General features: G+C 68.6%; 55 protein-coding genes (1 of these 55 running past the window's edge). 30 read left to right on the top strand and 25 right to left on the bottom strand.

Annotated elements, in window-relative coordinates:
• Together GRX31_RS21890 and GRX31_RS21885 are read right to left on the bottom strand one after the other, a co-directional pair.
• A protein-coding gene (locus GRX31_RS21890; protein WP_074922622.1) for a VanZ family protein crosses the window boundary here: on the bottom strand, positions 1-544 show its 5' portion. It extends 611 nt beyond the left edge of the window; only the first 544 of its 1155 coding nucleotides appear in the window; it begins with the start codon at positions 542-544; its stop codon lies beyond the left edge, outside the window.
• 31 nt (positions 545-575) lie between these two features.
• On the bottom strand, positions 576-1004 hold the full coding sequence (locus GRX31_RS21885; RefSeq protein ID WP_016453572.1) for a CopD family protein: 429 nt from the start codon (positions 1002-1004) through the stop codon (positions 576-578).
• 123 nt (positions 1005-1127) lie between these two features.
• Between GRX31_RS21885 and hemB the strand changes: the two genes are divergently transcribed.
• Both hemB and GRX31_RS21875 read left to right on the top strand, forming a co-directional pair.
• Entirely contained in the window at positions 1128-2135 is a 1008-nt protein-coding gene (hemB, locus tag GRX31_RS21880; protein WP_034347899.1) for a porphobilinogen synthase, read from the top strand.
• 4 nt (positions 2136-2139) lie between these two features.
• Positions 2140-3357 carry a magnesium transporter CorA family protein gene (locus GRX31_RS21875; protein ID WP_160854780.1) on the top strand — a complete coding sequence of 406 codons (1218 nt, stop codon included), beginning with the start codon at positions 2140-2142 and terminating at the stop codon, positions 3355-3357.
• Here GRX31_RS21875 and GRX31_RS21870 read toward each other — a convergent pair.
• Complete coding sequence (locus GRX31_RS21870) at positions 3354-5312, bottom strand: sensor histidine kinase (RefSeq protein WP_160854778.1); 1959 nt, start codon at positions 5310-5312, stop codon at positions 3354-3356. The two genes, GRX31_RS21875 and GRX31_RS21870, sit on opposite strands and share 4 nt — an antisense overlap.
• Positions 5313-5331: 19 nt before the next feature.
• Positions 5332-6069 carry a response regulator transcription factor gene (locus GRX31_RS21865; RefSeq protein ID WP_160854776.1) on the bottom strand — a complete coding sequence of 246 codons (738 nt, stop codon included), beginning with the start codon at positions 6067-6069 and terminating at the stop codon, positions 5332-5334.
• Positions 6070-6279: 210 nt separating this feature from the next.
• Here GRX31_RS21865 and GRX31_RS31045 point away from each other — a divergent pair, with 210 nt between their 5' ends.
• From GRX31_RS31045 to GRX31_RS21850, 3 genes are all read left to right on the top strand, one after another.
• On the top strand, positions 6280-8901 hold the full coding sequence (locus tag GRX31_RS31045) for a choice-of-anchor Q domain-containing protein (RefSeq protein ID WP_160854774.1): 2622 nt from the start codon (positions 6280-6282) through the stop codon (positions 8899-8901).
• Positions 8898-9533, top strand: a complete 636-nt coding sequence (locus GRX31_RS21855; protein WP_160854772.1) for a molybdopterin-dependent oxidoreductase — start codon at positions 8898-8900, stop codon at positions 9531-9533. Before GRX31_RS31045 ends, GRX31_RS21855 begins: the two co-directional genes overlap by 4 nt.
• Positions 9534-9687: 154 nt before the next feature.
• Positions 9688-10005, top strand: a complete 318-nt coding sequence (locus tag GRX31_RS21850; RefSeq protein WP_160854770.1) for a hypothetical protein — start codon at positions 9688-9690, stop codon at positions 10003-10005.
• Here GRX31_RS21850 and GRX31_RS21845 read toward each other — a convergent pair whose 3' ends face one another.
• Entirely contained in the window at positions 10006-10698 is a 693-nt protein-coding gene (locus GRX31_RS21845) for a dienelactone hydrolase family protein (RefSeq protein ID WP_160854768.1), read from the bottom strand.
• Between the two features lie 118 nt (positions 10699-10816).
• On the opposite strand from GRX31_RS21845, the gene GRX31_RS21840 reads away from it, so the two are divergent.
• Both GRX31_RS21840 and GRX31_RS21835 read left to right on the top strand, forming a co-directional pair.
• Positions 10817-11569: an SDR family oxidoreductase gene (locus tag GRX31_RS21840; protein WP_017405497.1), complete on the top strand. Its 753-nt coding sequence runs from the start codon at positions 10817-10819 to the stop codon at positions 11567-11569.
• A 13-nt stretch (positions 11570-11582) separates the two neighbouring features.
• On the top strand, positions 11583-12230 hold the full coding sequence (locus GRX31_RS21835; protein WP_016448531.1) for a MarC family protein: 648 nt from the start codon (positions 11583-11585) through the stop codon (positions 12228-12230).
• 33 nt (positions 12231-12263) lie between these two features.
• On the opposite strand, the gene GRX31_RS21830 is transcribed toward GRX31_RS21835, so the two are convergent.
• The 7 genes from GRX31_RS21830 to GRX31_RS21800 all read right to left on the bottom strand — a co-directional run bounded on the left by GRX31_RS21830 (position 12264) and on the right by GRX31_RS21800 (position 18408).
• Positions 12264-12764, bottom strand: coding sequence for a hemerythrin domain-containing protein (locus GRX31_RS21830; RefSeq protein WP_160854766.1), 501 nt, complete (start codon positions 12762-12764; stop codon positions 12264-12266).
• A 246-nt stretch (positions 12765-13010) separates the two neighbouring features.
• Positions 13011-13598, bottom strand: coding sequence for a hypothetical protein (locus GRX31_RS21825; protein ID WP_016448533.1), 588 nt, complete (start codon positions 13596-13598; stop codon positions 13011-13013).
• Between the two features lie 145 nt (positions 13599-13743).
• Positions 13744-13962, bottom strand: coding sequence for a CsbD family protein (locus GRX31_RS21820; RefSeq protein WP_012202308.1), 219 nt, complete (start codon positions 13960-13962; stop codon positions 13744-13746).
• 523 nt (positions 13963-14485) lie between these two features.
• A complete protein-coding gene (locus GRX31_RS21815; RefSeq protein WP_160854764.1) occupies positions 14486-15154 on the bottom strand; it encodes an ABC-type transport auxiliary lipoprotein family protein in 669 nt (222 codons plus the stop codon).
• Between the two features lie 13 nt (positions 15155-15167).
• Positions 15168-16130, bottom strand: coding sequence for an MlaD family protein (locus GRX31_RS21810; protein WP_016448535.1), 963 nt, complete (start codon positions 16128-16130; stop codon positions 15168-15170).
• Between the two features lie 198 nt (positions 16131-16328).
• Positions 16329-17129 carry an ATP-binding cassette domain-containing protein gene (locus tag GRX31_RS21805; RefSeq protein WP_160854762.1) on the bottom strand — a complete coding sequence of 267 codons (801 nt, stop codon included), beginning with the start codon at positions 17127-17129 and terminating at the stop codon, positions 16329-16331.
• A 148-nt stretch (positions 17130-17277) separates the two neighbouring features.
• Complete coding sequence (locus GRX31_RS21800; RefSeq protein WP_016448537.1) at positions 17278-18408, bottom strand: MlaE family ABC transporter permease; 1131 nt, start codon at positions 18406-18408, stop codon at positions 17278-17280.
• A 326-nt stretch (positions 18409-18734) separates the two neighbouring features.
• On the opposite strand from GRX31_RS21800, the gene GRX31_RS21795 reads away from it, so the two are divergent.
• Positions 18735-20462 (top strand): GMC family oxidoreductase, encoded by a 1728-nt coding sequence (locus GRX31_RS21795; RefSeq protein ID WP_016448538.1) that lies wholly within the window; start codon positions 18735-18737, stop codon positions 20460-20462.
• On the opposite strand, the gene GRX31_RS21790 is transcribed toward GRX31_RS21795, so the two are convergent.
• A complete protein-coding gene (locus GRX31_RS21790; RefSeq protein ID WP_016448539.1) occupies positions 20459-21382 on the bottom strand; it encodes a LysR family transcriptional regulator in 924 nt (307 codons plus the stop codon). The two genes, GRX31_RS21795 and GRX31_RS21790, sit on opposite strands and share 4 nt — an antisense overlap.
• 99 nt (positions 21383-21481) lie before the next feature.
• Between GRX31_RS21790 and GRX31_RS21785 the strand changes: the two genes are divergently transcribed.
• The 7 genes from GRX31_RS21785 (at position 21482) to GRX31_RS21755 (ending at position 26967) form a co-directional block, all read left to right on the top strand.
• Complete coding sequence (locus GRX31_RS21785) at positions 21482-22510, top strand: zinc-dependent alcohol dehydrogenase family protein (RefSeq protein WP_237426744.1); 1029 nt, start codon at positions 21482-21484, stop codon at positions 22508-22510.
• Between the two features lie 297 nt (positions 22511-22807).
• Positions 22808-23566, top strand: coding sequence for a sulfite exporter TauE/SafE family protein (locus GRX31_RS21780; protein ID WP_013800226.1), 759 nt, complete (start codon positions 22808-22810; stop codon positions 23564-23566).
• Between the two features lie 251 nt (positions 23567-23817).
• On the top strand, positions 23818-24588 hold the full coding sequence (locus GRX31_RS21775; protein WP_160854760.1) for an ABC transporter substrate-binding protein: 771 nt from the start codon (positions 23818-23820) through the stop codon (positions 24586-24588).
• Between the two features lie 65 nt (positions 24589-24653).
• Positions 24654-25436 carry an amino acid ABC transporter permease gene (locus GRX31_RS21770; protein WP_012202298.1) on the top strand — a complete coding sequence of 261 codons (783 nt, stop codon included), beginning with the start codon at positions 24654-24656 and terminating at the stop codon, positions 25434-25436.
• Positions 25433-26191, top strand: a complete 759-nt coding sequence (locus GRX31_RS21765) for an amino acid ABC transporter ATP-binding protein (protein WP_016448544.1) — start codon at positions 25433-25435, stop codon at positions 26189-26191. Before GRX31_RS21770 ends, GRX31_RS21765 begins: the two co-directional genes overlap by 4 nt.
• Positions 26192-26302: 111 nt before the next feature.
• Positions 26303-26551: a FitA-like ribbon-helix-helix domain-containing protein gene (locus GRX31_RS21760; RefSeq protein WP_016453586.1), complete on the top strand. Its 249-nt coding sequence runs from the start codon at positions 26303-26305 to the stop codon at positions 26549-26551.
• Complete coding sequence (locus GRX31_RS21755; RefSeq protein ID WP_160854758.1) at positions 26548-26967, top strand: PIN domain-containing protein; 420 nt, start codon at positions 26548-26550, stop codon at positions 26965-26967. The genes GRX31_RS21760 and GRX31_RS21755 overlap by 4 nt, the downstream gene beginning before the upstream one ends.
• A gap of 49 nt (positions 26968-27016) precedes the next feature.
• On the opposite strand, the gene mrdA is transcribed toward GRX31_RS21755, so the two are convergent.
• From mrdA to GRX31_RS21735, 4 genes are all read right to left on the bottom strand, one after another.
• Positions 27017-29062, bottom strand: coding sequence for a penicillin-binding protein 2 (gene mrdA, locus GRX31_RS21750; protein ID WP_016453588.1), 2046 nt, complete (start codon positions 29060-29062; stop codon positions 27017-27019).
• A 13-nt stretch (positions 29063-29075) separates the two neighbouring features.
• Positions 29076-29594 carry a rod shape-determining protein MreD gene (gene mreD, locus GRX31_RS21745; protein WP_016448548.1) on the bottom strand — a complete coding sequence of 173 codons (519 nt, stop codon included), beginning with the start codon at positions 29592-29594 and terminating at the stop codon, positions 29076-29078.
• Complete coding sequence (gene mreC / locus GRX31_RS21740) at positions 29591-30664, bottom strand: rod shape-determining protein MreC (protein ID WP_160854756.1); 1074 nt, start codon at positions 30662-30664, stop codon at positions 29591-29593. Before mreC ends, mreD begins: the two co-directional genes overlap by 4 nt.
• Before the next feature lie 183 nt (positions 30665-30847).
• Positions 30848-31891, bottom strand: a complete 1044-nt coding sequence (locus GRX31_RS21735) for a rod shape-determining protein (protein ID WP_012202293.1) — start codon at positions 31889-31891, stop codon at positions 30848-30850.
• A gap of 212 nt (positions 31892-32103) precedes the next feature.
• Between GRX31_RS21735 and gatC the strand changes: the two genes are divergently transcribed.
• From gatC to GRX31_RS21710, 5 genes are all read left to right on the top strand, one after another.
• Positions 32104-32403, top strand: a complete 300-nt coding sequence (gene gatC, locus GRX31_RS21730) for an Asp-tRNA(Asn)/Glu-tRNA(Gln) amidotransferase subunit GatC (RefSeq protein WP_016448550.1) — start codon at positions 32104-32106, stop codon at positions 32401-32403.
• A gap of 66 nt (positions 32404-32469) precedes the next feature.
• Complete coding sequence (gene gatA, locus GRX31_RS21725; protein WP_160854754.1) at positions 32470-33966, top strand: Asp-tRNA(Asn)/Glu-tRNA(Gln) amidotransferase subunit GatA; 1497 nt, start codon at positions 32470-32472, stop codon at positions 33964-33966.
• A 6-nt stretch (positions 33967-33972) separates the two neighbouring features.
• Positions 33973-35418: an Asp-tRNA(Asn)/Glu-tRNA(Gln) amidotransferase subunit GatB gene (gene gatB / locus GRX31_RS21720; RefSeq protein WP_160854752.1), complete on the top strand. Its 1446-nt coding sequence runs from the start codon at positions 33973-33975 to the stop codon at positions 35416-35418.
• Between the two features lie 157 nt (positions 35419-35575).
• On the top strand, positions 35576-36799 hold the full coding sequence (locus GRX31_RS21715) for a serine hydrolase domain-containing protein (protein WP_160854750.1): 1224 nt from the start codon (positions 35576-35578) through the stop codon (positions 36797-36799).
• A gap of 131 nt (positions 36800-36930) precedes the next feature.
• Positions 36931-38097 carry an HPP family protein gene (locus GRX31_RS21710; RefSeq protein WP_160854748.1) on the top strand — a complete coding sequence of 389 codons (1167 nt, stop codon included), beginning with the start codon at positions 36931-36933 and terminating at the stop codon, positions 38095-38097.
• 64 nt (positions 38098-38161) lie between these two features.
• Here GRX31_RS21710 and serA read toward each other — a convergent pair whose 3' ends face one another.
• A complete protein-coding gene (serA, locus tag GRX31_RS21705; protein WP_016453593.1) occupies positions 38162-39391 on the bottom strand; it encodes a phosphoglycerate dehydrogenase in 1230 nt (409 codons plus the stop codon).
• Positions 39392-39749: 358 nt separating this feature from the next.
• On the opposite strand from serA, the gene GRX31_RS21700 reads away from it, so the two are divergent.
• The 4 genes from GRX31_RS21700 to GRX31_RS21685 all read left to right on the top strand — a co-directional run bounded on the left by GRX31_RS21700 (position 39750) and on the right by GRX31_RS21685 (position 42129).
• Positions 39750-40727, top strand: coding sequence for a hypothetical protein (locus tag GRX31_RS21700; protein ID WP_160854746.1), 978 nt, complete (start codon positions 39750-39752; stop codon positions 40725-40727).
• A 49-nt stretch (positions 40728-40776) separates the two neighbouring features.
• The gene (locus GRX31_RS21695) at positions 40777-41340 is read left to right on the top strand and encodes a nitroreductase family protein (protein ID WP_160854744.1); all 564 of its coding nucleotides are present in this window, start codon (positions 40777-40779) and stop codon (positions 41338-41340) included.
• Between the two features lie 122 nt (positions 41341-41462).
• The gene (locus GRX31_RS21690; RefSeq protein WP_016448557.1) at positions 41463-41699 is read left to right on the top strand and encodes a hypothetical protein; all 237 of its coding nucleotides are present in this window, start codon (positions 41463-41465) and stop codon (positions 41697-41699) included.
• 76 nt (positions 41700-41775) lie between these two features.
• Positions 41776-42129, top strand: a complete 354-nt coding sequence (locus GRX31_RS21685) for a hypothetical protein (RefSeq protein ID WP_063327711.1) — start codon at positions 41776-41778, stop codon at positions 42127-42129.
• A gap of 15 nt (positions 42130-42144) precedes the next feature.
• Here the strand turns inward: GRX31_RS21685 and GRX31_RS21680 are convergent, their stop codons facing one another.
• The 3 genes from GRX31_RS21680 to pyrE all read right to left on the bottom strand — a co-directional run bounded on the left by GRX31_RS21680 (position 42145) and on the right by pyrE (position 46287).
• Positions 42145-44754 carry a membrane-bound PQQ-dependent dehydrogenase, glucose/quinate/shikimate family gene (locus GRX31_RS21680; protein WP_160854742.1) on the bottom strand — a complete coding sequence of 870 codons (2610 nt, stop codon included), beginning with the start codon at positions 44752-44754 and terminating at the stop codon, positions 42145-42147.
• A 170-nt stretch (positions 44755-44924) separates the two neighbouring features.
• Positions 44925-45539: a hypothetical protein gene (locus GRX31_RS21675; protein WP_043791084.1), complete on the bottom strand. Its 615-nt coding sequence runs from the start codon at positions 45537-45539 to the stop codon at positions 44925-44927.
• Between the two features lie 46 nt (positions 45540-45585).
• Entirely contained in the window at positions 45586-46287 is a 702-nt protein-coding gene (gene pyrE, locus GRX31_RS21670) for an orotate phosphoribosyltransferase (RefSeq protein WP_026062245.1), read from the bottom strand.
• 10 nt (positions 46288-46297) lie between these two features.
• On the opposite strand from pyrE, the gene GRX31_RS21665 reads away from it, so the two are divergent.
• A complete protein-coding gene (locus GRX31_RS21665) occupies positions 46298-47101 on the top strand; it encodes an exodeoxyribonuclease III (RefSeq protein WP_126311655.1) in 804 nt (267 codons plus the stop codon).
• Between the two features lie 52 nt (positions 47102-47153).
• Here GRX31_RS21665 and GRX31_RS21660 read toward each other — a convergent pair whose 3' ends face one another.
• The 3 genes from GRX31_RS21660 to GRX31_RS21650 are packed head-to-tail and all read right to left on the bottom strand — an operon-like array spanning position 47154 to position 50036.
• Positions 47154-48578, bottom strand: coding sequence for an NAD(P)(+) transhydrogenase (Re/Si-specific) subunit beta (locus tag GRX31_RS21660; protein ID WP_016448565.1), 1425 nt, complete (start codon positions 48576-48578; stop codon positions 47154-47156).
• Positions 48575-48919 carry an NAD(P) transhydrogenase subunit alpha gene (locus GRX31_RS21655; RefSeq protein WP_012202276.1) on the bottom strand — a complete coding sequence of 115 codons (345 nt, stop codon included), beginning with the start codon at positions 48917-48919 and terminating at the stop codon, positions 48575-48577. Before GRX31_RS21655 ends, GRX31_RS21660 begins: the two co-directional genes overlap by 4 nt.
• Position 48920: 1 nt before the next feature.
• Positions 48921-50036 carry a Re/Si-specific NAD(P)(+) transhydrogenase subunit alpha gene (locus GRX31_RS21650; protein WP_160854740.1) on the bottom strand — a complete coding sequence of 372 codons (1116 nt, stop codon included), beginning with the start codon at positions 50034-50036 and terminating at the stop codon, positions 48921-48923.
• 325 nt (positions 50037-50361) lie between these two features.
• On the opposite strand from GRX31_RS21650, the gene GRX31_RS21645 reads away from it, so the two are divergent.
• Both GRX31_RS21645 and GRX31_RS21640 read left to right on the top strand, forming a co-directional pair.
• On the top strand, positions 50362-50637 hold the full coding sequence (locus tag GRX31_RS21645; protein ID WP_074922588.1) for a zinc ribbon domain-containing protein: 276 nt from the start codon (positions 50362-50364) through the stop codon (positions 50635-50637).
• Positions 50638-50722: 85 nt separating this feature from the next.
• Positions 50723-51361, top strand: coding sequence for an MBL fold metallo-hydrolase (locus tag GRX31_RS21640; RefSeq protein ID WP_012202273.1), 639 nt, complete (start codon positions 50723-50725; stop codon positions 51359-51361).
• Positions 51362-51374: 13 nt separating this feature from the next.
• Here the strand turns inward: GRX31_RS21640 and GRX31_RS21635 are convergent, their stop codons facing one another.
• Positions 51375-52061, bottom strand: coding sequence for a Crp/Fnr family transcriptional regulator (locus tag GRX31_RS21635; protein WP_013800207.1), 687 nt, complete (start codon positions 52059-52061; stop codon positions 51375-51377).
• 84 nt (positions 52062-52145) lie between these two features.
• On the opposite strand from GRX31_RS21635, the gene GRX31_RS21630 reads away from it, so the two are divergent.
• From GRX31_RS21630 to GRX31_RS21620, 3 genes are read left to right on the top strand one after another with little or no spacing between them, the layout of a single operon-like run.
• On the top strand, positions 52146-53141 hold the full coding sequence (locus GRX31_RS21630) for an ABC transporter substrate-binding protein (RefSeq protein WP_160854738.1): 996 nt from the start codon (positions 52146-52148) through the stop codon (positions 53139-53141).
• Positions 53142-53154: 13 nt separating this feature from the next.
• Positions 53155-53952, top strand: coding sequence for an ABC transporter ATP-binding protein (locus tag GRX31_RS21625; protein ID WP_016448569.1), 798 nt, complete (start codon positions 53155-53157; stop codon positions 53950-53952).
• Entirely contained in the window at positions 53942-54697 is a 756-nt protein-coding gene (locus GRX31_RS21620; protein WP_160854736.1) for an ABC transporter permease, read from the top strand. The genes GRX31_RS21625 and GRX31_RS21620 overlap by 11 nt, the downstream gene beginning before the upstream one ends.
• Positions 54698-54722: the final 25 nt, after the last annotated feature.

The following is a 54722-nucleotide window of genomic DNA, read 5'->3' as shown; positions in this document are numbered from 1 at the left end:
GCCGCTCCAGCACCTGGCCCAGGCCAAAGGGCACGGCGGCGGGAAAGAGCAGCGCCCAGGGCCACAGCGCCAGCAGCACCATGGCGCCGCCGCCATCCTCGCCCAGCCAATGGGTGCGAAAGGCGCTCCAGCGCGCCAGGGCGCCCAGGCGCTCCAGCAGCAGCGCCACCAGCGCGCCCAACAAGGTGCCGCCCGCATTGAGCACCAGATCCAGATTGGAGGGAACGCGCCGCGGCAGGTAGATCTGCAGGAACTCCATGGACAGCGACAGCAGGGTGCCTGCCAGCGCCGCCAGCGGCACGGCCGCGCGCGGGCTGCCGCTGCGCACCAGGGCCAGCGCCAGGAAAAAGCCCAGCGGCGCGTAGCCGACGATATTGGTATTGACGTCGAACCAGGTCCAGTACGGCGGCGGGATCTTTGCCGTCAGGAAGACCAGCGGATCAATGCCCTGGGCACGCCAGCCATCGAAGGGAAACAGGCTGGCGAAAACGATGAGCACCGCATAGACCAGTGCCAGCGGCCAGGCCGAAGTCTTTTGCACCACGCCCTGCCTCCCTCTTCGTTGGAACGGTTTCTCAGAAAGGTTTGACGACCACCAGGATGACGATGGCCGCCAGCAGCAGCACCGGCACCTCGTTGAAGAAGCGGAACCAGCGGTGGCTGTGCTGGTCCCGGTTGTCGATCAGCTTGCGCAGCAGGCGCCCGCAGGCATGGTGGTAGCCGATGACCAGCAGCACGCCGGCCAGTTTGGCATGCATCCAGCCGTTGCCCGGCCCCTTGCCGATGCCGTAGCCCAGGTACAGCCACAGGCCCAGGCCCAATGCGGGCACGGCCAGCAGCGTGGTGAAGCGCAGCAGCTTGCGTGCCATGAGCAGCAGGCGCTCGCGCTCGGCCACCGAGCCGGGCGTGACCATGGCCACATTGACGAAGATGCGAGGCAGATAGAACAGGCCCGCGAACCAGCTTGCCACGAAAACGATATGAAAGGCTTTGACCCACAGCATGCGGGCAGTGTACGTGCGTACAGGGGTGCGCCAGGCTGCGCAGGCGCAAAAGCCGAGTCCCGCGTGCCGGCGTCGTCGCCGGGGTTGCGGGGCCTGCGGCGGGAATGGGGCACAATTTTCGGCATGCATCTGTCCAGCCCCACCCCCTTCCCGCTCAACCGCCCCCGCCGCCTGCGCCGCGACGCCTTCACGCGCAATCTGGTGCGCGAGAACGTGCTCACGGCCCATGACTTCATCTACCCCGTGTTCGTGCACGAAGGCACGAACCAGCGTGAGGCCGTGCCCTCCATGCCCGGCGTGGACCGCCTGAGCCTGGACCTGCTGCTGCCCGTGGCAGAGCAGTGCGTGCAGCTGGAGATCCCGTTCCTGGCGCTGTTCCCCGCCATCGAGACCTCGCTGAAGACGCCCGACGGCAAGGAGGCGCTCAACCCCGACGGCCTGATCCCGCGCGTGGTGCGGGCGCTCAAGAAGGAGTTCCCGCAACTGGGCGTGATGACCGACGTGGCCCTGGACCCCTACACCAGCCACGGCCAGGACGGCATCCTCGACGAGTCCGGCTACATCATCAATGACGAGACCGTGCAGGTCCTGGTGGGCCAGGCCCTCACCCATGCCGAGGCCGGCGTGGACATGGTGGCGCCCAGCGACATGATGGACGGCCGCATCGGCGCCATCCGCGAGGCGCTGGAGGCCCACGGCCACATCCACACCCGCATCATGGCCTACAGCGCCAAGTACGCCAGCGCCTTCTACGGCCCGTTCCGCGATGCCGTGGGCACGCGCGGCGCGCTGGGCAAGGCCGACAAGAACGTCTACCAGATGGACCCCGCCAACACCGACGAGGCCCTGCGCGAAGTCGCCCAGGACCTGGCCGAGGGTGCGGACATGGTCATGGTCAAGCCCGGCATGCCGTACCTGGACGTGGTGCGCCGCGTCAAGGACGAGTTCGGCGTGCCCACCTTCGCCTACCAGGTCAGCGGCGAGTACGCCATGCTCAAGGCCGCCGCCGCCAACGGCTGGCTGGACCATGACCAGGTGATGATGGAATCGCTGCTGGCCTTCAAGCGCGCGGGTGCCGACGGCATCCTGACCTACTTCGCCATCGACGCCGCGCGCAAGCTGCGCGGCTGAACGCATGCCGCCGGTGACGCCGCCCACGGGCACGGGAGCCGCTCCCCCAGCCGGGAACGCCAGGAGCATGCGCATCTTCCACCTGCAGCCGGGCGGCGCCACCGAACTGGCCGACCTGCCCGGGCAGGCGCCCGCGCAGGGCTTCCTGTGGATCTCCTGCACCCGCGCCACCTTGCAGGAGCGGCTGGCCGAGGTGCAGCGCACGCTGCAGCTGCTGTCGGGCCAGCAGCTGGTGGACCTGCATGTCTCGGACCTGCTCAACGCCCAGCTGCCATCGCGCTACGACTACACCTCGCAGTACGACCTGCTGGTCTTTCGCCGCCTGGCCAGCGGGCAGGCGCGTGCCGCCGCGCAGGCCGGCACGGCCTCTTCGCCTGCGGCGCAGGCGGCGCCCCCCTCGCCTCCCGTGCGCCGCACAGGCCCGCCCGTGCTGCGCAACATCGACACCAGCCCCGTGGGCTTTGCCATGTTCGACCAGGTGCTGCTGTCCGTGCACCCCGACGACTGCACCGTGCGCGACGCCTATGCCGCGCGGCTGCTGGCCGCCATGCCCAGCGATCTGCGCGAGGGACGGCTGAACCCCACATCCGGCACGCGGCTGCCGGCCAGCCCGGCCGACCTCATGCTGCGCGTGGTCAACCTCATCGTGGACGGCTTCCTGGACCTGCGCCGCGAACTGTCGCGCCAGCTGGACCACTGGCAGACCGAGCTGCTGCGCCCGCGCACGCGCTTTGCCAACTGGGGGGCGCTGCTGGACGCACGGCTGGCCCTGCATGAGCTGGACGAAGTCTGCGAAGACCAGCGCGCTGCCGTGCAGGACTGGACGGACGCGCTGGAGACCTGGGCGCCTCCCGAGGGCGCGGCGGCGCTGCGCGAGCTGGACCTGCTCAAGGTGCGCAGCCGCGACGTGCTGGAACACATAGAGCGCGTGGTCCACCATGTGCGGCGGCTGGAGCAAAGCACCGAGACCGTGGTGCAGATGCATTTTTCGGTGCAGAGCAACCGCACCAACGACATCATGCGCACGCTCACCGCGCTGACGGCCGTGTTCCTGCCGCTGAACCTGATTGCCGGCATCTTCGGCATGAACTTCGAGTTCATCCCCCTGGTGCACAAGCAGGACGGCTTCTGGTGGGCCATGGGCTCGATGATGGCGATTGCCGTGGGCCTGACCATGTTCTTCTGGCGCAAGCGCTACATGGCGCGCACGGCGCAGGGCTAGGGCCCCGCCCGCTCCAGCGGCATCCACAGCGTGAAGCGATTGCCGCCGGCCAGCGGCGCCCAGTCCAGCCGCGCCTGCAGCGCCAGCGCGCGCGTGCGCATGTTCACCAGTCCCTTGCGGCCCTCGGTGGGTGCCTGGGCGCGGTCGAAGGGGTGGCCGTCGTCCTCCACCAGCACCTGCACGCCGGCCCGGCCGTCCAGCGGGGCCTGGGCCGTGCGCACCGTGATCTCGCGCGCGCCGCTGTGCTTGATGATGTTGGTCAGCACCTCCTGCAGGATGCGCAGCACATGCAGGGCGGCCTGCGCGTCCAGCCAGGGCAGCGCGGGCAGGTCGCTCACCTCCCAGTGCAGCCGCAGCCCCGCCCCCTCCAGGCGCGGCCCCAGCCGGTAGCGCAGCCCGGCCAGCAGCGCCAGCAGATCGCAGTCCAGCGGCTCCAGCGAGTCGATGGACAGCTTCAGGTCATCGATGCACTCCTGCAGCAGCTGCACCAGGTCCACCGTGCCGGCCTGGTTGAACTCCACCACGCGCAGCGCGCTCATCAGCGAGGAGCCCACGCCGTCGTGCATCTCGCGCATCAGGCGCTGGCGCTCTTGCATCAGCGTCTGCTCGCGCTCCACGGCCAGCAGGCGCTCATGGGCCTGGGCCAGCTCCGCCTCCTGGGCCTTGAGCCGTTCCGCCAGATGCAGGTTGGCATTCTCTGCCACGGCCAGCGCGCCGTTGTAGCGCCGGTAGGCCACCAGCAGGAACAGCGTGAACAGCCCCAGGTACACATAGGGCGTCAGGTAGATGCTCTCCATGCTGATCAGGTAGCTTTGCAGCGCCAGGTCATGGAAGCCGATGGGAAACGACAGCAGCATCCACACCGCCAGCATGGTGCTGCCGCCATCGCGCATGCGCCAGGCGCCCGCCACGGCCATGCACAGCACCAGGATCTCCGGCGGCACCATCAGCAGCCGCAGCAGCGGCAGGATGGTCTCGTGCGCCGGGCCCCACAGCGGCACCGCCACCAGCAGCACCGTGCCCACATAGCCCTGCAGCACCCGGCCCAGCCAGGGCCGGCGCCTGCGCTGCATCAGGCACAGGAAATGGAAGGCCGCCACCGTGGCGCCCATGAGGCCGGCCAGCGTCAGCCAGGAGAACCAGCCGTCCGACAGGGCCAGCCCCTCGCCGTCCACCATGAACTGCAGCGAGCCCAGCAACTGGCACAGCGACATCAGGAAGAACAGCAGGAACACCACATCCCCGCGCCGCCGCTGCAGCGTCCACAGCGCCAGCGCGAACAGGCCCAGCACCAGGTAGGAACCCGCCGTGTAGACCACCAGATCGGCCTGGAGCAGGCTGCGCAGCCGCCAGGACAGGCGCAGCGACTCGGCCGGCCCCGCCCACAGGCTGGACAGCGCCCCGCCCACGCCCTGCTGGCTGGCCATGCGCACATGCACCTGCAGCGGCCTGCCCGGCTGCGCCAGCCCGCCCAGGTCCAGCCACACCGGCCGGTTGAAACTGTTCCACACCCGGCTGCCGCGCGTCTGCCAGGCCAGCTTCCCATCCACATACACCGCCACCGTGCCCACCGTCTGCCAGCGCGGGATATACAGGCGCGTGCCCTGCGGCGTAGGCACCAGGGCTTCAGGCGGCACCACGGCGCGGAACCAGCGCACCTCGGGCGGCGCCGCTGCCAGGTCGCCGCTGCCCGACACGGCCCTGTCGCCCCCATAGGGCAGGTCCACATCGCTCCACGGCGTCGATGCATCCAGCACCGCGTCGTCGGCCGACGCAAGCGCCGCAGGCGGCGCCCAGTGCGGGCTGTCCGACCGCCACAGCTGCGCCTGGCGCAGTTGCACCGCTTCACCTGCGACGGGGCCACGCAGCCCGAATGCCCCCGCCAGCAGCATCGCCAGCGCCACCAGTCCCGCCGAAACCAGCAAGACCCTCCCCTGCAGCAGCGGCTGCGTCATCTGCCCACCCTGGCGGCGCTCATTGCCGCCCCTCGGCCAGCCAGCCGCGCTGCAAGGCCACATGCATCATCTGCGTGCGGCTGGACACCTGCAGCTTGCCGTAGATGCGCCGCACGAAGGTGCGCACCGTGTGGCGCGACACGCCCAGCTGGCGCGCCACCTCGTCCAGCGTATGGCCGCGCGCCACCAGGCGCAGCACCTCCAGCTCGCGCGCGGACAGCGCCTGCGCGACGGCCTGGGGCTCGGCAGGCGGCTGCAGCCCGGCCACCGCCCCGGCCCGCTGCTGGCGCAGCAGCAGCTTGCGCGCCACCATGGGATTGATGGGGCTGCCGCCCGCGTGCAGGCTGCGCACTTCCTCCAGCACCGCGTCGGCGGCCAGGTCCTTGAGCAGATAGCCCATGGCGCCGGCCTCGATGGCGGCCAGCACATGCTGCTCGTCGCCAAAGATGGTGCTGACCATCACCGCCGCCCCGGGGTGGCGGGTGCGCACGGCAGCAATCACCTCCAGGCCGCTGCCGTCGGGCAGGCCCAGGTCCACCAGCATCACGTCCATGGCACCGGCCCCATCGGAGCGGCCGAGCTGGTGCAAGGCCTCCGCGCGGCTGGCTGCCGCCCAGCACAGGACCATGTCCTTCGCAGCATTGATCACGCCCACCAGGGCGTGGCGGCAGGCGGCGTCGTCCTCCACCACGGCCACGCGGATGGGTGTGGCGCCACCCGTCGCGGCGGCAGAGGAAGGGTCTGTGTGCGTGTCCATGGAGGTGGAGTGCGTGGCGAGGCCCGCATGTTCACATGGAACAAGACCGCTGTCATGTCGCCCGGATAGGTGACATGGGCGGCATGGCGGCCCCGCCCCCTCTCATCGGCCATGTAGCCCGAACGGGGGACATACAGAAAGCCGGACACCCCATAGATTTGCCCTCTTCAGCACATCACCGAGATGCTGTGCCTACCGAGGGGGTCCGCCATGTCCATCATCCACCCGTCTGCTGCAGCCGACGCACCACCCATGCCCACGCCGAGCCCCTGGGGCCGGACATTCCTGGGCCTGACGGGCGGGTTGGCACTGGCCCTTGTCGGCGCCGCGGCCCAGGCCGCCACACTCACCGTCACCACCGCCGGCGAGATTGCAGACACCGAGCCGCTGTCTCGTGCGCAATGCTCGCCTGCCGCAGGCGACCGCAACTGCGACACCCTGCGCGACGCCATCAACCATGCCGCCGATGGCGACACCATCGTCTTCGGCGCGGCCCTGGATGGACAAACCATCTCGCTGACCCGCTTTACCAACTGCCTGGACACCGGGCAGGCCGCCGGCGCCACCTGCCTGCCGCTGGCCAGCTGGCCCGGCTACGTCTCGCAGTTCGGCCCCAGCGCCTTCTTCATCAGCGGCAAGCACATCACCATCGATGCCACCGCCAATGGCCTGACGCCCCAGGGCGTGAGCGTGCAGCGCCTCGGTACCGCACCCGGCTTCCGGCTGTTCGACATCGATGCGCAGGGTGGACTGGTCCTGCGCGGCCTGACCCTGGCCGGGGGGCAGGCCACAGGCGGCTCCAGCCGCTTTGGCGGCGGCGCGCTGGGTGCGGGCGGTGCCATCTTCAATCGGGGCCAGCTCACCATCGAACGCAGCACGCTCACGCGCAATCACGCACAAGGGGGGCAAGGAGGCAGGCTTTCCTTGAACTCCTTTGCAGGTGCCGGCGTGGGCGAGGATGGGACTTTGTCCCCGGGGGGAGGGCCGAACGCTGGCGGCCCGAACGATGGTGGCCTGGGCGGTGGCAGTGGCAGCGCCAGCGGCAAGAACGGCGGCTTCGGTGGTGGCGGCGGCGGCTCCGGCGGTGGCGGATTTGGCGGTGGTGGTGGCCGTCGTGGCAGCGGTGGCGGCTTCGGCGCCGGCAACGGTGGGGGCGGCCCCTTCGACGCTGGCGGTGGCGCAGGCGGCATGGGAGGGGCCATTTTCAACAACGCAGGCACCTTGACGCTGAACCAGGTCACCCTGGCTGGCAACGGTGCACACGGCGGGCTGGGCAACAGCAGCGGCGGCGGCGCCGGCCTGGGTGGCGCCGTTTTCAACTACAACGGCGTGCTCACCATCCGTTTCTCCACCCTGGCCGGCAATACCGTGCAGGCCAATGGCGACGACAACCCGGCCGCGCAAGGCGGCGCCATCTATAGCCTGGGCGATTCCCAGGCCGCCTGCAGTGCGGGTGGCAACATCAGCTGCACCCGCAGCGGTGCCTCGCTGCAGATGCAGGCCAGCATTGTCCAGGACAGCGTGTTCGAGCCGGCCACCAAACAGCCCGCTGGCAGGGACGTGGTGCTGGACCTGCGCAATGGCGGCACCAGCGATGCCAGCGGCAGCAACAATCTGCTGGGCCTGGCGCAGGCCCTGAACAATGCCGACATCAGCGCCCTGGCCTTCACCACGGGCAACCCGCAGCTCGGCCCCCTGGCCAGCCACGGCGGCCCCACCCAGACCATGTTGAACACCACCGGCAGCCCGGCACTGGACGGGGTGGCCTGCACTGCCGCACCCGGCACGGACCAGCGCGGCGTGGTCAGGCCCCAGGGTGCGCGGTGCGACATCGGCGCCGTGGAGGCAAACGTCTTCCAGGCAGCATTGACCGTGCTGGCCAGCGGCGCGGGCGGCGTATCGGCGCAGGCCTCCCCGCCTGCAGCCACGGGTGCCATACAGGACTGCGGCCGCCCAGGCGGCCTGTGCCAGGCCGGCTATGGCTACTTCGAAGGCGCGCCCACCCTGGTGACCCTGGCCGCCACCCCCGACCCTGGCCATGCCTTTGCCACCTGGGGTGATGCCTGCAGCGGCAGCACGTCCACCTGCAGCGTCACCATCGACGCAGCCAGGAGCGCACAGGCCAGCTTCACGGCCTTCAGCCTCACGGCAAGCCTGCCTTCCGGCACCTACGGCACGGCCTACAGCCAGCCTCTGGCACCCGTGCCCAGCGGCGGCGTGGGGCCGTTCAGCTACAGCGTGAGCGGTTTGCCCGCAGGCTTCAGCCAGGCCGCCGGCACCCTCTCGGCCCCAGCCACGCAGGCGGCAGGCAGCTACAGCTTCACGCTGACCGCCACCGATGCCAACGGCGCCACCACCGAAGCCGCAGCCGTGACCGTGGTGATCGGCCCGGCAGCCACCAGCGCCCACCTGTCGGCCTCCCCCGCTGCGCCAGGCCATGGCCAGAGCGTGACTTTCAGCGCCCAGGTCACGCTGCCTGCCGGCGCCAGCGGCACGGTGGATTTCTTGAACGGAACGCAGGTGCTGTGCGCCAGCGTTCCGGTGACCGGCGGGCAGGCCAGCTGCAGCGTGCCCCGGCTGCCACCGGGCACGGCCACGGTGCAGGCGCGCTATGTGCCCGGTGATGGCAATACCTCCGGCTCGGACAGCAACACCGTGACCGTCACGGCGGCCCCCGCACCATCTGCGGCGCCCATTCCAGCGCTGGGCGCCGGGGGGATTGCGCTGCTGAGCCTGCTGACCGCAGCGGGCGCGGCGTTGTCGCGCAGGATGGGCACTTCACGGAAAATCGGCGATGGCACATCGCCACGCACCCCCAGGAGTTCCCCATGACCGCATCCGCAAGCCGGAGCCCGCTTTCACGCCGCAGCCTGCTGGCCGCCAGCGCAGCCACCGGCCTGGCCCTGTGCGAAAGCGCCCTGGCCGCCCCCGGGAAAAGCACCGAAGCCGCCGTGCTCACCATCAGCGGCCCCGGCGTGCGCGGCAACCGGGGGCCGCTGGACCCGGTGGCCGATCTGCTGCTGAAAAACCATGGCCTGGCCTTCGACTCGGCCTGGACCACAGGGGCCGGTGCGCTGGAGCGCCTGCCCACGGTGGAGATCACGCCCCATATCGAATACGACGGCCAGCCCCACCGGCTGCGCGGCCCGCTGCTGGCCACCGTGCTGCAGGCGGCCGGCGTGGACACCGCCGCCGCAGCGGCCAAGGGCCAGTGGATCACCCTGCAAGCCATCGACGGCTACCGCGCCCAGCTGCCGCTGGCGCAGGCCCTGCAATGGCGCATGCTGCTGGCCACGCACATGGACGGCCGGCGCCTGGGCCTGGGCGGCCTGGGCCCGCAATGGGCCATGTACGACGCCGACCGCATTGCGGAGCTGGCCAGCAAGCCCCTGAAGGAACGCTTTGCGCAGGCGCCCTGGGGGCTGTACCACATTGGGCTGCACGCGCAGCAGCCGCAGGGCTGACCCCCAGGCTACGCATGGTTCCGTTTCGGCGGGGCTGTGCAGGACCTCCGCAAGGGGGTGCCGGCTCCTTTGCCCGGTCCGCCAACCTGCACAGTCCTGCCACCCCTCTTGGCGGGGGGGAGGCAGGTTCTACACCTGTCGCAAAGGAGCCGCCATGGCTGACACCACCGTCCCCGGCGAAACAATCACCCCGGCCTTTCCCTTCGCCCCTGTGTGCACGCCCGGTCAAGAAACCAGCCTGTACTACCCCATTTCCGAATACGAGGTCTATCGCATCAAGGACTGCATGCACCAGATGGGCCTGGTGATCGACCTGTGCTGCATGGCCGGCCCCGACCAACAGCTGAACGACCTGGGCGGGCTGATGAGTTTCCTGACCGCGCAGCAGCGCGCGCTGCGGGGCACGCTGCAGACCGTGCAGGCGCACAAGGCGACGCCGGGGCCGGCATGTGATCCGGACCCCGGGGGTTGATCAAGCCAGGTGCTGGTCGAAGAAGGCCAGCGTGCGGTCGCGCGCCTGCAGGGCGCTGGCCTCGTCGTAGGCGCTGCGCTGGTCGCAGTTGAAGCCGTGGTCGGCGTCGTACAGGTGCACCTGCACATGCTTTTGCGCCTGGGCAAAGGCCTGCACGGCGTCCACGGGAATGTGCGTATCGCGCCGGCCGAAGTGGGCAATCACGGGGCACAGCGGCTCGCGGCCCATCTCCAGCGGCGTGGTCATGCCGCCGCCGTAGTAGCAGGCCGCAGCCGACAGGCTGGGCAGGTTGCAGGCCGCGCGCCAGGCCCACAGGCCGCCCCAGCAAAAGCCCACGATGCCCACCTTGCCGCCGGGCACCAGCGTGGCGGCATGGGCGATGGCGGCCTCGATCTCGGGCAGCACGCCGGGCTGGGGCAGCGCCTCGGCGGCGGATTTCAGCGCCATGCCCTTGGCACGGTCGGCGTCGCCGTAGCCCAGGTCCACACCCGGCTCCACACGCGTGAACAGTGACGGCGCCACGGCCACATAGCCCCGCGCCGCAAGCCGGTCGGTCACGGCGCGGATATGGGCGTTGACGCCGAAGATCTCCTGCAGCACGACGATGGCACCGCGCGCGGGCACGTCGGGGCGGGCCACCCAGGCCGGCGAAGACGTGCCATCCAATGAAGTCAACTGCACAAAACTGCCCATGTCCGCGTTCCTTTCTGTCTGAGAATCTGTTGTGATTTCCCGGTGGGCGGACGCGCCCCGCAATGCTGTAATGGCGGCGGGCCGGCCCGTGCGGCAATTCTTTCACAGGAGACATTCGATGGAACGAAAAGTCGTGCTCATCACCGGCGGCAGCCGCGGCATAGGCGCCGCAACGGCACGCATGGCAGCGCACCGGGGCTGGGACGTGGTGATCAGCTACCAGCACCAGCGCGATGCGGCCGAGGCCGTGGTGGCCGACGTGCAACTGGCCGGCACCCGCGCGCTGGCCGTGCAGGCCGATGTGGGCGACGAAGCCGAGGTGCTGGCCCTGTTCGGTGCGGTGGATGCGCAGTTCGGCCGGCTGGATGCCCTGGTCAACAACGCCGGTGTGGTGGACCGCGCGCAGACCGTGGCCGAGATGAGCGTGCAGCGGCTGGAGCGCATGTTCCGCGTCAATACCATCGGCAGCTTCATCTGCGCGCGCGAGGCCGTGCGGCGCATGAGCACCCGCCACGGCGGGAGGGGTGGCGCCATCGTGAACGTCTCCAGCATCGCTTCGCGGCTGGGCGCACCGGGCCAGTACGTGGACTATGCGGCCGCCAAGGGCGCGTTGGACGTGATGACGCTGGGCCTGTCCAAGGAAGTCGCCGCCCAGGGCATACGCGTGAACGCCGTGCGGCCCGGCTTGATAGAGACCGACATCCACGCCAGCGGCGGACAGCCCGACCGCGTCGAGCGCCTGGCGCCCAACGTGCCCATGCAGCGCGGCGGCAGGGCCGAGGAGGTGGCCGACGCCATCCTCTGGCTGATGTCCGACGGCTCGCACTACACCACGGGCAGCCTGGTCGATATCTCGGGCGGCAACCTCTAGCTCCAAGGCAACCATGGACCTCAAACCGCTGATCACTTTGGTGGCCATCATCAACCCGCTGGCCATCGTCCCCTTCTTCATCCACTACACCGAGGGATTCAGCGCCCAGCAGCGCCAGCAGACCATTCGCACGGCGGCGCTGGCCTCGTTCTGCGTGATCGCGGCCTGCGCCATCATCGGGCTGCAGGTGCTGGACTTCTTCAACATCTCGCTGCAGAGCTTCCAGGTGGGCGGCGGCCTGCTGCTGCTGATCAGCGCGATGAACATGCTCAACGCCCGCCCGGCCGAGGAACGGCCCAACGCGCCCACGCTGGCGGCAGGCGCGGAAAAGGCCGCCATGGGCAACAGCATTGCCGTGGTGCCGCTGACGATTCCGCTGCTGACGGGGCCGGCCTCCATGTCCACCGTGGTGATCTATGCCGACCAGGCACGCACCATCTGGCAGCACCTGGCGCTGGTGGGCTATGGCGTGGTGGTGGCGCTGGTGGTGATGGTCTGCTTTTCGCTGGCCGACCCGATTGCGCGCGTGCTGGGCAAGACCGGCATCAACGTGATGACGCGGCTCATGGGCCTGATCCTCGCGGCCCTGGCCGTGGAGGTGATGGCGGGCGGGCTGGTGAAGATCTTCCCCATCCTGGCCTCGCCCGCGATCGTGCCCTGAGCGGACTGGCTGGCCGATTGAAGGCCTGCCGGATCAGGCCGGCACGGCCCGCGCGCGGTCGGCGCTGCCGTCGCAGGCACCGCCGCAGCCCGTGATGGGCTGCTCGGGCAAGGCCTCGGGGTGGGCCAGCGAGCCCGTGGCGGGATCGAAGCCCGCGCTGCGCAGATGCAGGGCCAGCGCCGCATCCATGGTCTGCGCATGGTGCACGAACCAGGCCGCCAGCTCGCCCGCCATGCTGCGGATCACGGCCAGATCCCCCGCTGCCGCCTTGGCCACCCCCTCGCGCATCACCTGCAGCACCACCTTGTGCTGCAGGCTGTGGCAGTTGGTGCTGGTGAACCGCGTGGACTGCATCCAGCGGTCTTCCTGGTCGAAATGCACCTGCGTATGCGCGATCAACTCATCCCAGCGCGCGCACAGCTGCGCATCATCGGCCGCCTCCACCTCGGCCAGCAGCAGCACGAACTCCTGGTGCACCTCGTCCATGGCCGGCAACTCCAATGCCAGCGCTCCGCTCCATTCCAGCACGGCCATATGCTTCTCCTGCCTTCATCGTGAAAGCCTGCAGCTTAGGAACAGCACCGCCCAACCCGTTTGACCCACATCAGCCAACCCGAAAACAGCAAAGCCCCGCGAGCGGGGCTTGGTCAAGGCGGATAAAACTGGCGCGCCCCAACATCAGGGCCGCCAAGCAAGAGCCGCCTCGCGGCGAGGGCGTCGTCCCCCTCCCCCGCGAAGCGGGTAGAGAGGGGGAAGCGGAGTCAGCCGCTCAGGGGGAGCTTACTGTCCATATTTACGCTTGGCATCCGCCACGCAGGCATCCTTGGCGTCACCGCTCATGGTGTCGCAACGGGCCTTGGCAGCCTTGTAGTCGGCTTCGCGGGTTTCCTCGGCAGCGTCCTTGCGGGTCTCGGCCACGTTGGCGGCCTTGGCGGCAGAGTTGGCGGCAGGTTCGGCCTGGGCCTTGTTCACCTTGGCGGCTTCGACGGCACGCACATGGGCAGCCTTGGCATCCTTCACGCAGACATCCTTGGCGTCGCCCTTGAGGTCATCGCACTTTTCCTTGGCGATGTCGTAGTCCGCATCAGCCTTGGCCTTGAGTGCCTTTTCGCTGTTCTTGGGCGAAGGATTGCGGCGCGATTCCAGTTCAGCCTTGGCGACGTTTTCCTGGCCCTTGGCCTGCTTCTCGCAGACGTCCTTGGCGTTGTCCTTGAGCGGCTTGCACTGTTCCTTGGCAGCCTTGTAGTCGGCCTCGATCTGGTTCTTGGCGGCCGTGTGCTCGGCATTGGTCATGGCCATGGCGCCGGAGGCCATCAGGCCCAGGGCGACGGCGGACAGCATGTGGCGAAAGCGTTGCGGTGTTTGCATGATGGAACTCCTTGTATTTGTACTGAGGTGGCCCTTGGTGCCTGCGGCGGCGGGCCTTGGGTGCATGCCCTGGGGGCATGCCGGCTGTCGAGGAGCGGATGGGGGCGCCGGCCAGGGCGACCAGCCCATCCGCAGTCCACCCTCGTCAGTCTTCGAAGCGGAAGTCGGGGTTGCGCTTTTGCCAGTCGGTCAGCTGCTTTTCGGCAGCGTCGCGGGCCAGACCCTGGCGCTCCTGCAGCTTGCCCAGGAATTGCTCGCGCTTGCCGGCGATCACGTCCAGATCGTCATCGGTGAGCTTGCCCCATTGCTCACGGATCTTGCCGGTGAATTGCTTCCAGTTGCCCTTGATGCGGTCTTCATTCATGGCTTGTTCCTTTCAGTGATGTTGAAGTCGTGCCGTGCAATCAGGCCTTGTTTTTTCAAAGCCGCGATCTGCATCAGCGACGGTTCCACTGTAAAAAACCTGCGCGCCGCGCGCCGTAGTCTGGACCTAGTGTTGACGGTCGTCCCAGGGGCAGCCGAGACGGTGGGATCGGGACTACAGCCCCTGACGGACGCGCGGGAAGCGCTGGGTCAGGCGCGGCCCGCCCCTGCCCTGAGTACCCAGCCTTTTCCCCGTATGTCCGCACCTGCGCCGTGGCGGTTGCGGGGTTGCAAGCCTGCCGAAGGACAGGCTTGCTTCGTGATCTGACCTTTCTTGGCGAATCAAGAAAAGGGCAGTCGGCTGCCGGGCCGAGACCCGGCCTCGAAAAGCAACCATCCGGCAGGGGCAGAAAAAGTCCACTTGCTTGCAGAGCCAGTTGCCGAAAACAAAAAACGGCCAGCGGATGCAATGCACCCACCAGCCGTTCTCAAGAGAATGGATGGGCTGGAAATCCAGCAGCCGCTCAGTGCCCCTGCTGCCCCAGCCACGCATCGATCTGCGCAATGGCCGCATCCGTGGCCTTGGCCAGGGCCTGGGCGCCGCCCGCCGCATCGCCCGAAGCTGCAGGACTGCGCACCTCGAACACCTTCTGCCCGAGCAGGCGGTCCACGGCACCGCTTTGCTCGACCAGGGTGGCGCGCAGGCGCACCACGCCGGCACTGGAGCCGGGCGCGTCAAAGACCTGGCTGAACTCTTCGATGTCCACGCGCAGCAGCGTGGGCACGGCGCCTTGCAGGCGCGGCTGGGCCACGCTTTCGCTGCTGGCCAGCACGGGGCGCTGCAGGCCCAGTTGGGTGCGCAGGCGCTGCTGCAGCAGCAGTGCAGGAGGCTGGCTCCAGCGCGCCAGCTGGTAGGGGCGCAGTTCCTGGCCGTTGGCATAGGCCAGGCGGTAGAACATGGCCGTGCTGCCGTCGGACAGGGCGGGGGCCTCCACATCGGCCAGCGCCAGCGGCGTGCGTGCCTGCGGGGCTGCGGATGTGGCGGACTGCGCGGGCGTGGACAGCGGCGCCAGGCCGAAGTCATAGCGCGCGGGCTGGGCGGGGGGCTGCGGCAGGGCCGAGCAGCCGGCCAGCAGGATCAGGGCGGCGGCCAGTCCAGCGCTGGCCACGGCGGTCTTGCGAGATGGGGACATGCGGGTTCCTCGGTCAGGGCTGGGTGGCTGCAGACGGGGCGACGAAGCCGGGCTCGCCCGGCCCCGGACGGGCCTGGCCCGGCCCGTAGATCACGGCCTGCGGGTTGTCGCTGAAGCGGCTGGCCGCCGTGCCCATCTGGCGCGCGGCGCGCGAGACATCATCGGCCGCTCGGTTGGCGTGCGGCACCGTGCTGCGGCCCAGCGAATCGGCCATGCGGGTCAGTGCGCGCGTGCTCTGGGCGATCTGCTCCAGCGGCCCGTCCTGCGCGTTCACGCGGCGCACGGTCTGCTGCAGCTCGGACGCCACGGCGGCGGCTCCGTTGCTGGCCTTCTCCAGCGACTGCAGGGTGTTGTGGGCGTCGGCGGCGAGCTGCGGCACCTGGGTGGACAGCGTGCGGTCCAGGTTCTGCGTGAGCTGCTGCACGCCTGCGGCAGCGGCCGCAATGTTCTCCAGCGCCTGGCTCACGCGCTTTTGGTTGTCGGTGTCCAGCATGTCGCTGAGGCGGCGCGAGATTTCATCGGCGCGCTCCAGCAGCACCTGCCCCTGGTCGGCCAGCATGCTCAGGGGCGAAGAGCGCAGCGGCAGGCGCGGCAGGCCGCTGGGGCCCGGGGGCAGTTGGGGCTGGGGCTGGTCCGCATCATCGAGCTGCACATGGGCCAGGCCCGTGACGCCCTGGTAGCCCAGCACGGCGAACGTGGTGGGCGTGATGGGCGTGTTCACACCGATGGCGATGCGGATCAGCACATTGCCATTGGTCTGCGGATCGAACCCGATCCGCGTGACCTTGCCTACCGCCACGCCCTTGTAGCGCACGGCGGCCTGGGCCTGCAGGCCGCTGATGCCGTCCTTGGTGGACAGTTCGTACTCGTTGTACTGCCGCGTATCGCGCGTCAGCCAGATCGCCAGCCCCGCCAGCAGGGCCGCCACGACCAGCACGAAAATGCCGGCCGCCATGGCATGTGATTTGTTTTCCATATCAATGGTCCATAACGTTGAGCCCAGCAAAACAAGGCATGGGGCCACAGCCCCCAGGGCCAGCACTCAGAGCGCGGCCTTCAAAACCGGCGCACCCCAAGGCAAGGGACACCGAGCAAGGGCCGCCCCGCCGCGAGGGTGTCGTCCCCCCCCGCAAGGCGAGAGGGGGGAAGGCGCGAAGCGACTCAGGGGGGCTTCTCATACCGTGCTCATCGCGCGCCTGCCGCGCTCGCCCTGGAAGAAATGCTCGATGAACGGATGCTTGAACTCGGCCACCTCGCGCGGCGGGCCGCTGACCAGCACCTTCTTCTCGGCCAGCACGGCCACGCGCGAGGACAGGGCGAACAGCGTGTCCAGGTCGTGCGTGACCATGATGACGGTCAGGCCCAGCTCGGCACGCAGCTCGCGCAGCAGTTCGCAGAATTCGTCGGAGCTGGTGGGGTCCAGGCCGGCCGTGGGCTCGTCGAGCAGCAGCAGGGGCGGGTCCATGATCAGCGCCCGCGCCAGCGCCACGCGCTTGATCATGCCGCCCGAGAGATCGGCCGGCATGCGCGAGGCATGCTCGGGTTTGAGGCCCACCATCTGCAGCTTGACCAGGGCCGCGTCGCGCATCAGTTCGTCGGGCAGCGTGCCCTGCTCGCGCAGCGCGAAGGCCACGTTGTCCAGCACGCTGAAGGCCGAGTACAGCGCCCCGTGCTGGAACAGCATGCCCACGCGGCTGGCAGCACCCTCGCGGCCCATTTCGCTGGCCGGGCGGCCCAGCACTTCGACACGGCCCTTGGTGGGCTCCAGCAGCCCCAGCATCTGGCGCAGCAGCACGGTCTTGCCCGTGCCCGAGCCGCCGACGATGGACAGCATCTCGCCGCGCTGCACATCCAGGTCCAGGTCCTGGTGCACGGCAAAGGCGTTCTCGCCTTCGCCGAACACGCTCCACAGCCCGGCAATGCGCACGATGGGCTCGTCGGCTGCGGGCGCTGTACCCTTGCTGTACTCGTTCATGTCCGTCATCTCCGTGCCCTGTTCCATGAAACCGGCGCTGCCCAAGCGAGAGACGCCGAGCAAGAGCCGCCTCGCAGCGAGGGCGTCGTCCCCCTCCCTTGCGAAGCAAGTAGAGAGAGGGAAGGCGCGAAGCGACTCAGGGGGTGCTTCATATCCCTACGTCCTTGAACAAGATGGCGAAGATCGCATCCACCACGATGACCATGGTGATGGCCGACACCACCGAGGCCGTCGTGCCCTTGCCCAGGCTCTGCGTATTGGGCTCCACGCGCAGGCCCCAGTGGCAGCCGATCAAGGCGATGAGGGCGCCGAAGACCACGGACTTGCCCATGGCGATCCAGAGGTTGCCGATCTTCACGGCGGCAGGCAGCGCCTCGGCAAAGTAGGCGCCCGTGACGCCCATGGTCAGGTCGGCTGCCAGCATGCCGCCGGCCAGCGCGGCCAGCGTGGTCCACAGCGAGACCAGGGGCATGGCAATGGCCAGCGCCAGCGCACGCGGCAGCACCAGGCGAAAGCCGTGCGGTATGCCCATGACCTGCATGGCGTCCAGCTCTTCGGTGACGCGCATCACGCCGATCTGGGCGGTGATGGCCGAGCCCGTGCGGCCCGCCACCAAGATGGCTGCCAGCAGCGGGCCCAGCTCGCGGATCAGCGAGATGCCCAGGATGTTGACGATGAAGGATTCCGCCCCGAACTGGCGCAGCTGCAGCGCCATCAGGTAGGCCAGCACCACGCCGATCAGAAAGCCCACCAGGGCCGTGATGGGCAGGGCCGTGGCGCCCATGGAGTAGAGGTGGCCGGAAATGTCGCGCCAAGGCCCCCGGTGCGGGGCACGCGCAAAGCGCACCAGGTCGATCAGCAACTGGCCGATGAGCCGCGTCAGCTGTGCGAAATGGCCACAGGCGTTGATGACCAGGCAGCCCAGGCTGTCGATGTGCTCCAGCAGGCTCAGGCGCGGGGCTGGCGGTGCAGGCTCCTTGGAAAAACGGGCCACGCGGTCGAGCATGGCGCGCTGCGCGTCGCTGGCCGCCAGGCGCGCGGGCAGGCGACGGCCCCAGTGGTTCCACAGCAGTTGCGCGCCCACGTGGTCCAGCCAGTCCAGCCCTTGCAGGTTCCAGCCCAGGTCATCGCCCTTGGCGTCGGCCAGCTGTGCACGCAGCCTGCGCCATTGCGCCCGCCGGCCCAGCTCGGCCGCGCCCCAGGAGCCGGTCAGCAACGCCCATTGGCCGTCGTTGTCACGGCGCAGGCTGCATTGGGGGGGATTGTTGAGGGCAGACAAGTGCGGGAAGTCCTTGGGGGTTGCGAAGGCGAGGCCGAGGCGCGTGGGCAGGCAAGGCGGCACGCCCGCCAAGACCGCAGGATAACCGAGCGGCGCGGCCCGCAGATTGCCCCGCAACGCCGTGTGCGCGACGGCTTTGCCCTACGCGTGCAATTTTTATCAAAAAACCAGCGGGACCGCCACCGCTGCTGCATGCGCTGCTGCGAAAAAAGGAGTCCAGCGCGCTTTCCCTCTCGACAGTGCGCATGCCGTCCGCACAATGGGCCGAAGCACCAACCCCGGCTCCCAAGGACGTTCCGGCCCGCAGCGGACGCCCGCCCATCTCCATGAGCAATACCACCTTCGACTACATCGTCATCGGCGCCGGCACGGCAGGCGCCCTCCTGGCCAACAGGCTCTCGCGCGACGGCCGCAGCCGCGTGCTGCTGATCGAGGCGGGCGCCAAGGACGACTACCACTGGATCCACATCCCCGTGGGCTACCTGTACTGCATCGGCAATCCGCGCACCGACTGGCTGTACCAGACCGAACCCGACGAAGGGCTCAACGGCCGCAGCCTGCGCTATCCGCGCGGCAAGACGCTGGGCGGCTGCTCCAGCATCAACGGCATGATCTACATGCGCGGCCAGGCCCGCGACTACGACGGCTGGGCCGAGCTGACCGGCGACGACGCCTGGCGCTGGGACCAGGTGCTGCCGGCCTTTCGCCAGCATGAAAGCCATTGGCGGCTGGACGCCGGGGGCAACGCCGATGCGCGCTTTCGCGCCCTGCACGGCGGCACGGGCACAGGCGGCAGCGGCGAATGGCGCGTGGAGCGGCAGCGCCTGCGCTGGGACATCCTGGACGCCTTTGCCGAAGCCGCCCAGCAGGCCGGCATTCCGGCCACCGAGGACTTCAACGGCGGCAGCAACGAGGGGGTGGGCTACTTCGAGGTCAACCAGAAGGGCGGCCTGCGCTGGAACACCGCCAAGGCCTTCCTGCGGCCCACCTGCTATGGCCGCCCCAACTTCGAGCTGTGGACCCATGCCCAGGTCAGCCGGCTGCTGTTCGAGCCGTTGCCCGCCGGCGGCCTGCGCTGCAGCGGCGCCCAGGTCTGGACCGGCTCGGAAATGGTCGATGTGCAGGCCAGCCAGGAGGTCCTGCTGTGCGCGGGCGCCGTCAACTCCCCGCAGATCCTGCAGCTGTCGGGCATAGGCCCGGGGGCGCTGCTGCAAGGCCACGGCATCGCCGTGCGCCACGACCTGCCCGGCGTGGGCGAGAACCTGCAGGACCATCTGCAGATCCGCTCGGTCTACAAGATCAAGGGCGCGCGCACGCTCAACACCATGGCCAATTCGCTGTGGGGCAAGGCCGGCATCGGCCTGGAGTACCTGCTGCGCCGCAGCGGCCCCATGAGCATGGCGCCCTCGCAGCTGGGCGCCTTCACGCGCAGCAGCCCGCAGCAGGCGCACCCCAATATCCAGTACCACGTGCAGCCACTGTCGCTGGACGCCTTCGGCGAGCCGCTGCACGGTTTTCCGGCCTTCACGGCCAGCGTCTGCAACCTCAACCCCACCAGCCGGGGCACGGTACGCATCCGCAGCGGAGACTTCCGCCAGGCGCCTGCCATTGCGCCGCACTACCTGTCCACGCCCGAGGACCGGCAGGTGGCCGCCGACAGCCTGCGCGTGACGCGGCGCATCGTCAGCCAGAGCGCGCTGGCCCGCTTTGCCCCCGAGGAATGGAAGCCCGGCGTGCAATACCAGAGCGACGAGGACCTGGCCCGCCTGGCCGGCGACATTGCCACCACCATCTTCCACCCGGTGGGGACCACGCGAATGGGCCGCGCCGACGACCCCATGGCCGTGCTCGACAGCCGCCTGCGCGTGCGCGGCGTACAGGGCCTGCGCGTGATCGATGCAGGCGCCATGCCGCGCATCACCAGTGGCAACACCAACAGCCCGACGCTGATGATGGCGGAGAAGGCCGCCGGCTGGATTCTTGCGGACAGGCAGGGCCGGGGCCAGGAGCCGGCACGGCAGAGCACGGAACCGGCCGTTGCGCTGGCCGCCTAGGACTGCTCCTGCAGCAGCGGCGGAATCGCCGCCAGCAGCGCATCGATGGTCACGCGCAGCCGGTAGGGCAGAAAGCGCGTGCGCGGCCACAGCACATGCAGGGGAATGCGCGCGGCCGGCACGTCGGGCAGCAGGCGCACCAGCGCCCCGCTGTCCAGCGCACTGCGCACCCGCCACAGCGGCATGTGGGCCAGGCCCGCGCCCTGCAGCGTGGCCGTGGCGATGGTTTCTATGTCGTCAAAGCCCAGCGCCGGCTCCAGCACGGGCGCGGCCAGCGATCCATCCTCACCGGCCAGCCCCCAGGGGGCGGCGCGGCCACTGCGCATATAGGCAATACAGCGATGTCCGGCCAGGTCGGCCACGCTGCGCGGCGCGCCATGGACCTGCAGATAGGCGGGTGATGCGCACAGCACCATGGTTTGCATGCCAAGGCGCCGCGCAACCAGCCAGTCGCTGTCAGACAGTTCCCCGCTGCGTATGGCCAGGTCAATGCCGTCATCGGCGAAGTCCAGCTGGCGGTCGGTGAAGCTGGCCTCGATGCGCAGGCGCGGATGCAGCTGCGCCAGCTCCAGCAGCAAGGGAGCCACGTGGTGGCGGCCGAAGACCACGGGTGCGCTGATGCGCAGCCGGCCCACCACTTCCCGCCGCCCGGCTTCCAGCATGTGCCGGGCGGCATCCAGGTCCTCCAGCGCCTGCGCGCAGCGCTCGTAGAACATCTGGCCGTCCTCGGTCAGCCCCAGGCTGCGCGTGGTGCGCACGAACAGCCGCGCGCCCAGGCGCTCTTCCAGCCGCGCCACGGCCTTGCCAACAGCCGAGCGCGTAAGGCCCAGGCGCTCGGCCGCCTGGGCGAAGCTGCCGGCCTCGGCCGAGGCGACGAAAGCGCTGACGCCTGCCAGCCTGTCATTTGCAATTGGTTCCATAAATTCTACAAACCATAGCCTCAATTGAATCAATGCAATTATGGAGGAATCAATAGACTGAAGTCCTGTTTGATATCTGCCTCGAAAGGACCGCCTTCCATGACCGTGCCTGCGTCTTCCCCATTCATGCAGCAATGGCAACTGCCCGCCCTGGGCCATGAAAACCTGCAGCTGGTGCAAGCCCCCATTCCCGAGCCCGGGCAGGGCCAGGTACTGGTGCGCGTGCATGCGGCATCGCTGAACTACCGCGATCTGCTGATCCTGCGCGACGGCATGGGCATGGGGCCGGCCCTGCCCCTGGTGCCCGGCTCGGACATGGCTGGCGAGGTGGTCGCCATCGGCCCGGGCGTCGCGGAGTTCGCGGTTGGCGACGCCGTGATCAGCACCTTCTTCTGCGGCTGGCAGGACGGCGTGCAGCCGCGCACCAGCCTGCCGCTGGGCTCGCCCGGGCCGGGCATGCTGTCGGAATACGTGGTGCTGGGCGAAGACAACCTGGTCGCCGCGCCCCGTCAGCTGGACTTTGCGCAGGCCAGCACCCTGACGTGCGCGGGCGCAACGGCCTGGTTCGCGCTGGCCGAGTCCGCGCCCACGCGGCCCGGCGACACCGTGGTCATCATGGGCACAGGCGGCGTGGCGCTGTTCGCCATGCAGATCGCCCATGCCCAGGGTGCGCGCGTGGTGGTGGTTTCGGGCAGCGACGACAAGCTGGCGCGGGCTGCACAGCTGGGTGCAGACCACGGCATCCACCGCCACCGCACGCCGGACTGGGCCGCCGAGGTGCGCGCCCTCACGGGAGGACGCGGCGCCGACCATGTGCTGGAACTGGCCGGGGGGGATAACTTCGGCCGCTCGCTATCGGCCCTGGCACAGGGAGGCCGCGTGTCGGTGATCGGCAATCTGCAGGGCGACGAGCTGCGCGGCTCGGTCTATCCGCTGCTGCTGGGGCGCGCCACCGTTCAGGGCATCGGCGTGGCACACCGGCGTGCGCTGCAGGATCTGGTGCGTGCCGTGGACTGGCTGAAGCTGCAACCTGTGATCGACAGCGAATACGCGCTGGCCGATCTGCCGGCAGCCCTGGAGCATCTGGAGCGGGGTGCTTTCGGCAAGCTGGTGCTGCGCATGCGCTGAACGTCCGGCAACCGGCAATCATCGTCCCAGCCCCTTGCTGGTGCAATCCCGCACTTTCGCGGCAACTGCGGGAAATCCCCGATGCACCACCCAGGTGCGGCCATTAAAGTCCATCCACTCTCGCGGTACCACAGTGCTGCACAAGAGGGGCCGAGGAGACAACTCGTACACAACCAGATCAACATTCATAAATAGCATCCCAAGATGCATTTCCCAGAGCGCCGGCAAGTCCGGCGCTTTTTTTATGCCTGCGGCCAGCCTGATGCGGCACCGTGGCGGTGCGACAATCGCCGCCCTATGGAATGGATCATCGTCTCGCTGGCCTCGATGCTGGCCGGCTTCGTGGACGCCATCGTGGGCGGCGGAGGCCTCATCCTGCTGCCCGCGCTGTTCGCCACCTTCCCCACCGCACCACCGGCCACCCTGCTGGGCACCAACAAGAGCGCCTCGGTCTGGGGCACGGCCATGTCCACCTGGCAGTACGGCCGCAAGGTGCAGTTGCCCTGGCGCGCGATGATGCCGGCGGCCTGCGTGGGCATGGCGGGCTCTTTTGCGGGCGCCTGGGCCGTCACGCAGATCTCCCCCGATTTCCTGCGCCGGCTGCTGCCGCTGGTGCTGCTGGGCGTGCTGGTTTACACGCTGGCGCGCAAGGACATGGGCCGCCACCACACGCCGCACTATTCGGGCCGCGCCGAGACGCTGATCGCCTGCGCCATCGGCCTGGTGATTGGCTTCTATGACGGTTTCTTCGGCCCCGGCACGGGCAGCTTCTTCGTGTTCCTGTTCGTGCGGCTGATGGGCTATGACTTCCTGAACGCATCGGCCTCGGCCAAGCTGCTGAACATGGCCACCAACCTGGCTGCGCTGGCGCTGTTCGCGCTCAAGGGCCATATCTGGTGGCACCTGGCCGTGCCCATGGCGGTGGCCAATGTGCTGGGCGCCATGCTGGGCACGCACATGGCCCTGCGCCATGGAACGGGCTTTGTGCGCGGCATTTTCATCGGCGTGGTGAGCCTGCTGATCCTCAAGACCGGCTACGACGCCTTCATCGCCTGAGCACGGGCCAGCGGCGTTCGCAACACCTGCCATCGGCGTTGGCGACGGCAACCTTCTATAATTGCCGACTTTTCGCCTTGAGCTGCGGCGGCTGGTGCATGTCGCACCCCTGCCAGCGGCCGTACCCGACCAGCCGACCAGCCGCAAAAAACCGGCCCCGCCGTCCATGGCCCATGCACTGATGCGTGCCTTGGCGCTTTCTTCATGCTACGGCGCCGGGGTCAGGTCTTGAGCGACAGCCCAGGAGTTCCATGAAACGCTTTACCGTCATCGCCGCCGCCGCGCTGGCCCTGTGGACCGCCGCCGGCGTTCAGGCCCGCCCCTTCGACGCCATCCAGAAGGAAGGCACGCTGCGCCTGGCCACCGAGGGCTACTACGCGCCCTTCGCCCATTTCGAGGGCAAGCAGCTGACCGGCTTCGAAGTCGAGCTGGCCCAGATGATGGCCGCCAAGATGGGCGTGAAGTACGAGTGGAAGACCATCAGCTTCGACGCCCTGCTGACCGGCCTGCAGCAGGACCGCTGGGATCTGGTGATTTCCTCGCACGGCATCACGCCCGAGCGCGAGAAGGCCGTGACCTTCACCCAGCCCCATTACTGCTCTGGCGCCATCGTGATGTCGCTGGACCCGGCCATCCGCTCGGGCAAGGACCTGGCGGGCAAGACGGTGTCGGTGCAGACCGGCACCACCTATATGCAGTACATGGAGAAGAACCTGCCCGGCATCAAGCGCCTGGTCAACTTCCCCACGAACGAGGCCGCGCGCAATGCGCTGCTGTCCAAGCGGGTGGACGCCTGGGTGACCGAGCGCTTCATTGCCAAGGAACTGCAGCAGAAGAACCCCAATGCCCAGCTCAAGCAGGGCGAGTTGCTGCTGGTCGAGCGCATTGCCGCCGCCGTGGCCAAGGACAACAAGTCGCTGGCCGATGCCTGGAACAAGGCCTTCAAGGACGCCCTGGCCGACGGCAGCTACGCCAAGCTGTCGCAGAAATACTTCCACGAAGACATCCGCTGCCCTGACTGAGGCCCCGGGCAGATCTGCCCGACCGGCGCCCACTTGCAGGGCGCCTTTTTGTTTCTAGCCCACCTATGCTTACCGTCCTCTGGCCCGCCCACTGGAGCCGCTCGCAGCGCAGCAACGCCACCCTGGTCACGGCCCTGCTGCTGATGGTGCTCGTGGTTTCGCTGCTGGGGCAACTGCTGTCCCTGCTGCCCGAGCCCATAGGCTCCAATGCCGACACCTTCGCCGAAGGCGCGCGCACCACGCTGTACCTGACGCTGGTCAGCGGCGCCGCCGGCCTGGTGCTGGGCATCGCCGCCGCGCTGGCGCGCACCTCGCGCACGGCCGCCCTGCGCTGGGCCGCGGGCTTCTACGTCTGGGCGATCCGCGGCACGCCGCTGCTGGTGCAGATCCTGTTCATCTACTTCGCGCTGCCGGTGCTGATCCCGGGCCTGAACCTGCCCGACTTCGCGGCCGCCTGCATTGCACTGGCGCTGAACGTGGGCGCCTACAACGCCGAAGCCGTGCGTGCCGGCCTGCAGGCCGTGCCGCGCGGCCAGGCCGAGGCCGCACGCGCCCTGGGCCTGCCGCGCATCTGCGTCTTCATGGACGTGGTGTTCCCGCAGGCCTTCAAGATCTCGCTGCCGCCGCTGGTGAGCAACTTCGTGGCCCTGCTCAAGGATTCGTCGCTGGCGTACGCCATCGGCGTGGTGGAGCTGACCAATGTGGGCAACCGCATCCAGTCGGCCACCTTCCAGCCCGTGGAGACCCTGGTCACCGTGGGCGTGACCTACCTGGTGCTGACCACGCTGGTGACCCAGGTCACGGCTGCCGTGGAGTACCGCTTCGACGTGGAGGGCCGCCACAAATGAGCGCCGACAAGCTGGCACGGGGCATGCCCTACATCGTGGCCGACAAGGTCACCAAGTCCTTCGGCAGCCACCAGGTGCTCAAGGGCGTTTCCACGCAGTTCTGCACGGGCGAGGTGACGGTGATCATCGGCGCCTCGGGCTCGGGCAAGTCCACGCTGCTGCGCGCCATCAACCGGCTGGAGCCGCATGATGGCGGGCGCATCACCATCGACGGCGTCGAAGTCACCGACAACGAAGCCACGCTGCAAAAGCAGCGCTGCGAAGTGGGCATGGTGTTCCAGCAGTTCAACCTGTTCGGCCACATGACGGTGCTGGACAACGTGACCCTGGCGCCGCGCCGCATCCACAAAACGCCGCGCGCCCAGGCCAATGCCAAGGCCATGGCCCTGCTGGAGCGAGTGGGCATGCAGGCCCACGCCCACAAGTACCCGTGGCAGCTGTCGGGCGGCCAGCAGCAGCGCGTGGCCATTGCCCGCGCCCTGGCCATGGAGCCGCAGGTGATGCTGTTCGACGAGCCCACCAGCGCGCTGGACCCGGAGATGGTCCAGGAGGTGCTGGACGTGATGCGCGAGCTGGCACGCGGCGGCATGACCATGATCGTGGTCACCCACGAAATGGGCTTCGCCCGCGAGGTCGCCGACCGCGTGATGTTCTTCGACCAGGGCTGCATCGCCCACGAGGCGCCACCGGCCGAATTCTTCGGCAACCCGGCCAGCGAGCGGATCGCGGCATTCATCGGGCGCATGGGGCATTGAGGCCGAAGCCCTGATTCGTCGCCTTGCGTGCCCTCATGCGCAGGGGGCATGCCGTTGTCGCCTTGCGTGTCCATGACTACCATGCGTCATTGACCTGAAAGGAGCCTGGCCATGACTACCATGACGATCCACGATCTGGATGAAGACCTGCAGGCCCGGCTGCGTCTGCAGGCGGACCTGCACGGCCACTCCATGGAAGAAGAGGCCCGCAACATCTTGCGCGCGGCACTCGCAGCCAATGCGGCGGAGGGGCATTCACTGTTCGACTCCATCCGGGCCCGGGTCGAGCCCCTGGGCGGCGTTGAACTGGTGCTTGCGCAGCGCGAGCCCATTCGCAATCCGCTGGGTGCCAGCCGGTGATCATTCTCGACACCAACGTCCTGTCCGAGGCTCTGCGCCCCGATCCCGACAGGCGCGCCATGGAATGGCTGGCCAGCCAGCCCCGCTCCAGTTTGCTCACCACAGCCATCACGCGCGGAGAATTGCTGTACGGCGTCCTGCTGTTGCCGCAGGGACAGCGCAAGCATGGGTTGCTGGCTGCAGTGCAGGCTATCTTGGACATCGATATGGCAGGCCGCGTCCTGGAGTTCGACAACGGTGCCGCTGACGCTTATGCGCAGATCGCTGCGGCCCGAAGGCAGTCCGGCAGACCCATCAGCCAGTTCGACGCCATGATTGCGGCCATCGCCCGCTCAAGGGGAGCCAGCCTTGCCACCCGCAATGTGCGGGACTATGCGGACTGCGGGGTCACGGTCATCGATCCCTGGCAGCGCTGAATCTGCCGCGCAGGGCTCAGACCCGCTTGCAGCGGCACACAAGCGTGCCTCAATCCTCCAGCTCGGCAGCCGAAGGCGGCGACAGCACCGCCGGGCGGCCTGCGGGCACGGGGACCGGCGCCTCGGGCGGCTCATAGCGCGGCAGGCCGGGCAGGTTCACGGTTTCCGCATCCAGCGTGATTTCGGAGACGCGGCGCGGGGTGCCTATGGGGACGCCGGCCTGGCCCTTGCGCATGGCGGCCATGTCTTCCAGGCTGGGGTAGCGGCCCAGCAGCCAGTAGTCGAACACGCGGCGCGCCAGCGGTGCGGCGGCAGCGGCACCGAAGCCGGCGTTCTCCACGATGGCAGCGACGGCAATGGTGGGGTTGTCGGCCGGTGCGTAGGCGATGTACAGCGAGTGGTCGCGCTGGAACTCGGACAGGCGTGCCGCGTTGTACTTCTCGTTCTGGCGCACGCCCACGGCCTGGGCCGTGCCGGTCTTGCCGGTGGAGGTGTAGGGCGCGTTGCCGAAGATGCCGCGCGAGGTGCCCTCCACCGTCACGGCGGCCACGGCGGCGCGCACGGCCTCCACGTTCTCGGGCTTGTAGCCCATGCTGGTGCCTGGATCCTTGTTGATGGCCGAGAACTGCTGCGTGACGGCATCGACACGGCCCACGGCCAGGTGGGGGCGGTGCTTGACGCCCTTGGCCGCCAGCGTGGACATGGCATTGGCCAGCTGCAGGATGGTGAAGTTGTTGTAGCCCTGGCCGATGCCCAGCGAGATGGTCTCGCCCGCGTACCACTTCTTCTGCTCGGGCCGCTTGTAGGTGTTGCGCTTCCACTCGGTGCTGGGCAGCACGCCGCGCGCCTCGCCGCGCACATCGATGCCGGTGAGCTGGCCGAAGCCCAGCGGCTTCATGTAGTCGTGGATCATGTCCACGCCCATGTCGTTGGCCAGCATGTAGTAGTACACGTTGGACGACTTGATGATGGAGCGGCGCAGGTTGGTCGGCCCGTTGGGGTGGCCCGAGCGGAAGGTGTGGCCGCCGAAGGTCCAGCTGCCGTTGTCCATGATGGTGGTGTCCGGGCGGCGCTTGCCCGACTCCAGCGCGGCAATCGCCATGAAGGGCTTGTAGGTGGAGCCCGGCGGATAGGTGCCCCGCAGCGCGCGGTTGAGCAGCGGGCGGTTGATGGATTCGTTGAGCGTGGTCCAGCTCTCCTGGTCGATGCCATCGACGAAGAGGTTCAGGTCGAAGGTGGGACGGCTGACCATGGCCAGCACTTCGCCGCTGCGCGGATCGATGGCCACCAGGGCGCCGCGGCGGTCGCCGTACAGCTCCTCCACCATGCGCTGCAGCTTGATGTCCAGCGACAGCACCAGGCTGTCGCCGGGCGTGGCGGGGCGGCTGCCGAGCTTGCGCACGGCATGTCCGCCGGCCGAGGTTTCCATTTCCTCCCAGCCGGTCTGGCCGTGGAGGTCGGTTTCGTAGCTCTGCTCCACGCCCAGCTTGCCGATGACGTCGGTGCCACGGTAGTTGGCGGCGTCGTCGGAGTCTTCCAGCGCCTCTTTCTCGCGCTGGTTGATGCGGCCTATGTAGCCGATGACATGGCTGGCCGTGTCCTGCATGGGATAGGTGCGGAACAGCCGCGCCTTGATGTCCACGCCCGGGAAGCGGTAGCGCTGCGCGGCAAAGCGCGCGACCTCGTCATCGGTCAGGCGCGTGCGGATGGGCAGGGAGTCGAAGCTGCGGGAGTCGTCCACCAGGCGCTTGAACTTGCGCCGGTCGCGCGGCGTGATCTCGACGATCTCGGCCAGGCTGTCGATGGTCTCTTCAAGGTTGCCCGCGCGCGAGGGCATGATCTCCAGCGTGTAGGCCGAGTAGTTGGTGGCCAGCACCACGCCGTTGCGGTCCAGGATCTGGCCCCGGTTGGGCACGATGGGCACCACGGCCGTGCGGTTGCTTTCGGCGCGCTCGGACAGCTCCTCATGGCGCTGCACCTGCAGCACCAGCAAGCGCGCCACCACCAGCCCGAAGGCCAGCAGCACCACCACGCTCATCACCCATGCGCGCAGCCTGAATCGCTGCAGCTCGGCTTCTGTATTGCGGATTTCCATCACGCGTCAAGCCTCACAGGGGACGGTTCTCGTCACTGTCCGGCGGGCGGCGCTGAGGCGCCAGCAGCAGGCCGCTGACCAGGGGCCACAGCAGGGCCTCGATCAAAGGCGCGACGACCACCAGCGGGCCGGGCATGATGCCACCGGCCACCATGCGCAGCAGCACCTGCAGGCCGTGCACCACGGCAAACAGCGGCAGCAGGTGCAGCGCCTGCACGGGCGTGGAGAACCACGACAGGCGCCGGCCCATGGCGCCGGCCGCGAACACCAGCAGCGCATAGGCCAGCGCATGCTGGCCCAGCAGGGAGGAGCGGTCCACGTCCATGCACAGGCCCAGCAGGAAGGCCACGCCCATGCCCACGCGCTGGGGCTGGTTCAATGCCCAGAAGGCCAGCAGCACCATGAGCAGGTCGGGTTGCCAGGCCTGGCGTCCCAGCGGCAGCATGTTGAGTGCCAGCGCCGCCAGCAGGCTGACGACGATGAACAGGGGATTGACCGGCAGCAGCAGCTGCTGGCCGCGCGGCATGATCATGCGGGCTCCTTCCTGGCGGAGGCGGGTGCGGCGGGAGCAGCGGGTGCGGCAGGCGTGGCCGGCGCATCTGTCTTGCCGGCCTTGCCGCCGTCCTTGGCGGCTTCCTTGCCCTTGCCGTCCTTGGCCTTGTCTTTTTCCTTGCCCTTGTCTTTTTCCTTGCCCTTGCCGGCGCGCAGGGGTTCGGCAGCGCCTTCCGCCTCGGGATGCGTGGCGCGGTCCAGCGGCTTGAGCACCACCACGTGGCGCACGCCCTGAACGCGGCCCACGGGTTCGCAGTAGATGCGGGAGAAGGCCGAGTCCGCGCGGCGCTCCACCGAGACCACCTTGGCCACGGGCAGGCCCGGCGGGTACAGGCCGTCGACGCCGCTGGTGGTCAGCAGGTCGCCTTCCTGCACATCGGCATTGCTGGGCATGAAGCGCAGCTCGATGCCGCCGGTGCGCAGCGGCGACGGGTCGCCATAGGCCACGCTGCGTGCACCGGTGCGCGGGTTGAAGACGGGAATGGCCTGGTCGCGGTCGATGAGCAGGGTGACCTCGGAACGCAGCGGATACACGCGCGTGACCTGGCCGACCACGCCCTTTTCATCGAGCACGGGCGAGCCCTGGGCGATGCCGTCCACCTGGCCGCGGTCGATGACCACACGGCGGGTATAGAGGTCGGGGCTGTCGTAGACCACTTCGGCCGCCGTGCCGGGCGTGGTCAGGCGGTCGCGCAGCTGCAGCAGCTCGCGCAGATGGTCGTTTTCCTGGATCAGTTCGTCGGCCAGCGAGGCACGCTGGGCCATGGCCACCAGTTCCTTGCGCGCGCCCTGCTCCCGGGCCTGGGCCTCGTCCAGCGAGCCCAGGTAGCGGCTGGCGTCGTGCACGGCCTCCACCGGCTTGAGCATCACCCACTGCACGGGGTACAGCACGGTGGACACGGCCACGCGCACGGGGTCGGTGATCCTGAAACGCGCGTCGGCCACCATCAGAAACAGCGCCAATGCGCTGTAGATGGCCAGTTGGGAGACGCGCGAGGGCCGCCGCTTGAACAGCGAGGGCGCCGAGTGGTCCAGGGTGTTGGGATTCATGCGCCCCTCCCGCGCGGCAGGGCCTGCCCTGCCGCACTTGCTGCGGCCTGGAAAGCACGGGCCGGGCCCGGTGCGAAGGAAGGCAGGGCAAGCATGCAGGTCACCACGGAAGGGAGAAGAAAAACGTTGCAGTCGGTCGGCTGCCGCCCGGGCCCGCGACAACGGGCCCCGGCCTGCGCCGCGTCAGTCGCTGGTGAAGATGCTGCCCTGGCGGTCCATGGTCTCCAGCGCCATGCCGCAGCCGCGCACCACACAGGTCAGCGGCTCCTCGGCCACGAGCACGGGCAGGCCCGTCTCTTCGGCCAGCAGGCGGTCCAGGTCGCGCAGCAGCGCGCCGCCGCCGGTCAGCATCATGCCGCGCTCGGCAATGTCGGCGCCCAGCTCGGGCGGGGTCTGCTCCAGCGCGTTCTTGACGGCGCTGACGATCTGGTTGAGCGGGTCGGTCAGGGCTTCGAGCACCTCGTTGGACGAGATGGTGAAGCTGCGCGGCACGCCTTCGGAGAGATTGCGGCCCTTGACTTCCATCTCCTTGACTTCGGAGCCGGGGAAGGCCGAGCCGATGTTCTTCTTGATGGATTCGGCCGTGGGCTCGCCGATCAGCATGCCGTAGTTGCGGCGGATGTAGCTGATGATGGCTTCGTCGAACTTGTCGCCGCCCACGCGCACGGAGCCCTTGTAGACCATGCCGCCCAGCGAGATCACGCCGACTTCGGTGGTACCGCCACCGATGTCCACCACCATGGAGCCCGAGGCCTCGGACACCGGCAGGCCGGCACCGATGCCGGCGGCCATGGGTTCCTCGATCAGGTAGACGGAGGTGGCGCCTGCCGCCTCGGCCGCGTCCTTGATGGCGCGGCGCTCGACCTGGGTGGAGCCGCAGGGCACGCAGATGATGATGCGCGGGCTGGGCGTGAGCACCGAGCGCGGATGCACCATCTTGATGAACTGCTTGATCATCTGCTCGGTGATGACGAAGTCGGCAATCACGCCATCCTTCATCGGGCGGATGGCCTCGATGTTGCCGGGCACCTTGCCCAGCATGGCCTTGGCTTCACGGCCCACCGCCTGGATCACCTTCTTGCCATGCGGGCCGCCTTCGTGGCGGATGGCGACAACGGAGGGTTCGTCCAGAACAATGCCCTTGTCGCGGGCGAAAATCAGGGTGTTGGCTGTGCCAAGATCAATGGCAAGGTCGGTGGAGAAATACCGACGGAAAGCTCCGAACATTACGAGAGTCCTCTCAGGCACGGCATGCTCGTCGGCCTGCCATCGCCGGGATGAAAGTTGGGGAGTCTGGATGGGGTTGGCTTTTCGCACAATGACCAGCTCGGAGAGGGTCTTGCGGCAAAGCCGAGATAATACCGTATCCCCTGTGAATAACTTGTACTGCCGGGGCTTGAAATGCGGGTTTACATCCCGTTGCCCCCTTCAAAATTCCTATGGCACTGAACGCACAAGACATCGCACGCATCGCGAACCTCGCACGGCTCGAGCTCTCTTCCGCAGAGAGTGAGCGCATGCTAGGCCAGCTCAATGATTTTTTCGGCATCGTGGAGAAGATGCAGGCTGTGGATACTTCGGGCGTCAGCCCGCTGTCACATCCGGTCGCCGCCATCCAGGACATTGCCCTGCGCCTGCGCGAGGACATTGCCAGCGAGCCCGACCAGCGCGACGCCAATCAGCGCAGCGCCCCGGCCGTCGAGCGCGGCCTGTTCCTGGTCCCCAAGGTGATCGAGTGAGCGCCGGGCGTCGCTCGCCCTGCTTCCTGTCCCCTGGCATCCGTCCCCGTTTTCCGCATCCCATACATGACCCAGCAAACCACTGATCTGCACACGCTCGGCGTGTCGGCCCTGTCGGCCCTGCTGCGCGAGCGCAAGCTCGGCGCCGTCGAAGCCGCCCAGCATTTCCTGGCCCGCGCCCAGGCGCACCAGAACCTGGGCGCCTTCGTCAGCATCGACGAAGAGGCCACCCTGGCCCAGGCCCGCGCTGCCGACGCCCTGATTGCCCAAGGCAAGGGCGGCCGCCTGGCTGGCGTGCCCATTGCGCACAAGGACATCTTCGTCACGCGCGACTTCCCGACCACGGCCTCCAGCAAGATGCTGGCCGGCTACCGCTCGCCCTTCGACGCCACCGTGGTCACCCGCCTGGCCGAGGCCGGCGCCGTGACGCTGGGCAAGCTCAACTGCGACGAATTCGCCATGGGCTCGGCCAACGAGAACTCGGCCGTCGCGCCCGTGGGCTTCGACGCACCCGCGCCCGTGCGCAATCCCTGGAACCTGGACCGCGTGCCCGGCGGCTCCTCGGGCGGCTCGGCCGTGGCCGTGGCCGCCGGCCTGGCGCCCGCCGTCACCGGTACCGACACGGGCGGCTCCATCCGCCAGCCCGCATCGTTTTGCGGCATCACGGGCATCAAGCCCACCTATGGCCGCGCCAGCCGCTACGGCATGATCGCCTTCGCCTCCAGCCTGGACCAGGCCGGTCCCATGGGCAAGAGCGCCGAGGACTGCGCCCTGCTGCTGTCCGAGATGTGCGGCCCCGACCTGGACCGCGACTCCACCAGCCTGGACGTGCCCGCCGAAGACTTCACGGCCCGCCTGAACGACGGCATCGAAGGCCTGCGCATCGGCATCCCCGCCGAGTTCTTCGGCGAAGGCCTGTCGGCCGACGTGCGCGCCGCCGTGGATGGCGCGCTCAAGGAATACGAGAAGCTGGGCGCCCGCCTGGTGCCGATCTCGCTGCCGCGCACCGAGCTGTCGATTCCCGTGTACTACATCCTGGCCCCGGCCGAGGCATCGTCCAACCTCTCGCGCTTCGACGGCGTGAAGTTCGGCCACCGCGCCAAGGACTACACGAACCTGGTGGACATGTACAAGAAGACCCGCGCCGAAGGCTTCGGCGACGAGGTCAAGCGCCGCATCATGATCGGCGCCTACGTGCTGTCCGAGGGCTACTACGACGCCTACTACCTGCAGGCGCAGAAGATCCGCCGCATGATCGCCGACGACTTCCAGGCCGCCTTCCAGCAGTGCGACGTGATCGCCGGCCCCGCCGCGCCCACCGTGGCCTGGCAGCTGGGCGGAAAGAGCGACCCACTGGCCAACTACCTGGCCGACATCTTCACGCTGCCCGCATCGCTGGCCGGCCTGCCCGGCATGAGCGTGCCCGCAGGCTTTGGCGAGGCCGGCATGCCCGTGGGCCTGCAGCTGATCGGCAACTACTTCAAGGAAGGCCAGCTGCTCAACGCCGCCCACCGCTTCCAGCAGGCCACCGATTTCCACCTTCAAGCTCCGAAGGGCATCTGAGACCCCATGACCGCGAAACTCATCCAGGGCTATGAAGTCGTCATCGGCTTCGAGACCCACGCCCAGCTGGCCACCCAGTCCAAGATCTTCAGCCGCGCCAGCACCGCCTTCGGCGCCGAGCCCAACACCCAGGCCTGCGCCGTGGACATGGCGCTGCCCGGCACGCTGCCGGTGATGAACAAAAAGGCCGTCGAGTGCGCCATCCGCCTCGGCCTGGCGCTGGGCTCGCACATTGCGCCGCGCAGCATCTTCGCGCGCAAGAACTACTTCTATCCCGACCTGCCCAAGGGCTACCAGATCTCGCAGTTCGAGATTCCCGTGGTCCAGGGCGGCGAGGTGTCCTTCTTCCTCGGCGACGAGAAGAAGACCATCCGCCTGGTGCGCGCCCACCTGGAGGAAGATGCCGGCAAGTCGCTGCACGAGGACTTCATCGGCCAGTCGGGCATCGATCTGAACCGCGCGGGCACGCCGCTGCTGGAGATCGTGACCGAGCCCGACATCCGCAGCACGGAAGAAGCCGTGGCCTACGCCAAGACGCTGCACCAGATCGTGACCTGGATCGGCATCTGCGACGGCAACATGCAGGAAGGCAGCTTCCGCTGCGACGCCAACGTCTCCGTGCGCAAGCCCGGCCAGCCGCTGGGCACGCGCCGCGAGATCAAGAACCTCAACAGCTTCAAGAACATGCAGCTGGCCATCGACTACGAGATCCGCTGGCAGATCGAGGAAATCGAGGACGGCCGCCGCATCCAGCAGGCCACCGTGCTGTTCGACCCCGACACGGGCGAGACGCGCTCCATGCGCACCAAGGAAGACGCGGCCGACTACCGCTACTTCCCCGACCCCGACCTGCCGCCGCTGGTGGTCGCGCCCGAGTGGGTGGAACAGGTCAGGGCCGACATGCCCGAGCTGCCGCGCGCCATGGCCGCGCGCTTTGTCGAGCAATACGGCCTGCCCGAGTACGACGCCACCACGCTGACGCAAAGCCAGGCCATGGCCGCCTACTTCGAGGACACGGCCCGGGCCTGCAATGCGCCCAAGCTGGCCAGCAACTGGATCATGGGCGAGATCTCGCGCCGCCTGAACACCGAGGAAATCGGCATGGAGGCCGCCAAGGTCTCCAGCGCCCAGCTGGCCGCGCTGATCGCGCGCATCGGCGACGGCACCATCTCCAACAACGCCGCCAAGCAGGTGTTCGAGGCGCTGTGGAGCGGTGAAGGCAGCGATGTCGACGCCATCATCGAGGCCAAGGGCCTCAAGCAGATGAACGACACGGGCGCGCTGGAGAAGATCATCGACGAGGTGATCGCCGCCAATCCGGCCAACGTGGAGCAGTACCGCGCAGGCAAGGACAAGGCCTTCAACGCCCTGGTCGGCCAGGTCATGAAGGCTTCCAAGGGCAAGGCCAACCCGGCGCAGGTCAACGAGCTGCTCAAGGCCAAGCTGGTCTGACCACACGCCCGGTCCACCCGGTCCACCCGGCCCACCAGGCCCGCCCACCGTGGCGGGCTTTTTTTCGTGTGCACGCTCCGCGCCGGCTGTCCCGCACCGAACAGCGCCTGCGCCCGCATGTCTCCAGAATCCCTGCCATCGCACCTGAGGAGACAGCATGACCACCAGCACCGACCGCCTGCACATCCCCGGCCTGCCCTGGGCCGACTCCCCTGAAGCCGTAGGCCTGGGCGGCGCGCGCCTGGCGCGCCTGTCGGCCCGGCTGCAGCGCGGCGTGGACACCGGCGAGATCCCGGGCGCCGTGGCCCTGGTGGCGCGGCGCGGCAAGCTGGCCTATCTGGAGAGCTTCGGCCTGCTGGACCCCGAGGCCGGCACGGCCATGCGGCCCGATGCCATCTTCCGCATCGCCTCCATGAGCAAGCCCATCACCTCGCTGGCCATCATGATGCTGGCCGAGCAGGGTCGGCTGTCCATCATCGAGCCCGTGGAGCAGTACCTGCCCGAGCTGGCCGCGCTGCGCGTGGGCCTGGAGCGCGCGCCGCTGGCACGCTCCATCACGCTGCAGGACCTGCTGCGCCACACCTCCGGCATTCCCTATGGATTCGCCGGCACCGAGCACCCCGTCAAGAAGATGTACCTGGATGCGGGCCTGTTCAGCGGCAAGTTCACCAATGCGCAGTTCATCACCAGGCTCGCGCAGCTGCCGCTGGTGGCCCAGCCCGGCGAGACCTGGGAATACGGCATGTCCACCGACGTGCTGGGCCGCGTGGTCGAGGTGGTCAGCGGCCAGACGCTGGCCGCCTTCGTGCGCGAGCACATCACCGGGCCGCTGGGCATGGCCGACACGGGCTTTCATGCGCCCGACAGCGAGATCGCACGCGCCGCGCGGCCCCAGCCCGAAGGGCCGCAGAAACAGATGCCGCCCATCCCCCCGGTCACGCGCGCCATGATGTTCGAGTCGGGCGGCGGCGGCATGGTCTCGACCATGGCGGACTACGCGCGGCTGTGCCTGTTCTGGCGCAACGGCGGCACGCTGGACGGTGTACGCCTGGTCTCGCGCAAGACCGTGGAGCTGATGACCTCCAGCCACCTGCCCGCCAGCGTGCGCATGGGGCCGGACATGGCGTATTTCGGCGCCCAGTTGCCCTCGCCCGAGGTGGGCCAGGGCTTCGGCCTGGGCTTTGCGGTGCGCACGGCGCCGGGCCTCAACCCGCTGCCGGGCAGCGTGGGCGACTTTTCATGGAGCGGCATCTACGGCACCTTCTTCTGGGTGGATCCGAAGGAGGACCTGTTCGCCATCCTCATGATGCAGTCCATGGCCCAGCGCATTCCCTACCGCTGGGTGATGCGCGAGGGCGTGTACCAGTCCGTGGTGGACTGAATCTTCCAGGTTTGCACCAAGGCAGTGCAAAGCCCATGCTGCCAGCAAGAGCGGCGTCCCTTCCTAAAATGACGCGCTTTTGCAGCCCTGCCCCAGGGCCGCGCAGGCAAAGACAACAAGACAACAAGGCCATGGGCTGGAACAGAAAAGCATGGGGGCCGGTGGTGCCACGCCCCGCGCCTGCGGACATGTGGCGCGTGGCCATGGGCTCCATCGTGGGCATGGGAATGGCCACGGCCCTGGTCTGGCTGGCGCATGCGGGCACCTGGGATCTTCCCCTGCGCCTGTTCGCGCCGCTGGGTGCCACGGCCGTGCTGCTGTTCGCCGTGCCCACCAGCCCGCTGGCCCAGCCCTGGTCCTGCGTAGTGGGCAATACGGTGTCGGCGCTCTGGGCCCTGTTCGTGCTGCAGTGGAGCCCTCCCCAGCTGGCCCCTGCGCTGGCCGTGGGTGGCGCCATAGGCTGCATGCTGCTGACGCGCTCGCTGCATCCGCCGGGTGGCGCCATGGCCCTGCTGACGGTGCTCAATGCCAAGGCCTCGCTGGCCGCCGGCTGGATGCTGCCCTTCGTGCCCGTGGGCGCGCTGACGCTGGCGCTGGTCCTGGCGGCCACGGCGCTCCACCGCGCCACGGGCCGGCGCTATCCCCACCATGCCGACACGGCGCCCAAGGCCTCGCCCGCCGATTCGGCCCATCGCCATGCCTCGCGCCTGGGCCTGTCCCATGCCGATCTGGAGGCGCTGCTGCTGCGCTTCGGCCAGGAAAACAACCTGGAAGCCGACGACCTGGCCGAGCTGCTGGCCGCCGCCGAGGAAACCGCCATCGAGCACCGCCTGGGCGGCGTGCGCTGCGCCCAGCTGATGACGCGAGATCCCGTGAGCTGCTCCTTGGACGACGACGTGCACGCCGCGGCCGCACGCTTTCGCGCGCACCCGGCCAAGAGCCTGCCGGTGCTGGACGCCGATGGCGGCCTGGCCGGCACGGTCTCCCGTGCCGAGCTGTACGAGTGGCTGTGGATGAGTCCCGTGCGCCCGGCCGAATCTGCGGCAAAGCCTTCTTTGTTGAACTGGCTGGGCCAGCGCCTGCCCGGCAAGAGCCGGGCCGTGCCCCGCCTGTCGGAGCTGCCCCAGCTGGTTCATGCGCCTGAACTCAGCGTGGACGAGGACACGCCCGTGGGCCAGTTGCTCAACGCCCTGGCCCGGCACAGCGTGCCCTGCATTCCCGTGATGCGCGAAGGCCGGCTGACCGGCCTGATCACGCGCACGGACCTGATGCGGCTTCTGCTGCAGCCGGGCAGATAGGGCGAGCCGGCAATGCGCCAGTTTCAGGAAGTGCGCCCAAGCGCAGCATCCTGAAACCTGGCCATCAGAACAGCACGCGGCAGCGGATGGTGCCGGGAACCTGGGTCAGTTTCTCGACCGCCAGGCCCGAGGACTGGGCCGCCAGGTCGATCACCACATAGCCCACCTTCTCGTCGGTGCGCAGGTACTGGCCGGCAATGTTGATGCCGTTCTCGGCAAACACCTGGTTGATGGCCGACAGCACGCCGGGCTGGTTGTGGTGCACGTGCAGGATGCGGTTCTGGCCGGGGTGGGCGGGCAGGGCCACTTCGGGGAAGTTCACCGCCGAGGTGGTGGTGCCGTTGTCGCTGTACTTGACCAGCTTCTCGGCCACTTCCAGGCCGATGTTGGCCTGGGCCTCCATGGTGGAGCCGCCCACGTGCGGTGTCAGGATGACGTTGTCCAGGCCGCGCAGGGGCGAGACGAATTCATCCTTGTTGCTGCGCGGCTCGGTGGGGAACACGTCGATGGCGGCGCCCAGCAGCTTGCCGGCCTTCAGGGCCTCGGCCAGCGGCTCGATTTCCACCACGGTGCCGCGCGAGGCATTGATCAGGATGGCGCCGGGCTTCATGGCCGCGATTTCCTTGGCGCCGATCATCCACTGGGTGGAGGGCAGCTCGGGCACGTGCAGGGTGACGATGTCGCTGCTGGCCAGCAGATCGGCCAGCGATGCGGCCTGGCGCGCATTGCCCAGCGGCAGCTTGGTGGACACGTCATGGAAGAGCACCTGCATGCCCACCGACTCGGCCATCACCGACAGCTGGGTGCCGATGGAGCCGTAGCCCACGATGCCCAGCGTCTTGCCGCGGATTTCGTAGGAGTTCTCGGCGCTCTTGAGCCAGCCGCCGCGGTGGGCGGAGGCGTTCTTGGCGGGCACGCCGCGCAGCAGCAGGATGGCCTCGGCCAGCACCAGCTCGGCCACCGAGCGCGTGTTGGAGTAAGGCGCGTTGAAGACCACCACGCCACGCTCGCGCGCCGCGTCCAGGTCCACCTGGTTGGTGCCGATGCAAAAGCAGCCCACGGCCACGAGCTTTTGCGCGGCGGCGAACACGTCGGCCGTCAGCTGCGTGCGCGAACGGATGCCGACGAAGTGCACGTCGGCGATCTTGCGCTTGAGCTCCTCGCCTTCCAGCGCGCCCGTCACGGTCTCCACATTGGTGTAGCCCGCGTTGCGCAGCACTTCGAGTGCGGAAGGATGGATGCCTTCGAGCAGCAGGAACTTGATCTTCGATTTATCCAGCGACGTTTTGGTCATGGGCGAGCCCTCTCTAGTCAGTCAGAAATCAAAGCGAGCATTACAGCGGATTCGGGAAGCCGCTACAGCCGGTAGGCCCAAAGCCAGCGCGCCCGCAAGCGGGAGAACCATGCGCCCTGCGGCCATGAACATCCCGCCATCCGGCAGACACCCATTGCAGGACGGCACATGCCACGGGAGCACATGCACACTTCGAGATTGGCGCGAAATGTAAAACATTGAGAACCGGTGCGCCCGTGCGCGGCAGCCTTCCTAGAATTCGCGCGTCTGCGTCCGGTGCTTTCAAATCAATAGCAACAGAACAGGCCTGCAGGCGGGCCGGACGCGCCCTTGTTTTACGAACCAACCGAGGAATCCGATGATTACAAACATGCTGCGCAGGATCGAGGACCTGCTGGTGCAGGTGGTGCGCGTGGTGCTGCTGGTGTTCTCCCTGCTCGTGCTGGTGGGCATGGCACTGTGGACCTGGGAGAGCTTCAGGCCCGGCAAGGCCGAGGCGCCCCAGGCCGTGGCCCAGGAATTGAACTGGAAGGACGCCAGGCCCGACCTGCAGTTCGTCGTGGACGAAACCAGCCGCGACCTGGGCGCGGGCGGCGGCGAACCCGCCATGGAAAAGCGCCTGGTCGATCCGGCGCTGCGCCCCGCCTTCCAGAAGGCCGACGCCCTGGTGCGCGCCTTCGTGAACAAGGATCCTGCGCGGCGCGAGCGCACCGAGCGGGACCACCAGGCCCGGGGCCTGGCACCGCTGCACCCGCTGCTGCAAGGCGACGCCCTGCCGTCCGAGGCCGATGTGCAGCGCCGCATCCAGGAGCGCGGCCAGCGCGAAGGCGATGCCGGGGCCGTGGATGCGGCGGCCGATGCAGCGGCTGCCGACGCAGCGGCTGCCGCAGCCGCCTCCGCCGACGAGGAAGACAGCTGGATGGTCGATCCCGTGGATACCGCCGCCGCCATCCACGAGCGTGCCCAGGCCGCCGAGCTGGAACACGGCAAGGGCGCCTATGCGGCCTATGTGCAGGGCCTGCCCGCCGCGCTGGAGCAGGTCTTCGGCAATGCCGCGCTGGAGCCGCGGCTGCAGGCGCAGACGGCCCAGCAGATCCTGTCCACGGTGCTGCTGAACTACACGCTGTCCCTGGACAATGCGGCGCGCGCGCTGCGCGGCGAGGACAGCCACGGCAGCAGCTCCTGGAAGGAACGCTTCGGCGCCGTGGAGACGGCCTTCTGGAGCATGCTGATGTCATTCCTGGTGCTGGTGGTGATGGTGCTGGTCTTCATCCGCATGGAGCGCCATCTGCGCGTGATCAGCCAGCAGCATGGCCAGGCCCCGCGCCAGCCCTGAGGCCTTGCGCTATCGTTGCCGCTTTCCTTTCTGCTTGCCGCCTATCCGCATGACACGCAACACCACCACCCCCATCCATCCGCAGTTCCTGGGCCGCATGTCGCCGCGCGCCTTCAGGCCCGAGGCACTGAGCCAGGCCCAGATCGAGCAACTGGCCGACGCCGCGCGCTGGGCGCCTTCGGCCAGCAACAAGCAGCCCTGGCACTTTGCCTATGCGCTGCGCGGCGATGCGAACTGGCAGGCCTTCAGCACCATCCCCAACGAGTTCAACCGCCGCTGGTGCCTGGAGGCGGGCGCGCTGATCGTGCTGATGTCCGACCGCCAGGCCTCGCCCGGCAAGCACAGCTTCGACGCGGGCTGCGCCTGGGGCTACCTGGCGCTGGAAGCCCACGCCATGGGCCTGGCCACGCACGCCATGGGCGGCTTCTCGGCCGAGGCCGCACGCGAGGTGCTGCGCCTGCCCGAGCACCTGGAGCCCGAGGTGGTGATCGCCGTGGGCTGGCGCGGCGATGCGGCCACCCTGCCCGACGATCTGCGCGAGCGCGAGGTGCCCACGCCGCGCAAGCCGCTGGCCGAAGTGCTGAGCGCCGGCCCCGTGGCCACGGGCAGCTGACGGCGGGTTCCAAGTCCTACGCCGCTTTGCGGGGATGCCCCGGATGGCCTGCCCAGGCCCCGGGGCTACACTGGCCCACAGGCCTGCGGCGCAGCAGGCGTCCATGACCCCAAGGAGTTGCCATGACACCATCCTCCAGCCCCAACCTCGACAAGCTGCGCAACATCGTCCAGAAGTTCGGCGCCAGCTCCTTCACCACGGACCAGGTGGCCAGCGAATACGACGACGCCCCGGCCACGGCGGAAAGCATCGAGCAGTTCGACGCCCTGCTGCAGCGCCATGCAGCCGTGCTGGGCATCCATTCCGTCCCCGGCAGCGGCGGCCAGGGCCACGGCGCCACCGTCTGGCAACCGGCCTGAGCACCGAAACCACGCAGGGCACTGCGCCGCTACACTCGCTGCGGCCGGCACTTTGCCGGCGCGCGGTTTCCTTTTGATGTCCTCACTCTCCCCCCATACCTGGCTGCAGCTGTCCGTGGCAGCCAGTGCCTTGCTGGTGCTCGCCTCCATCGGCTGGGTCTGGCACGGCACGCGCGCCCTGCCCGCGGATTCGCGCGATGGCCGCAGCGCCCGGCGCATGGCGGCCCTGTTCGCCCTGGGCGCCCTGGCCTGGCTGGCCTACGGCCTGTACACGGGCTATGCCGCGCTGTGGAAGGCAGACGCGCTGATGCTGTTCGCCCAGCAAGGCGCGCTGCTGCGCCTGCCGTTTCTGATCGGCGGACTGGCCTGGGTGGCCGCGCTGCTGGTCACGCGCGTGCTGCGCATGCTGGGCCGGGCCGGATCGGCATGAGCCGGCGCTGAGCGCTCAGGGCGCCGCCACCTCCTTGGGCAGCACATAGGCACGCACGCTGTCGCCAGCCTTGGTGCCGGTCGAACCATGACCACCCGCCACCACCACCAGGTACTGGCGCTGGTCCGTGCCCAGGTAGGTCATGGGCGTGGCCTGGCCGCCAGCAGGCAGGCGGTCCTGCCAGAGCTGGCGGCCGCTGTCCACGTCGTAGGCGCGTACATAGTTGTCCAGAGCCCCCGAGTAGAAGGCCACGCCGCCAGCGGTCACCACCGGGCCGCCAATGCCGGGCACGCCCATGCGAAAGCCCAGCGGCAGCGGGCTCAGGTCGCGCGGCGTGCCGTTGCGGCGCTGCCAGACGATCTGGCCCGTGCGCAGGTCGGCACCCGCCACAAAGCCCCAGGGCGGCGCCTGGCAGGGAATGCCCAGCGGCGAGACAAAGGGCTTGAGCCGCACCGCAAACGGTGCGCCGAAGTTTTCGTTGAGCGCGGGCAGGCCGTCCTTGGGCGGGCCGCCATCCTGCACCAGCAGCGAGGTATCATCCGCACGCGGCACCAGGGTGGAGACGAAGGCCAGCCGCGTGGGCGTGGCAAACACCACCTGCCGGCGCGGATCCACGGCCACGCCGCCCCAGTTGAAGACGCCGAAGTTGCCCGGATAGATCAGCGAGCCCTGCTCCGAGGGCGGTGTGAAGCGCCCCTCGTAGCGCAGCCGGTGGAAGGCCAGCCGGCACCACAGCTGCTCGAAGGGCGTGGCACCCCACATGTCGCGTTCGGTCAGGGCCGGGGGATTGAAGCTCAGCTGCGAATGCGGCTGCGTGGGCGCCGTGCGGTCGCCGCGTGCCGCGCCCTGCGGCGCAGCCACCTCGGTGACGGGCAGCAGCGGCTGGCCCGTGCGCCGGTCCAGCACGAACAGCTCGCCCTGCTTGGTGGGCTGCACCAGGGCGGGCACGCTGTGGCCGCCGATCTCCAGGTCGATCAGGCTGGGCTGCGAGGGCACGTCGTAGTCCCAGAGATCGTGGTGCACGGTCTGGAAAACCCAGCGCACGGCGCCCGTGGCAATGTCCAGCGCCACCACCGAGGACGAATACTGCTCGGCCTCGGCGCTGCGCCGGCCGCCCCATTGGTCGGGCGGCGCATTGCCCATGGGCACGAAGACGAGGCCCAGCGTCTCGTCCACGCTGGAGATGGACCAGCTGTTGGGCGAGCTGGGCACATAGGTCTGCCCTTCGGGCAGCGGCGTGCTGGTCGCTGGCCGCCCCGGGTCCCAGGCCCACAGCAGCGCACCCGAGCGGATGTCGAACGCACGGATCACCCCCGAAGGCTCGCGCGTGGAATGGTTGTCCAGCACCGTGCCGCCCACGATGATGCGGTCGCGCGCCACCACCACCGGCGAGGTCGAGTAGTACGAGCCCGGCTTGCGCTCGGGCATGCCTTGCCAGAGATCGATATGGCCCTGACCACCCGCCACGTTGCCGCAGGTCTGGCCGTCGGCGGGATTGAGGGCGACCACCTTGCCGTCGGCCGTGGCCATGAACAGCTTGGCGGTACAGCGGCCATCATCGGAGGAAGGGGCCGGGGAGACCGAGGAAGCCGGATCAGCCTGTGCCGCCTGTGCCGCCTGTGCGCCGGCCTTCCTTGCAGCCGGCGCCACCGCCGAATGCGTCTGCCCTGCCGCCGCATCGAACTGCGCGGCCGCCTGCGCCGACTGGTAGGACAGGCCCCGGCAGGTCAGGTGCTGCAGCGCCAGCCCCTTGGGCATGGGCAGGTCGCGCCGCCACAGCTGCTTGCCCGTGGTGGCATCGAGCGCAATCACCGACTGGTGGGGCGTGCACAGGAACAGGCGCTCGCCGATCTTCAGCGGCGTGACCTCGAACGTGGTTTCTTCGGGATCGCCGGGCTTGCCGCGCACATCGCCCGTGCGGAACTCCCAGGCCAATTGCAGCAGCCGCACGTTGTGCGGGCCGATCTGGCGCAGCGGCGAATAGCGCTGGCCCGCTCCGGTGCGGCCGTAGGCATGCCATTCGCCATCGGGCACGGCATCGGTAGCATCGCCCTGCAGCACCGGCGGGCTGCGCAGGCCGCCGGCCTCGGAGGCCACCATGGACATGTTCTGCACGGCCGTGACCTGGCCGTCGGCAGGCAGGTCCGACGCAGCGGCGGCCGCCCCCGCAAACTGGCCCTGGGTTTCATGGGCATCGCGCTGGCGCCCGAAGGACAGGCCCGCAAGAATGGCCGTGCCCAGCACCACCAGCGCCAGCGCCGCATGGGCCGGGGCCAGGCCCCGGTTCTGGCCCATGTCGGGCTCATGGCGCAGCGCACGCACCGACCAGGGCAGCACCAGCAGCAGGCCCATCAACCAGGGCACCCCCAGGCGCCCCGCCAGCGGCCACCAGTCCAGCCCTATCTCCCAGACCGCCCACAGCGCGGTGCCCAGCAGCCACAGCGCAAACAGCCACAGCGCCATGGCCGAACGGCGCGCCACGCCCCACCCCACCACCAGCAGCAGCAGGCCGGCGATCACGTAGTAGCCGCTGCCGCCGGCCAGCAGGAGCTGGGCGCCGCCCCAGGACAGCCAGGCCCCGGCTGCCCACAGCAGCAAGGCCATCAACCAACGCCACACCGTCATGCTGCCTCCCTTGATGTCAGCCCGCAGACTCGATGCGCAAAGCCTAGCCCTGCATGCGGGCGCCGCATGCAGGACGAATTCGACTCAGCAAGCGTGCAACGAGAAGGAGGAAGGAAAGGAGGGGCAGGGAGGAGAAAGAACGCGGCGGCGGGCGCGGCGTTGGGCCTGCCTCAGCGGCGTGCGCTCGCAGCCCACAGCTGGCGCAGCTGCTGCAGCTCGGCATCGAAGCGCTCCTGGATGCGGCGCTTTTCCTGGTCCTGCTGCTGGACGAAGCGCTGCTGCTCCTCCTGCGAGGCCGTGTTCTCGTCGAGCTGGCGGCGCAGCGATGCCGGCGCCTTGGCGGGGTCTTTCCTGTAGAACTCCATCTCGGCATTCAGGGCCGTGCGCCGCGTCTGCAGTTCCTGCTGGCGCTGGCGCGCCACGGAGATGACCTGATCGACCTGGGAGATGGCCTCGGCACGCTCGGCATCGTGGGCGGCCTGGTTGGGGTAGCGCGTGATCAACGCCTTGTCGCGCGAGCGCTCCTCGCGCATGCGGCGCTGCTCTGCCTGGTCGCGGCGGCGCTGGGCGTCCAGCTCGGCGCGTTCGTTGTCGGTCAGCGTGGGGCCCACGCGGCGCAGCTCCACGCCGGAGTTGCCCAGCACGCGCTGGTCGCGGTCCACGCATTCGGCAATCGGGCGGTCGGCCGTCAGGCGGCGGCCACGGGCGTCGGTGCATGAATAGATGCCCGGCCCCAGGGGCATATCCTGGGCGAGCACGGCGCAGCCCAGCGTGGCCAAGCCCATGGCACACAGCAAGGATCGTGCATGCATCGCCCGCTTCATCAACCGCTCACCCCTTGTCGTTGACTCCATAACGCTGGCGGTAGGCCAGCACGCGCTCATGGTGGCCGCTGCCTGCGCTGCCACCTTGAATCTCAAGATAAAGCAATAAGTCTGCCAGTTTTGCAATAGTGCAGACCTGCATGCCCAGCTGGTTGCGCACGTACTGCACGGCGCTGTGGGGCACGTCCTGGCCATTTTCCGTGGCCATTTCCTGGCGGTCCAGCGCGATGGCCACGGCATGCGGCGTGGCACCGGCGGCGCGGATGATGGCGATGGACTCGCGCGCGGCCGTGCCGGCACTCATCACGTCGTCCACGATCAGCACGCGGCCCTTGAGCGGCGCGCCCACCAGGGTGCCGCCCTCGCCGTGGTCCTTGGCTTCCTTGCGGTTGTACGCAAAGGGCTTGTTGATGCCCATGCGGGCCAGCTCCACCGCCACGGTGGCCGCCAGCGGGATGCCCTTGTAGGCCGGGCCGAAGATCATGTCGAACTCGATGCCGCTGGCCGCGATGGCTTTTGCATAGAATTCGGCGAGACGGCCCATCTTGCCGCCGTCATCGAACAGGCCGGCATTGAAGAAGTACGGGCTCATGCGCCCGGCCTTGGTCTTGAACTCTCCGAAACGCAGCACCCCTGCGTCAACGGCGAATTGCACAAATTCCTGCGCCAGACGGCCTGCGTCCTCGGCCTGCAGATTACTTACCACCATGGATTCATCCTTGTTCAAATTGACCAGCCTCAACCTCAACGGCATCCGCTCGGCCTCGACCAAGGGCGTCGAAGCCTGGATCGAGGCCACTGCGCCGGATTGTATTTGCGTGCAGGAAATCAAGGCCCAGGCCGCCGACATGACCGGACGCTTCGAGCTGCTGGCCGGCCTGCGCGGCCACTTCCACTACGCCGAGAAAAAGGGCTACTCGGGCGTGGGCGTCTACAGCCGCCACGAGCCCAGCGACGTCGTGGTCGGCTTCGGCTCGCACGAATTCGACGCCGAAGGCCGCTACGTGGAGGCGCGCTTCGACACGCCATCGCGCAAGCTGTCCATCATCAGCGCCTACTTTCCCAGCGGCAGCTCCGGCGAACTGCGCCAGACGGCCAAGTTCCGCTTCCTGGCCGAAATGCACGCCCACCTGATGCGCATGAAGGGCGAACGCGAGTTCATCCTCTGCGGCGACATCAACATCGCCCACCAGCAGATCGACCTCAAGAACTGGCGCAGCAACCAGAAAAACAGCGGTTTCACGCCCGAGGAACGCGAGTGGATGACAAAATTGTTGAACAAAACTGAGCCGACTGGCGGCCTGGTGGACGTTTATCGCCTGCTCCAGCCCGACACCACCGACACCTGCTACACATGGTGGAGCAACCGCGGCCAGGCCTACGCCAACAACGTGGGATGGCGCCTGGACTACCACCTGGCCACCCCCGCTACCGCCGCGCTGGCCCGCACCGAGAACATCTACAAGGATGTGAAGTTCTCGGACCATGCGCCGGTGACCATCGGCTATGACATGAAGGTGTGAGCGCAAGGAGCGGCTCGCGCCGCCCCTTGTCCCTTGTGCCCCAGGCAGCACCTCACTCCAGCGCCTTGCCCATGTCCTCCACCACCTTCTTGGCGTCGCCGAAGACCATCATGGTCTTGTCCATGTAGAACAGCTCGTTGTCCAGGCCCGCATAGCCGGCCGCCATGGAGCGCTTGTTGACGATCACCGTCTTGGCCTTGTAGGCCTCCAGGATGGGCATGCCGTAGATGGGGCTGCCCTTGACGTGCGCGGCGGGGTTCACCACGTCGTTGGCGCCCAGGATGATGGCCACGTCGGCCTGGCCGAACTCGCTGTTGATGTCCTCCATCTCGAAGACCTGGTCGTAGGGCACCTCGGCCTCGGCCAGCAGTACGTTCATGTGGCCGGGCATGCGGCCGGCCACCGGGTGGATGGCGTACTTCACGGTCACGCCCCGTTCGGTGAGCTTGTCGGCCAGCTCCTTGACCGCGTGCTGGGCACGCGCCACGGCCAGGCCGTAGCCGGGCACGATGACCACGGTCTCGGCATTGCCCAGGACGAAGGCCGCATCGTCGGCGCTGCCGCTTTTCACGTTGCGCTGCTGCTGGGAGCCTGCGGCCGCGCTGGTGGCCTCGCCGCCGAAGCCGCCCAGGATCACGCTGAAGAACGAGCGGTTCATGGCCTTGCACATGATGTAGCTCAGGATGGCGCCCGAGCTGCCCACCAGCGATCCCGCAATGATCAGCATGCTGTTGTTCAGCGAGAAGCCGATGCCCGCCGCCGCCCAGCCCGAGTAGCTGTTGAGCATGGACACGACCACCGGCATGTCCGCGCCGCCGATCGGAATGATCAGCAGCACGCCCAGCAGCAGCCCCAGGGCGATGACCAGCACGATGTCCATCCAGCTTTGGCTGTGCCAGAAGCCGAAGACGAAGAAGGCCGCAGCCAGCCCCAGCACGGCGTTGAGCGCATGCTGGCCCTTGAACTGCACGGGCGCGCCCTGGAACAGGCGGAACTTGTACTTGCCGCTGAGCTTGCCGAAGGCGATCACCGAGCCCGTGAAGGTCACGGCGCCGATGAAGGCGCCCAGCGCCAGCTCCACGCGGTTGCCGCCCGGAATGGCGCCGCCCTTGGCCGTGATGGCAAAGGCCCAGGGTTCGGCCACGGCGGCCACGGCGATGAACACCGCCGCCAGGCCGATCATGCTGTGCATGAAGGCCACCAGCTCGGGCATCTTGGTCATCTCCACGCGCTGGGCCATGACGGCACCGGCCGTGCCGCCGACCAGCAGGCCCAGCAGCACCCAGCCCAGGCCCAATGCATTGCCGCCGGCCAGCTGCACGATGAGCGCCGCCGTGGTCAGCACGGCGATCACCATGCCGGCCATGCCGAACAGGTTGCCCCGTATGGACGTGGTGGGATGCGACAGCCCCTTGAGCGCCTGGATAAAGCAGACGCTGGCCATCAGGTAGAGCAATGTGACGAGGTTCATGCTCATGACTGGCCCTCCGCCTTGGCGTCCTTGCCGTCCTTGGCCGGAGCGCTCTTGCGCTCTTTCTTGCGGAACATCTCCAGCATGCGCCGCGTGACCAGGAAGCCGCCGAACACGTTGACCGCGGCCAGCGCCACGGCCAGCACGCCCATGGTCTTGCCCAGGCCCGTTTCCGTGAGCGCCGCCGCCAGCATGGCGCCGACGATGACGATGGCCGAGATGGCATTGGTCACCGCCATCAGCGGCGTGTGCAGCGCGGGCGTGACGGTCCACACCACGTGGTAGCCCACGTAGATGGCCAGCACGAAGATGATGAGATGGATGATGGTGGGGGATACGGCTTCCATGTCATTTCCTCCGCAGCTGGCCTTCATGGGCCATCAGGCACGCGGCCACGATGTCGTCCTCCATGTCCACATGCAGGGCGCCATCCTTGTTGATGATGAGCTTGAGAAAATCGAGCACATTGCGTGCATACAGGGCCGAGGCATCGGCCGCCACCAGCGCCGCCAGGTTGGTCAGGCCCACGATGGTCACGCCATGCGTGACCACGGTCATGCCGGCCTGGGTCAGCGGGCAGTTGCCGCCGCGCTCTGCCGCCAGGTCCACGATGACGGCGCCGGGCTTCATGGCCTGCACCATCTCGGCCGTGACCAGCACGGGAGCGGGCCGGCCCGGGATCAGCGCCGTGGTGATGACCACGTCGGCCTGGGCCACGCGCTTGGCGACCTCGGCCTTTTGCCGGTCCAGCCAGCTTTGCGGCATGGGGCGGGCGTAGCCGCCCACGCCTTCGGCGGCCTCCTTTTCCTCGGCCGTCTCGTAGGGCACATCGATGAACTTCGCGCCCAGCGACTCGACCTGCTCGCGCACGCTGGGCCGCACATCGCTGGCCTCGATCACGGCGCCCAGGCGCTTGGCCGTGGCAATCGCCTGCAGGCCGGCCACGCCCACGCCCAGCACCACGACGCGCGCGGCCTTCACCGTGCCGGCCGCCGTCATCAGCATGGGAAAGAAGCGCTGGTACTGGTTGGCCGCAATCATCACGGCCTTGTAGCCGGCGATGTTGGCCTGGCTGGACAGCACGTCCATGCTCTGCGCGCGCGTGGTGCGCGGAGCCGCCTCCAGCGCATAAGCCGTGATGCCCGCATCGGCCAGGCGCTGCAGGCCTGCGGGCTGGAACGGGTCCAGCATGCCGACCAGCGTTGCGCCCTTGCGGATGCCGGGCAACTCGTCCTCCGAAGGGATACGGACCTTGAGCACCAGGTCGGCGCCCAGGGCGCCTGCCACATCGACGATCTCGGCGCCCGCTGCCTCGAACAAGGCATCGGGCACGCTGGCCGCCACTCCCGCTCCCGACTGCACGCGCAGCACATGGCCTTGCGCACGCAGCTTCTTGACGGTCTCGGGGGTCGCGGCCACCCGGGTTTCTCCTGCCATGGTCTCGGCAGGCACGCCAATCAACATACCGGTTCTCCCTCGCGTGATGCCGGTACCCGCCCTGCGCTGCATTGCGCAGGCGGCGGCCCGGCCCATCCTCGAAAAAATCCTTGCGCGCCTGCATGACGGCAGGCTGGCTTGGCGGCACGGCTAGCTTGTATCACGGCCGCGTGGCGGCAGCCACGGGGTCTGCCCGCGAGGATGTCGCCTGTCCGTCACAAGACGCCGGATTGCCGCGAAATGACAGCCACATTAAATGATCGCCATCCACGACCTGGCGCACCGCTGCCGTGTCCCAATGCACCTTTGAGCGACTGCAGCGGCGCAGCCGCGCAGTGCGAAGGAAGGCACCATGGGACTCTTGCAAAGACTGTTCGGACAACACGCGCGCGGCGGCCATCACGGCGGCAATATCGGCGTCCATATCGGCGGGCATCACGCCGGCGGCGCATACCCGCCTGCGGCCGTGGCGGCGGTCTGCCCCGGCTGCCATGCATCGATTGCCTCCAGCTCGCGCTTTTGCCCGCAGTGCGGCGGCGCGGTGCTGCCGCAGGCCTGCAGGAGCTGCAGCGCCAGCCATCCGGCCGGTGCGCGGTTCTGCGGGCAATGCGGCCAACCGACCACCTGACGGCGCAAGCGGGGGAGCCCTGCGCTGCCATCAGGGGAAGGAGCGGGAATAATGGGCGCTTTCGCCAGAAGCACCCACGCCGCCCATGCTCCAGTACCACACCATCCCCGTCACCGCCTTCCAGCAGAACTGCTCGCTGGTCTGGTGCGACCAGACCATGGAAGCCGCCGTCATCGACCCGGGCGGCGACCTGGAGCAGATCGGCTGGGAGATAGAGCGCCTGGGCCTGGCGCTCAAGGCCATCTGGCTCACGCACGCCCACATAGACCACGCGGGCGGCACGCGCGAGCTGGCCGATGCACAGCAGCTGCCCATCATCGGCCCCCATCCCGGCGACCAGTTCTGGATCGATGCGCTGCCCCAGCAGGGCGCCATGTTCGGCTTCCCGCATTCGGACCCCTTCACGCCCACGCGCTGGCTGCACGATGGCGACACGGTGAGCATCGGCCAGGAAACGCTGCAGGTGCGCCACTGCCCCGGCCATACGCCCGGCCACGTGGTGTTCCATGCGCCGCAGATCGACCGCGCCTTCGTGGGCGACGTGCTGTTCGCGGGCAGCATCGGCCGCACCGACTTTCCCCAGGGCAACCACCAGCAGCTGATCGACAGCATCGTCCAGCGCCTGTGGCCCATGGGCGACCAGACCGTGTTCATCCCGGGCCACGGCCCCGAAAGCAGCTTCGGCCGCGAGCGCAAGAGCAACCCCTACGTGGGCGGGACCTGAGCCTGCAGCTGCCTCAGCCCAGCACCTCGATCCACCGATAGCCCAGACGCACGCTGCCGCCCGCCTGCAGCTTGCGCAGCTCCTCGTTCACGCGCTGGCGCGAGGCGCCCACCACATGCGACAGATCACCCTGCGATATGCGCAGCAGGGTGCGGCCGCCGGGCAGGGGCTGGCCGTTCTCTGCCGCCAGCACCTGCAAGGTGGCCCAGACCCGGGCATGCAGCGTGTCCTCCGAACTGATGAAGATGGTGTCCAGCAGCCCGTTCACGCGCAGGCTCAGCAGGCGCGCCACAGCCAGGCATGCGGGCGCATCGCGCTCCAGGAAGTCCAGCAGCGGCTGGCGCGGCAGGACCAGCACCTCGACATCGCCATCGGCCACCAGGTCCACGGGCACGGGCGCATTGCCCAGCACCGAGCTGATGCCGGTGATCTCCCCGGCCTCCAGCCAGCGCGTCATGCGCTCGGTGCCGCCCACGGTGAAGGCCACGACACGAAAGCGCCCTGACAGCAGCACCAGCGCATGGTCGGCCGCATCGCCGCGCTTTTGCACGAACTGTCCATCGCGGTAGCGGCGCCTGGAGCCTATGGCCCGCAGCCCGCGTGCCGATGCGGCCGGCAATTCGGCCAGCAGGTCCACGCGATAGCGCTCGCTGCGCGCCTGCGCCAAAGAGGTGTTGGGGGAACCGAGCTTGGTGTTCACCCGATCATTGTCCCTTTCGCGGCAATTGGCGCATAGCACCGTCCTTGTAATCGGCCCCATACCCACACGTATGGAGCCCGCCCCATGATCCGCACCACGCTCGCCCTGGTATCCGCCTTCGTGTTCGCCCTGCTCTCGACCCAGGCAGCCCTGGCACAGACGCCCACGCTGCGCATCCAGGACTACCCCGGCATCGGCAATTTCCTGGTGCGCGTGGCCAACGCGCGGGGACTGTGCGAGAAGCACGGCATACGCTGCGAACTGCGCCCCATCCCGCAGGCGCCGCTGGCGCTGCAGACCTTGCTGGCCGGTGACCTCGAAGTGGCGTTTACGCCGCCCGAGGTGCTGCTTCAGGCGGTCAACAAGGGCGCCGACCTCAAGGTGATCGGCAGCGGCGCCAGCGCGCCGACGTTCTTCCTCATGGCCTCGGCGGCCCTGCCCATGGCGCATGCCGCCCAGGGCTATCCCGCCGTGATGCAGGACTTCAAGGGCCGGCGCATCGGCGTGACGGCGCGCGGCAGCGCGGCCGAGTTCCAGCTCGTGAGCCTGCTGCAGGGCGCCGGCATGAAGGCGGACGACGTCACCATCGTCGCCGTGGGATCGCCCAACACCGCCTTTCCGGCGATTGCGCAAAGGCAGGTCGATGGCCTGATGCTGTTCTCGCCCATGGACGGCTTTTGCGAGGTCAGCCAGGCCTGCCGCATCGTCGTCGATCCGCGCAGGGGCCAGGGTCCGGCCGATGTGGTGGACACCAACGGCGCCGGCGTGCTGCAGGTGGTGCGCGCCGACTTCCTGCGCAAGAACGCCCAGGCCGTGGAGGGCTTGCGCCGCGCGATGAACGAGGCGGCCGACTATGCCCGCGAACCGGCCCATTTCGATGCATTGCTCAAAGTCGCGCAGGACAGCTTCCGCATCAACACGCCCGGCGGCGAACGGATCCTGGAAGTGGCGCTGCGCAATGCCATTCCTTCCATGCAGTTTGCGGTGGACCCCAAGGCCCTGCAGCATGCCGCGCGCTACCTGCAGCGCACGGGGCAGATCAGCCGGCTGATCGACACCGCGCCCCTGCTGGCGCAGTGAAGGGGCGCGCGCCATGACTTCCAATGGATCGCAACTGCCGCCGCAGGCCATTGCCGCCGACGGCCTGCACCTGAGCTTCGACGGCCGCACGCAGGTGCTGGACAACATTGCGCTGCAGGTGGCCGAGGGCGAATTCGTCTCGCTGGTCGGGCCCAGCGGCTGCGGCAAGACCAGCCTGCTCAACCTCTGCGCGGGCCTGGTGGCCCACACCGGCGCCGGCACGCTGCGCGTGCTGGGCGAGGCACCGCGCCTGGGCAGTTCCCGCGTGGGCTACATGCTGGCGCGCGACAGCCTGCTGCCCTGGTGCACGGCGCTGGAGAACGCCGCCTTCGGCGCGCGCGTGCGCGGCGTCGGCACGGCCGACAGCACGGAGCGCGCACTGCGCATGCTGCAGGAGGTGGGCCTGGCCGACCATGCGCAGGCCCTGCCCAAGGCCTTGTCCCACGGCATGCGCCAGCGCACGGCGCTGGCGCGCACCTTTGCGCTGGACGCGCAGCTGCTGCTGATGGACGAGCCCTTCGGCGCCCTGGACGCGCAGACCAAGCTGCAGCTGCAGGACCTGCTGCTGCGCCTGTGCCAGCAGCACCGCCACAGCGTGCTGTTCGTGACCCATGACCTGGCCGAGGCCGTGGCCGTCTCCGACCGCGTGGTGGTGATGTCCTCGCGCCCGGGCCGCATCATCGCCGACCTGCCCATAGACCTGCCGCGCCCGCGCTCCATCCGCGACCTGCAGAAGTCGCCGCGCTTCCATGAACTCTATGCGGCCCTGTGGTCGCAGCTTGAATCGGGATGGGTGCACCATGAAGGCTGACCGTCTGCAATGGCTGGCGCTGCATGCGCTGTTCATCTGTCTCGTGCTGGGACTGGCCGAATGGGCCGCCGCGCGCCGCTGGCTGGACCCCACCTTCTTCGGCCAGCCCAGCGGCGTGGCCGCCTATCTCTGGAACCATGCGGGCACGGCCCGGTTCTGGTCCGACCTGGGCTGGACGCTGGCGGCCGTGGCCTGCTCCTTCGTGCTGGGCAGCGTGGCCGCCTTCGCCACCGGGCTGGTCTTCGTGCGCTGGCCGGCCGTCGAGCGCTTTGCGGAGCCCTACTTCAACGCGCTGAACGTGATGCCGCGCATCGCGCTGGCGCCGCTGTTCATCCTGTGGTTCGGGCTGGGGCTGGGCAGCAAGATCGCCGTGGGCTGCTCGCTGACCTTCTTCATCGTGCTGTCGGCCACGGTGGCAGGCATGCGGGGCGTCAGCCAGGACCATGTGACGCTGTGCCGCACCCTGGGCGCCAGCGCCGCCACCACCTTCTTCGAGGTCACGCTGCCCGGCGCCGTCCCGGTGATCTTCTCGGGCCTGCGCCTGGGATTGATCTATGCCCTGCTGGGCGTGGTGGGCACCGAGATCATCGCCAGCGAAAAGGGCCTGGGCCAGACCCTGGCCTACCTGGGCTCCACCTTCGACATCAATGGCGTCATGGCGCTGCTGCTGGTGCTGGCCCTGCTGGGCGTGGGCATGGTGCGCTTCATGTCCTGGGCCGAGAGGCGGCTGCTGCACTGGCAGTGAGCCCGCCAGCCCTCTCTCCCCACCT

Source organism: Delftia sp. CH05, assembly GCF_009827015.1.
GTDB lineage: Bacteria > Pseudomonadota > Gammaproteobacteria > Burkholderiales > Burkholderiaceae_C > Comamonas > Comamonas tsuruhatensis.
The sequence above is the reverse complement of the archived record's forward strand: the minus strand, read 5'-3'. Positions and strand labels throughout refer to the sequence as shown.

What these genes read in the sequence shown, in the direction of transcription:
- mreD (WP_016448548.1), bottom strand. Translation starts at nt 29,594, where the DNA reads ATGATCATGCCGCGCGGCCAGCAGCTGCTGCTGCCGGTCAATCCCCTG.
- GRX31_RS21870 (WP_160854778.1), bottom strand. Translation starts at nt 5,312, where the DNA reads ATGACGCAGCCGCTGCTGCAGGGGAGGGTCTTGCTGGTTTCGGCGGGA.
- GRX31_RS21710 (WP_160854748.1), top strand. Translation starts at nt 36,931, where the DNA reads ATGGGCTGGAACAGAAAAGCATGGGGGCCGGTGGTGCCACGCCCCGCG.
- GRX31_RS21690 (WP_016448557.1), top strand. Translation starts at nt 41,463, where the DNA reads ATGACACCATCCTCCAGCCCCAACCTCGACAAGCTGCGCAACATCGTC.
- GRX31_RS21875 (WP_160854780.1), top strand. Translation starts at nt 2,140, where the DNA reads ATGCCGCCGGTGACGCCGCCCACGGGCACGGGAGCCGCTCCCCCAGCC.
- GRX31_RS21715 (WP_160854750.1), top strand. Translation starts at nt 35,576, where the DNA reads ATGACCACCAGCACCGACCGCCTGCACATCCCCGGCCTGCCCTGGGCC.
- GRX31_RS21735 (WP_012202293.1), bottom strand. Translation starts at nt 31,891, where the DNA reads ATGTTCGGAGCTTTCCGTCGGTATTTCTCCACCGACCTTGCCATTGAT.
- gatB (WP_160854752.1), top strand. Translation starts at nt 33,973, where the DNA reads ATGACCGCGAAACTCATCCAGGGCTATGAAGTCGTCATCGGCTTCGAG.
- GRX31_RS21700 (WP_160854746.1), top strand. Translation starts at nt 39,750, where the DNA reads ATGATTACAAACATGCTGCGCAGGATCGAGGACCTGCTGGTGCAGGTG.
- gatC (WP_016448550.1), top strand. Translation starts at nt 32,104, where the DNA reads ATGGCACTGAACGCACAAGACATCGCACGCATCGCGAACCTCGCACGG.
- GRX31_RS21630 (WP_160854738.1), top strand. Translation starts at nt 52,146, where the DNA reads ATGATCCGCACCACGCTCGCCCTGGTATCCGCCTTCGTGTTCGCCCTG.
- GRX31_RS21660 (WP_016448565.1), bottom strand. Translation starts at nt 48,578, where the DNA reads ATGAGCATGAACCTCGTCACATTGCTCTACCTGATGGCCAGCGTCTGC.
- GRX31_RS21655 (WP_012202276.1), bottom strand. Translation starts at nt 48,919, where the DNA reads ATGGAAGCCGTATCCCCCACCATCATCCATCTCATCATCTTCGTGCTG.
- GRX31_RS21835 (WP_016448531.1), top strand. Translation starts at nt 11,583, where the DNA reads ATGGACCTCAAACCGCTGATCACTTTGGTGGCCATCATCAACCCGCTG.
- mrdA (WP_016453588.1), bottom strand. Translation starts at nt 29,062, where the DNA reads ATGGAAATCCGCAATACAGAAGCCGAGCTGCAGCGATTCAGGCTGCGC.
- gatA (WP_160854754.1), top strand. Translation starts at nt 32,470, where the DNA reads ATGACCCAGCAAACCACTGATCTGCACACGCTCGGCGTGTCGGCCCTG.
- pyrE (WP_026062245.1), bottom strand. Translation starts at nt 46,287, where the DNA reads ATGGTGGTAAGTAATCTGCAGGCCGAGGACGCAGGCCGTCTGGCGCAG.
- GRX31_RS21650 (WP_160854740.1), bottom strand. Translation starts at nt 50,036, where the DNA reads ATGTTGATTGGCGTGCCTGCCGAGACCATGGCAGGAGAAACCCGGGTG.
- GRX31_RS21855 (WP_160854772.1), top strand. Translation starts at nt 8,898, where the DNA reads ATGACCGCATCCGCAAGCCGGAGCCCGCTTTCACGCCGCAGCCTGCTG.
- GRX31_RS21785 (WP_237426744.1), top strand. Translation starts at nt 21,482, where the DNA reads ATGACCGTGCCTGCGTCTTCCCCATTCATGCAGCAATGGCAACTGCCC.
- GRX31_RS21775 (WP_160854760.1), top strand. Translation starts at nt 23,818, where the DNA reads ATGAAACGCTTTACCGTCATCGCCGCCGCCGCGCTGGCCCTGTGGACC.
- GRX31_RS31045 (WP_160854774.1), top strand. Translation starts at nt 6,280, where the DNA reads ATGTCCATCATCCACCCGTCTGCTGCAGCCGACGCACCACCCATGCCC.
- GRX31_RS21805 (WP_160854762.1), bottom strand. Translation starts at nt 17,129, where the DNA reads ATGAACGAGTACAGCAAGGGTACAGCGCCCGCAGCCGACGAGCCCATC.
- mreC (WP_160854756.1), bottom strand. Translation starts at nt 30,664, where the DNA reads ATGAATCCCAACACCCTGGACCACTCGGCGCCCTCGCTGTTCAAGCGG.
- GRX31_RS21820 (WP_012202308.1), bottom strand. Translation starts at nt 13,962, where the DNA reads ATGAATGAAGACCGCATCAAGGGCAACTGGAAGCAATTCACCGGCAAG.
- GRX31_RS21645 (WP_074922588.1), top strand. Translation starts at nt 50,362, where the DNA reads ATGGGACTCTTGCAAAGACTGTTCGGACAACACGCGCGCGGCGGCCAT.
- GRX31_RS21780 (WP_013800226.1), top strand. Translation starts at nt 22,808, where the DNA reads ATGGAATGGATCATCGTCTCGCTGGCCTCGATGCTGGCCGGCTTCGTG.
- GRX31_RS21845 (WP_160854768.1), bottom strand. Translation starts at nt 10,698, where the DNA reads ATGGGCAGTTTTGTGCAGTTGACTTCATTGGATGGCACGTCTTCGCCG.
- hemB (WP_034347899.1), top strand. Translation starts at nt 1,128, where the DNA reads ATGCATCTGTCCAGCCCCACCCCCTTCCCGCTCAACCGCCCCCGCCGC.
- GRX31_RS21865 (WP_160854776.1), bottom strand. Translation starts at nt 6,069, where the DNA reads ATGGACACGCACACAGACCCTTCCTCTGCCGCCGCGACGGGTGGCGCC.
- GRX31_RS21790 (WP_016448539.1), bottom strand. Translation starts at nt 21,382, where the DNA reads ATGGAACCAATTGCAAATGACAGGCTGGCAGGCGTCAGCGCTTTCGTC.
- GRX31_RS21830 (WP_160854766.1), bottom strand. Translation starts at nt 12,764, where the DNA reads ATGGCCGTGCTGGAATGGAGCGGAGCGCTGGCATTGGAGTTGCCGGCC.
- GRX31_RS21885 (WP_016453572.1), bottom strand. Translation starts at nt 1,004, where the DNA reads ATGCTGTGGGTCAAAGCCTTTCATATCGTTTTCGTGGCAAGCTGGTTC.
- GRX31_RS21680 (WP_160854742.1), bottom strand. Translation starts at nt 44,754, where the DNA reads ATGACGGTGTGGCGTTGGTTGATGGCCTTGCTGCTGTGGGCAGCCGGG.
- serA (WP_016453593.1), bottom strand. Translation starts at nt 39,391, where the DNA reads ATGACCAAAACGTCGCTGGATAAATCGAAGATCAAGTTCCTGCTGCTC.
- GRX31_RS21795 (WP_016448538.1), top strand. Translation starts at nt 18,735, where the DNA reads ATGAGCAATACCACCTTCGACTACATCGTCATCGGCGCCGGCACGGCA.
- GRX31_RS21850 (WP_160854770.1), top strand. Translation starts at nt 9,688, where the DNA reads ATGGCTGACACCACCGTCCCCGGCGAAACAATCACCCCGGCCTTTCCC.
- GRX31_RS21675 (WP_043791084.1), bottom strand. Translation starts at nt 45,539, where the DNA reads ATGGGCTTGGCCACGCTGGGCTGCGCCGTGCTCGCCCAGGATATGCCC.
- GRX31_RS21825 (WP_016448533.1), bottom strand. Translation starts at nt 13,598, where the DNA reads ATGCAAACACCGCAACGCTTTCGCCACATGCTGTCCGCCGTCGCCCTG.
- GRX31_RS21810 (WP_016448535.1), bottom strand. Translation starts at nt 16,130, where the DNA reads ATGGAAAACAAATCACATGCCATGGCGGCCGGCATTTTCGTGCTGGTC.
- GRX31_RS21815 (WP_160854764.1), bottom strand. Translation starts at nt 15,154, where the DNA reads ATGTCCCCATCTCGCAAGACCGCCGTGGCCAGCGCTGGACTGGCCGCC.
- GRX31_RS21840 (WP_017405497.1), top strand. Translation starts at nt 10,817, where the DNA reads ATGGAACGAAAAGTCGTGCTCATCACCGGCGGCAGCCGCGGCATAGGC.
- GRX31_RS21760 (WP_016453586.1), top strand. Translation starts at nt 26,303, where the DNA reads ATGACTACCATGACGATCCACGATCTGGATGAAGACCTGCAGGCCCGG.
- GRX31_RS21640 (WP_012202273.1), top strand. Translation starts at nt 50,723, where the DNA reads ATGCTCCAGTACCACACCATCCCCGTCACCGCCTTCCAGCAGAACTGC.
- GRX31_RS21770 (WP_012202298.1), top strand. Translation starts at nt 24,654, where the DNA reads ATGCTTACCGTCCTCTGGCCCGCCCACTGGAGCCGCTCGCAGCGCAGC.
- GRX31_RS21695 (WP_160854744.1), top strand. Translation starts at nt 40,777, where the DNA reads ATGACACGCAACACCACCACCCCCATCCATCCGCAGTTCCTGGGCCGC.
- GRX31_RS21625 (WP_016448569.1), top strand. Translation starts at nt 53,155, where the DNA reads ATGACTTCCAATGGATCGCAACTGCCGCCGCAGGCCATTGCCGCCGAC.
- GRX31_RS21620 (WP_160854736.1), top strand. Translation starts at nt 53,942, where the DNA reads ATGAAGGCTGACCGTCTGCAATGGCTGGCGCTGCATGCGCTGTTCATC.
- GRX31_RS21685 (WP_063327711.1), top strand. Translation starts at nt 41,776, where the DNA reads ATGTCCTCACTCTCCCCCCATACCTGGCTGCAGCTGTCCGTGGCAGCC.
- GRX31_RS21765 (WP_016448544.1), top strand. Translation starts at nt 25,433, where the DNA reads ATGAGCGCCGACAAGCTGGCACGGGGCATGCCCTACATCGTGGCCGAC.